Annotated in this window: 50 protein-coding genes (2 of these 50 running past the window's edge); 27 read left to right on the forward strand and 23 right to left on the reverse strand. The window is 57.0% G+C overall.

The genetic code is table 11. The annotated features are described in order from the left end of the window. Positions 1-629, forward strand: partial view of a hypothetical protein gene (locus RBB82_RS10645; protein WP_433975106.1) — the 3' portion only. 133 nt of this gene lie to the left of the window's left edge; only the last 629 of its 762 coding nucleotides appear in the window; the start codon falls outside the window, past its left edge; the stop codon is at positions 627-629. Positions 630-648: 19 nt separating this feature from the next. On the opposite strand, the gene RBB82_RS10650 is transcribed toward RBB82_RS10645, so the two are convergent. Continuing rightward, positions 649-1,443: a lysophospholipid acyltransferase family protein gene (locus RBB82_RS10650; protein ID WP_433975107.1), complete on the reverse strand. Its 795-nt coding sequence runs from the start codon at positions 1,441-1,443 to the stop codon at positions 649-651. Between the two features lie 203 nt (positions 1,444-1,646). Between RBB82_RS10650 and clpB the strand changes: the two genes are divergently transcribed. Next, on the forward strand, positions 1,647-4,301 hold the full coding sequence (gene clpB, locus RBB82_RS10655) for an ATP-dependent chaperone ClpB (protein WP_433975108.1): 2,655 nt from the start codon (positions 1,647-1,649) through the stop codon (positions 4,299-4,301). 1 nt (position 4,302) lies between these two features. On the opposite strand, the gene RBB82_RS10660 is transcribed toward clpB, so the two are convergent. After that, positions 4,303-5,283: a hypothetical protein gene (locus RBB82_RS10660; protein ID WP_433975109.1), complete on the reverse strand. Its 981-nt coding sequence runs from the start codon at positions 5,281-5,283 to the stop codon at positions 4,303-4,305. 136 nt (positions 5,284-5,419) lie between these two features. Between RBB82_RS10660 and RBB82_RS10665 the strand changes: the two genes are divergently transcribed. The 3 genes from RBB82_RS10665 to RBB82_RS10675 are packed head-to-tail and all read left to right on the forward strand — an operon-like array spanning position 5,420 to position 7,661. After that, the gene (locus tag RBB82_RS10665; RefSeq protein WP_433975110.1) at positions 5,420-7,096 is read left to right on the forward strand and encodes an NAD(P)/FAD-dependent oxidoreductase; all 1,677 of its coding nucleotides are present in this window, start codon (positions 5,420-5,422) and stop codon (positions 7,094-7,096) included. Position 7,097: 1 nt separating this feature from the next. Then, the gene (locus RBB82_RS10670) at positions 7,098-7,487 is read left to right on the forward strand and encodes a hypothetical protein (RefSeq protein ID WP_433975111.1); all 390 of its coding nucleotides are present in this window, start codon (positions 7,098-7,100) and stop codon (positions 7,485-7,487) included. Between the two features lie 30 nt (positions 7,488-7,517). After that, positions 7,518-7,661: a hypothetical protein gene (locus tag RBB82_RS10675; protein WP_433975112.1), complete on the forward strand. Its 144-nt coding sequence runs from the start codon at positions 7,518-7,520 to the stop codon at positions 7,659-7,661. Between the two features lie 165 nt (positions 7,662-7,826). Here the strand turns inward: RBB82_RS10675 and RBB82_RS10680 are convergent, their stop codons facing one another. The 5 genes from RBB82_RS10680 to prfA form a co-directional block, all read right to left on the reverse strand. Further along, complete coding sequence (locus tag RBB82_RS10680; RefSeq protein ID WP_433975113.1) at positions 7,827-9,614, reverse strand: DUF885 domain-containing protein; 1,788 nt, start codon at positions 9,612-9,614, stop codon at positions 7,827-7,829. Between the two features lie 64 nt (positions 9,615-9,678). Beyond that, a complete protein-coding gene (locus RBB82_RS10685) occupies positions 9,679-10,029 on the reverse strand; it encodes a DUF4440 domain-containing protein (RefSeq protein WP_433975114.1) in 351 nt (116 codons plus the stop codon). A 76-nt stretch (positions 10,030-10,105) separates the two neighbouring features. Next, a complete protein-coding gene (gene prmC / locus RBB82_RS10690) occupies positions 10,106-10,954 on the reverse strand; it encodes a peptide chain release factor N(5)-glutamine methyltransferase (protein ID WP_433975115.1) in 849 nt (282 codons plus the stop codon). A gap of 38 nt (positions 10,955-10,992) precedes the next feature. Next, positions 10,993-11,838, reverse strand: a complete 846-nt coding sequence (locus tag RBB82_RS10695; RefSeq protein ID WP_433975116.1) for a VOC family protein — start codon at positions 11,836-11,838, stop codon at positions 10,993-10,995. Between the two features lie 118 nt (positions 11,839-11,956). After that, positions 11,957-13,033 carry a peptide chain release factor 1 gene (prfA, locus tag RBB82_RS10700; RefSeq protein WP_433975117.1) on the reverse strand — a complete coding sequence of 359 codons (1,077 nt, stop codon included), beginning with the start codon at positions 13,031-13,033 and terminating at the stop codon, positions 11,957-11,959. Between the two features lie 234 nt (positions 13,034-13,267). On the opposite strand from prfA, the gene RBB82_RS10705 reads away from it, so the two are divergent. The 5 genes from RBB82_RS10705 to RBB82_RS10725 all read left to right on the forward strand — a co-directional run bounded on the left by RBB82_RS10705 (position 13,268) and on the right by RBB82_RS10725 (position 20,937). Then, the gene (locus RBB82_RS10705; protein WP_433975118.1) at positions 13,268-15,331 is read left to right on the forward strand and encodes an ATP-dependent DNA ligase; all 2,064 of its coding nucleotides are present in this window, start codon (positions 13,268-13,270) and stop codon (positions 15,329-15,331) included. Positions 15,332-15,478: 147 nt separating this feature from the next. Then, on the forward strand, positions 15,479-15,955 hold the full coding sequence (locus RBB82_RS10710) for a YybH family protein (protein ID WP_433975119.1): 477 nt from the start codon (positions 15,479-15,481) through the stop codon (positions 15,953-15,955). Positions 15,956-16,034: 79 nt separating this feature from the next. Further along, positions 16,035-17,924, forward strand: coding sequence for a beta-L-arabinofuranosidase domain-containing protein (locus RBB82_RS10715; RefSeq protein WP_433975120.1), 1,890 nt, complete (start codon positions 16,035-16,037; stop codon positions 17,922-17,924). 72 nt (positions 17,925-17,996) lie between these two features. Continuing rightward, complete coding sequence (locus tag RBB82_RS10720) at positions 17,997-19,031, forward strand: aldo/keto reductase (RefSeq protein ID WP_433975121.1); 1,035 nt, start codon at positions 17,997-17,999, stop codon at positions 19,029-19,031. 76 nt (positions 19,032-19,107) lie between these two features. Then, on the forward strand, positions 19,108-20,937 hold the full coding sequence (locus RBB82_RS10725) for a glycoside hydrolase family 35 protein (protein ID WP_433975122.1): 1,830 nt from the start codon (positions 19,108-19,110) through the stop codon (positions 20,935-20,937). An 83-nt stretch (positions 20,938-21,020) separates the two neighbouring features. Here RBB82_RS10725 and RBB82_RS10730 read toward each other — a convergent pair whose 3' ends face one another. Continuing rightward, positions 21,021-22,640: an outer membrane beta-barrel protein gene (locus RBB82_RS10730; protein WP_433975123.1), complete on the reverse strand. Its 1,620-nt coding sequence runs from the start codon at positions 22,638-22,640 to the stop codon at positions 21,021-21,023. Positions 22,641-22,949: 309 nt separating this feature from the next. Then, a complete protein-coding gene (locus tag RBB82_RS10735) occupies positions 22,950-24,620 on the reverse strand; it encodes a DHA2 family efflux MFS transporter permease subunit (protein ID WP_433975124.1) in 1,671 nt (556 codons plus the stop codon). Between the two features lie 138 nt (positions 24,621-24,758). Between RBB82_RS10735 and RBB82_RS10740 the strand changes: the two genes are divergently transcribed. The 3 genes from RBB82_RS10740 (at position 24,759) to RBB82_RS10750 (ending at position 27,995) form a co-directional block, all read left to right on the forward strand. Next, a complete protein-coding gene (locus RBB82_RS10740) occupies positions 24,759-25,391 on the forward strand; it encodes an FMN-binding negative transcriptional regulator (RefSeq protein ID WP_433975125.1) in 633 nt (210 codons plus the stop codon). 78 nt (positions 25,392-25,469) lie between these two features. After that, positions 25,470-27,113, forward strand: a complete 1,644-nt coding sequence (locus RBB82_RS10745) for a M1 family metallopeptidase (RefSeq protein ID WP_433975364.1) — start codon at positions 25,470-25,472, stop codon at positions 27,111-27,113. 102 nt (positions 27,114-27,215) lie between these two features. Continuing rightward, a complete protein-coding gene (locus RBB82_RS10750; RefSeq protein WP_433975126.1) occupies positions 27,216-27,995 on the forward strand; it encodes a zinc ribbon domain-containing protein in 780 nt (259 codons plus the stop codon). Between the two features lie 5 nt (positions 27,996-28,000). Here RBB82_RS10750 and RBB82_RS10755 read toward each other — a convergent pair whose 3' ends face one another. Next, positions 28,001-28,618, reverse strand: coding sequence for a TMEM175 family protein (locus tag RBB82_RS10755; RefSeq protein ID WP_433975127.1), 618 nt, complete (start codon positions 28,616-28,618; stop codon positions 28,001-28,003). A 100-nt stretch (positions 28,619-28,718) separates the two neighbouring features. On the opposite strand from RBB82_RS10755, the gene RBB82_RS10760 reads away from it, so the two are divergent. From RBB82_RS10760 to bamA, 4 genes are all read left to right on the forward strand, one after another. Then, positions 28,719-30,908, forward strand: a complete 2,190-nt coding sequence (locus RBB82_RS10760) for a molybdopterin-containing oxidoreductase family protein (RefSeq protein WP_433975128.1) — start codon at positions 28,719-28,721, stop codon at positions 30,906-30,908. A gap of 136 nt (positions 30,909-31,044) precedes the next feature. Beyond that, on the forward strand, positions 31,045-31,632 hold the full coding sequence (locus tag RBB82_RS10765) for a cysteine dioxygenase (RefSeq protein ID WP_433975129.1): 588 nt from the start codon (positions 31,045-31,047) through the stop codon (positions 31,630-31,632). Between the two features lie 69 nt (positions 31,633-31,701). Continuing rightward, the gene (locus tag RBB82_RS10770; protein ID WP_260735649.1) at positions 31,702-31,887 is read left to right on the forward strand and encodes a CPXCG motif-containing cysteine-rich protein; all 186 of its coding nucleotides are present in this window, start codon (positions 31,702-31,704) and stop codon (positions 31,885-31,887) included. A gap of 183 nt (positions 31,888-32,070) precedes the next feature. After that, entirely contained in the window at positions 32,071-35,034 is a 2,964-nt protein-coding gene (gene bamA, locus RBB82_RS10775) for an outer membrane protein assembly factor BamA (protein WP_433975130.1), read from the forward strand. A 162-nt stretch (positions 35,035-35,196) separates the two neighbouring features. Here bamA and RBB82_RS10780 read toward each other — a convergent pair whose 3' ends face one another. Then, the gene (locus RBB82_RS10780; RefSeq protein WP_433975131.1) at positions 35,197-36,564 is read right to left on the reverse strand and encodes an RDD family protein; all 1,368 of its coding nucleotides are present in this window, start codon (positions 36,562-36,564) and stop codon (positions 35,197-35,199) included. Positions 36,565-36,771: 207 nt separating this feature from the next. Between RBB82_RS10780 and RBB82_RS10785 the strand changes: the two genes are divergently transcribed. The 4 genes from RBB82_RS10785 to RBB82_RS10800 all read left to right on the forward strand — a co-directional run bounded on the left by RBB82_RS10785 (position 36,772) and on the right by RBB82_RS10800 (position 42,504). After that, complete coding sequence (locus tag RBB82_RS10785; protein ID WP_433975132.1) at positions 36,772-39,300, forward strand: LPS-assembly protein LptD; 2,529 nt, start codon at positions 36,772-36,774, stop codon at positions 39,298-39,300. Positions 39,301-39,372: 72 nt separating this feature from the next. Beyond that, positions 39,373-40,347 (forward strand): DsbA family protein, encoded by a 975-nt coding sequence (locus tag RBB82_RS10790; RefSeq protein ID WP_433975133.1) that lies wholly within the window; start codon positions 39,373-39,375, stop codon positions 40,345-40,347. A 25-nt stretch (positions 40,348-40,372) separates the two neighbouring features. Further along, the gene (locus RBB82_RS10795; RefSeq protein WP_433975134.1) at positions 40,373-41,479 is read left to right on the forward strand and encodes a SurA N-terminal domain-containing protein; all 1,107 of its coding nucleotides are present in this window, start codon (positions 40,373-40,375) and stop codon (positions 41,477-41,479) included. Between the two features lie 23 nt (positions 41,480-41,502). Beyond that, a complete protein-coding gene (locus tag RBB82_RS10800) occupies positions 41,503-42,504 on the forward strand; it encodes a Gfo/Idh/MocA family protein (RefSeq protein ID WP_433975135.1) in 1,002 nt (333 codons plus the stop codon). Here the strand turns inward: RBB82_RS10800 and RBB82_RS10805 are convergent. Beyond that, positions 42,497-43,750 carry a DUF5715 family protein gene (locus RBB82_RS10805; protein WP_433975136.1) on the reverse strand — a complete coding sequence of 418 codons (1,254 nt, stop codon included), beginning with the start codon at positions 43,748-43,750 and terminating at the stop codon, positions 42,497-42,499. The two genes, RBB82_RS10800 and RBB82_RS10805, sit on opposite strands and share 8 nt — an antisense overlap. A gap of 110 nt (positions 43,751-43,860) precedes the next feature. On the opposite strand from RBB82_RS10805, the gene RBB82_RS10810 reads away from it, so the two are divergent. Continuing rightward, positions 43,861-44,283: a c-type cytochrome domain-containing protein gene (locus RBB82_RS10810; protein ID WP_433975137.1), complete on the forward strand. Its 423-nt coding sequence runs from the start codon at positions 43,861-43,863 to the stop codon at positions 44,281-44,283. Between the two features lie 25 nt (positions 44,284-44,308). On the opposite strand, the gene RBB82_RS10815 is transcribed toward RBB82_RS10810, so the two are convergent. The 7 genes from RBB82_RS10815 to RBB82_RS10845 form a co-directional block, all read right to left on the reverse strand. Beyond that, entirely contained in the window at positions 44,309-45,889 is a 1,581-nt protein-coding gene (locus tag RBB82_RS10815; RefSeq protein WP_433975138.1) for a sulfatase-like hydrolase/transferase, read from the reverse strand. A 184-nt stretch (positions 45,890-46,073) separates the two neighbouring features. Beyond that, positions 46,074-46,304, reverse strand: coding sequence for a hypothetical protein (locus tag RBB82_RS10820; RefSeq protein ID WP_433975139.1), 231 nt, complete (start codon positions 46,302-46,304; stop codon positions 46,074-46,076). Positions 46,305-46,527: 223 nt separating this feature from the next. Continuing rightward, positions 46,528-46,959, reverse strand: a complete 432-nt coding sequence (locus tag RBB82_RS10825; RefSeq protein WP_433975140.1) for a hypothetical protein — start codon at positions 46,957-46,959, stop codon at positions 46,528-46,530. Positions 46,960-46,961: 2 nt separating this feature from the next. After that, the gene (locus tag RBB82_RS10830) at positions 46,962-47,849 is read right to left on the reverse strand and encodes a hypothetical protein (protein WP_433975141.1); all 888 of its coding nucleotides are present in this window, start codon (positions 47,847-47,849) and stop codon (positions 46,962-46,964) included. 89 nt (positions 47,850-47,938) lie between these two features. Then, complete coding sequence (locus RBB82_RS10835; protein WP_433975142.1) at positions 47,939-48,403, reverse strand: nuclear transport factor 2 family protein; 465 nt, start codon at positions 48,401-48,403, stop codon at positions 47,939-47,941. A 55-nt stretch (positions 48,404-48,458) separates the two neighbouring features. Further along, positions 48,459-48,851: a hypothetical protein gene (locus tag RBB82_RS10840; protein WP_433975143.1), complete on the reverse strand. Its 393-nt coding sequence runs from the start codon at positions 48,849-48,851 to the stop codon at positions 48,459-48,461. A 37-nt stretch (positions 48,852-48,888) separates the two neighbouring features. Continuing rightward, on the reverse strand, positions 48,889-49,272 hold the full coding sequence (locus RBB82_RS10845; protein ID WP_433975144.1) for a glycine zipper 2TM domain-containing protein: 384 nt from the start codon (positions 49,270-49,272) through the stop codon (positions 48,889-48,891). Positions 49,273-49,584: 312 nt separating this feature from the next. Between RBB82_RS10845 and RBB82_RS10850 the strand changes: the two genes are divergently transcribed. After that, on the forward strand, positions 49,585-50,265 hold the full coding sequence (locus RBB82_RS10850; RefSeq protein ID WP_433975145.1) for a hypothetical protein: 681 nt from the start codon (positions 49,585-49,587) through the stop codon (positions 50,263-50,265). 542 nt (positions 50,266-50,807) lie between these two features. Here the strand turns inward: RBB82_RS10850 and RBB82_RS10855 are convergent. Then, the gene (locus RBB82_RS10855) at positions 50,808-51,341 is read right to left on the reverse strand and encodes a hypothetical protein (protein WP_433975146.1); all 534 of its coding nucleotides are present in this window, start codon (positions 51,339-51,341) and stop codon (positions 50,808-50,810) included. 64 nt (positions 51,342-51,405) lie between these two features. After that, positions 51,406-52,326: a hypothetical protein gene (locus tag RBB82_RS10860; RefSeq protein ID WP_433975147.1), complete on the reverse strand. Its 921-nt coding sequence runs from the start codon at positions 52,324-52,326 to the stop codon at positions 51,406-51,408. 245 nt (positions 52,327-52,571) lie between these two features. Between RBB82_RS10860 and RBB82_RS10865 the strand changes: the two genes are divergently transcribed. Beyond that, positions 52,572-52,901, forward strand: a complete 330-nt coding sequence (locus RBB82_RS10865; RefSeq protein WP_433975148.1) for a CsbD family protein — start codon at positions 52,572-52,574, stop codon at positions 52,899-52,901. 288 nt (positions 52,902-53,189) lie between these two features. Here RBB82_RS10865 and RBB82_RS10870 read toward each other — a convergent pair whose 3' ends face one another. Beyond that, a complete protein-coding gene (locus RBB82_RS10870) occupies positions 53,190-53,450 on the reverse strand; it encodes a DUF3606 domain-containing protein (protein WP_433975149.1) in 261 nt (86 codons plus the stop codon). A gap of 200 nt (positions 53,451-53,650) precedes the next feature. On the opposite strand from RBB82_RS10870, the gene RBB82_RS10875 reads away from it, so the two are divergent. The 3 genes from RBB82_RS10875 (at position 53,651) to RBB82_RS10885 (ending at position 56,075) form a co-directional block, all read left to right on the forward strand. Then, positions 53,651-54,250: a hypothetical protein gene (locus RBB82_RS10875; protein ID WP_433975150.1), complete on the forward strand. Its 600-nt coding sequence runs from the start codon at positions 53,651-53,653 to the stop codon at positions 54,248-54,250. Positions 54,251-54,447: 197 nt separating this feature from the next. Then, positions 54,448-55,590, forward strand: coding sequence for an ImmA/IrrE family metallo-endopeptidase (locus RBB82_RS10880; RefSeq protein WP_433975152.1), 1,143 nt, complete (start codon positions 54,448-54,450; stop codon positions 55,588-55,590). Further along, a complete protein-coding gene (locus tag RBB82_RS10885; RefSeq protein ID WP_433975153.1) occupies positions 55,587-56,075 on the forward strand; it encodes a DUF4411 family protein in 489 nt (162 codons plus the stop codon). The genes RBB82_RS10880 and RBB82_RS10885 overlap by 4 nt, the downstream gene beginning before the upstream one ends. Positions 56,076-56,264: 189 nt before the next feature. Here the strand turns inward: RBB82_RS10885 and gyrA are convergent, their stop codons facing one another. Then, on the reverse strand, positions 56,265-57,671 hold the 3' portion of the coding sequence (gyrA, locus tag RBB82_RS10890) for a DNA gyrase subunit A (RefSeq protein WP_433975154.1). 1,494 nt of this gene lie beyond the right edge of the window; the window shows 1,407 of its 2,901 coding nt (coding positions 1,495-2,901); its start codon lies off the right edge, out of view; its stop codon occupies positions 56,265-56,267.

Genomic DNA, 57,671 nt, shown 5'->3' on the forward strand with positions numbered 1-57,671 from the left:
TCGGGCTTGTCGCGACCATGACTGGCCTGGTGCTGGGGATGCTCGTCTCTTCGGCAAAGAGTTATTACGACGGACAAAAAAACAAAGTCAGCGAGATGTCTAGCGAGGTTATCCTTCTCAATAATTCCCTCGCGGTGTTCGGGCCTGACGCCGACCAAATTCGTTTCTATGCCCGTCAGACCGTTGAGGCTGCGATTGATCGGATCTGGCCCAAAGACAAATCGAGTCTGTCTCAACTCATGCCGAAAGAGAATGACGTTTTCATTAGCGCCCAGCTGCAATCGCTCGTTCCAAAGAACGAAATGCAGGCTTCGGCTAAGGCTCAGGCAGTAGCATTACTTCAAAACTTGAGAAAGTCTAACTGGCTCATGTTTCTCGAATCGGAGCAGGCTTCAATTCCACCGCTGCTATTGGTCGTTGTCACGTCGTGGCTGGTAATTATCTTCATTAGTTTTGGTATCTTCGCTCCACCAAATCCTACCGTGATCTCGACACTGATCATCTGTGCCTTGGCGGCCTCAGGTGCGATCTTCATCATCCTGGAGATGTATTCACCCTTCAGTGGGCTCTTGAGAATCTCCTCTGCCGCAGTTCGGGATGCGCTGAACCAACTGTCCGCGGCTCGATAAGACTAAGTTGTCTAGTTGTTTACGGCGCGATGGCATCGCTCAACACGTTGCCGCTAACGAATGGCAGCGCGATTGGTGTGAGCTTTTCCGGAATATCGATGGGTCTGAGATCTGTTGGCAGCGCGGCGGCTATCGCTGAGTGCACAGCCTCCATCAATGCGCCGCGAGTAGGATAGTCACGCGGTTCGATCAATGGGAGATAGGTGACCTGAACATCACCGGGATGGATGCCGGCGCTGTTTTTGGGCATGAGGCGTTCCGTTCCGGCGATGGCGACGGGGATGATCGGCGCTCCTGACCGCTCTGCCAGGAAAAACGAACCTTTTTTGAAGCTGGTGAGACGGCCATCGGGCGAGCGGGTGCCCTCTGGAAAGACCAGGAGATGAAGGCCGGAGCGGATGGCGTCGGAGGCAGCTTGAACGCTGCGGCGACTTCCCTCTAATGAGCCGCCGCGTTCGATGGGGACAAACTTGCCCATACGCATTGCCGTGCCCAGGATGGGAATCCGCATGAGCGAGCTTTTCATCAGGATGGAAGTGCGGCCAGGGATGAGTGGGAGGATTATCGGCGGATCAAGATTGGAGGCGTGGTTCGCCATGAAGATGCATGGCCGATCGGCTGGAACGTTTTCGAGGCCGCGGAGTTCGACGCGGACGCCGGCGGCTTGTGTGCCGAGGCGGGCGATGCGCATGAGGCCCGACTTGTACAGGATGTCGGTTTTGCCGGTAATAAGGGAGTAGAGGATGCCAAGGATTCCGGCGGGAGGGCCGAGAGTCAGATAGACGATGGCGAGCTTAATTGTGGAGAAGGTCACTCAGAAGCTGGAAGTTGGTCCATATGGACATGCTATGCCCCGGCTGGGGATGCCTCTGTGTTTTCTTTGTAATGCTTTTCGTTTCTTAGAAACTGAGTGTGGCAGAATGTGAGTGAGTTATTGTCACATTTCCCGCATCTTGTTGACTTCTCGCGCGTCTAATCTATAAGGCAAAAACTGAAATTGATGAGGGGACAGGGTTTATGGCGATTAAGTGGGAGCGTTTGACAGTGAAGTCTCAGGAGGCCGTGCAGGCCGCAAGCGGGCAAGCAGCGGAGAACGGCAATCCGGAGGTGCAGCCGCTGCATTTGATGGCAGCGCTGCTGGAGGACCGCGAGGGAGTGGTGATCCCGGTGCTGGAGAAGGTTGGGGTGCCGGTGGAGCAGCTGCTTTCGGGGGTGAACTCGGCGATTGAGAAGCTGCCGAAGGTGCAGGGTGGGGGGCAGCCGGGGCTGTCGGCTGCGCTGCAGAAGGTGTTGGAGCAGGGATTCAAAGAGGCGGAGGGCTTTAAGGACGACTACGTCTCGACGGAGCATCTGCTGCTGGCGTTAGCGAAGACGAAGAATGACCCGGTGCAGCTTGCGCTGGCAGCGCTGGGTGGGACGCATGAGGCGATTCTGAAGGCGCTGAGTGCGGTTCGCGGCGGACAGAGGGTGACGGACCAGAATCCTGAGGGCAAGTTCCAGGCGCTGGAGAAGTACGCGAAGGATCTGACAGATCTGGCACGAAGGGGCAAACTCGACCCGGTGATCGGGCGGGATGAAGAGATTCGGCGTGTTGTGCAGGTGCTGAGCCGTCGGACGAAGAACAATCCTGTGCTGATCGGCGAGCCGGGTGTTGGTAAGACGGCGATCGTCGAGGGGTTGGCGCGGAGGATCTTTCTCGGTGATGTGCCGGAGATTCTGCGTAACAAGAGGGTGTGCTCGCTGGACCTGGGCGCGATGATTGCCGGGGCGAAGTTCCGTGGTGAGTTTGAGGACAGACTGAAGGCTGTGTTGAAGGAGATTGAGGATTCGAATGGTGAAGTAATTTTGTTCATCGACGAGTTACATACTTTGGTGGGTGCGGGTGCGAGCGAAGGGTCGCTGGATGCAAGCAACATGCTGAAGCCAGCGCTGGCTCGCGGCGGGTTGCGGGCGATTGGCGCAACAACGCTGGTGGAGTATCGCAAGTACATCGAGAAGGATGCGGCGCTGGAGAGGCGGTTTCAGATTGTGTTCGTCGGCGAACCGAACGTCGAGGATACGGTTGCGATTCTGCGCGGGCTGAAGGAGAAGTACGAGGCGCACCACAAGGTTCGGATCAAGGATTCGGCGATTGTGGCTGCGGCTACGTTGAGCCATCGGTATATCTCGGATCGGTTTCTGCCGGATAAGGCGATCGACCTGGTGGATGAAGCTGCGGCGGCGCTGGCGATTCAGATTGGTTCGGTGCCGGTGGAGATTGACGATCTGGAGCGGAGGGCGACCTCGCTTGAGATTGAGCGTGCTGCGTTGAAGCGGGAGAAAGATGCTGGTTCGCAGGAGCGGTTGGAGATTGTAGAGCGCGAGCTGGCTGAGGTGAAGGAAGCTTCTGCTGGATTGCGCGCGAGATGGCAGACGGAGCGCGGCGCTATTGGCAAGATGGCCGAGTTGAAGGAGCAGTTAGAGTCGCTGCGGTTCCAGATGGGCGAGGAGACTCGCAAGGGGAATCTGCAGCGTGCGGCGGAGCTGCAGTACGGCGAGATTCCGAAGCTGGAGGCGGAGCTCCGTGAGCTGACGGCGGAGCAGGATGCCGCGGTTCGTGAGGATGAGGCTGAGGTGAAGTCGGGAGCTGCGAAGAAGCCGTCGCGGATGTTGAAGGAAGAGGTCGACGAAGAGGATATCGCCGCTGTGGTGTCGAAGTGGACGGGGATTCCTGTTGTGAAGATGCTTGAGGGGGAGATGCAGAAGCTGGTGCAGATGGAGGATCGTCTGCGTGAGCGTGTAGTCGGTCAGGATGAGGGACTCAACGTGGTGGCGAATGCGATTCGCCGGTCGCGTGCGGGGCTCTCCGATCCGAAGCGGCCGATCGGTTCGTTCCTCTTTCTTGGCCCGACTGGTGTTGGAAAGACCGAGACGGCGAAGGCATTGGCGGAGTTTCTCTTTGATGACGAGGCCGCGATGGTGCGGATCGACATGAGTGAGTACATGGAGAAGCATGCGGTGGCGCGGTTGATTGGAGCGCCTCCGGGATACGTTGGGTACGACGAAGGCGGGCAGCTGACTGAGGCGGTGCGCAGGCGACCGTATGCGGTGGTGCTGTTCGATGAGATCGAGAAGGCGCATCCTGACGTGTTCAATGTGCTGCTGCAGGTGCTCGACGATGGCCGGCTGACGGACTCAAAGGGCAGGACGGTGGACTTCAAGAACACTGTGCTGATCATGACGTCGAATGTCGGTGCTGGGCAATTATCTACGGCCTGGGCACAGGGCGAGGATGGCTTTGAAGAGGCGAAGGGCCGCGTGATGGATGAGCTGCGCAAGCACTTCAAGCCGGAGTTCCTGAATCGCGTGGACGATATCGTGACCTTCCATCCGCTGGCCGATGAGCAGCTAACGCATATTGTCGATCTGCGGCTGAAGGACCTGCAGAAGCTTCTTGTGGATCGCAAGATTACGCTGGAGTTGACGGACGGGGCGAGGAAGGCGATCTTCAAAGCTGGATATGACCGGGCGTATGGAGCGCGGCCTCTGAAGAGAGCGATCCAGCGGTTGGTGCAGGACAAACTGGCAGTGAAGATCCTCGACGGCAGCGTACTGCATGGCGATCATGTCGTGGTGACGGCGGGCAAGAACGGACTGGAGTTTGAGGTTGCGGAGCGTCAGACGGCCGTTTAAATCAGACGATCGATTGGCCGATCTCTGACAGGAGTGCGACGCGGTTGACCAGCGACTTGTACTGATCGTCCTTGACGATGGCGACGTATGGGTCGGATTTGCGGACAACCGCTTTCACTTCAAGCTTCTTCTGTTCGGGAGAGTCGTCGGTACGTGCCTTGATTGCGTCGCGCCAGAGATAGACTCCGAGGAGCCGCTGCACTTCAAGCTCAGTGAGCCAGGTTGCACGTTCGGTGCCGGACTTGAGTGTGACCCAGTTGAGTGGGTCCGGTTTGATGATAGTGCCGGTGGAATCCTTCAAGCTGGCGATGAAGGTGCTGATAATCTGCTGCGCGACGGGTGGCTCGATGGATCCATCTATGCGCGTGATAGGTGGAGTTATAACTGGAACAGCACCGGCGGGGGGAAAGGCCTGATTGTAGGCGGCTGCGTAGGACAACTCGAGCCATGGTTGATTGGTAGAGAGTGACCAACGCACATTGTCGGGAGAGGCGCATCCTATAAAGCGCCTGCCGCCTGAAGGCAGAGTGCGCGCAAATACGATGCACTTGAGTGCTTTCATCCGCTGCAGGATGACGGCGAAGATAAAGAGGCGTGAGCTAATCCACTGCTTGCCATCGCCGAGATCGATGAGTGCGTATTCGGACGGTGCAGTGGAGGCGGAAAGCTCCTTGAACCATAGTGTGCTGCTCTCCTGCCAGTTGTCGGTTTCGATTTCACGGATGACGTCGATTGGAGTGTTGGTGGCCTCTTTGACCTCGGGGAGTTTGATGGTGGCCCAGGAGCCGATGCCGATCTCTGTGGCACGGGCGCTGATGGTGACGAGAAATTTTCCGAGCGATTCGCGGTAGAGGTAAAGGATGACGAGGGTGACGAGAGGCCATGCAAAGGCTGAGAGGGATCCGATCAGTGAGGCAGGCTCTTTGGCCGCGGATAGTTCGAGCTTGATGGGATCCAATAGGTAAGCTTCAAGAAGGAGCATGCAGATCTCCTGTAGCTGAGATGGACGAGACAAGCATATAGCAACGGAGGCTGCGCAGTTTTGGGAATGATGCCAGCATCAGGGCTAACGCTGACCGCAGAAGAGGGCGATCGATCCGTATACTGAAAAGCTGGATATGGGTAGACGGGCGATCATTATTGGGGCGGGGCCAGCGGGATTGACGGCTGGGCTTGAGTTGCTGCGCAGAACCGATGTGCAGCCGATCCTGCTCGAAGCGAGCGATGAGATTGGTGGGATCTCGCGGACGATCAAGTACAAGGGCAACCGGATGGATATCGGGGGCCATCGGTTTTTCTCGAAGAGCGATCGGGTGATGCAGTGGTGGGTCGACCTGATGCCGCCCGATGTTGAGAATGCGGGGTCGGAGCCGGAGATTAGTTATCAGGGGAAGAAGCGTGTTGTGGCGGTGCCGGCGCGGCTGCCGGAGGAGCCTGTTTTGCGCGGGGTTGGACCGATTGATCCTCATGCGGCCGAGGAGACCGACGAAGACGAGGAACTTGATCTGAGTTCTGCCGACATGCTGGTTGAAGTTGCACCGCATGATCCTGATCTGGTGATGTTAATTAGGCCTCGTAAGAGCCGGATCTACTATCTGCGAAAGTTTTTTGACTATCCGATTACGTTGACCGCAACGACGCTGAAGAACCTTGGGCTGGCGAGGACGTTTCGTGTCGGTGCGAGTTATATGAAGTCGAAGGTAAGCCAGATTACGCCCGAGAAGAGTCTTGAGGACTTCCTCATCAATCGGTTTGGAAGGCAGCTTTACCTCACGTTCTTCAAGAGCTATACGGAGAAGGTTTGGGGTACGCCTTGTGACGAGATCTCTGCTGAGTGGGGTGCGCAGAGGATTAAAGGGCTGAGTCTGACGACGGCGGTGAAGCATTTTTTGAAGAAGGCACTTGGCGGGAAGCAGAAGGGTGATCTGGCGCAGAAGGGGACGGATACGAGTTTGATCGAGCGGTTCATGTATCCGAAGTTTGGGCCGGGGCAGTTGTGGGAGCATGTGGCGGACCAGATCCGCGAAAAGGGTGGCGAGATCCACATGGGATGGAAGGTGGATCGGATTCATTGCGAGGGTAGGCGCGTGGCGTCTATCGACGCAGTGACTGCGCAGGGGGAACGGCAGACGTTTGCGGGAGATTATTTCTTCTCGACGATGCCGATGCGTGAGCTGGTGGAGGCGATGGATGCTCCTGTGCCTGAGAATGTGCGTGAGGTCAGCGCTGGGTTGCAGTATCGGGACTTCATTACCGTGGGGCTACTGGCGGATCGGCTGAAGGTGAAGGAGACCGATGGTGGATTGCTGAAGGACACCTGGATCTATGTGCAGGAGCCCGATGTGATACTTGGACGGTTACAGATATTCAATAACTGGAGCCCGTACCTGGTGGCGGATCCGACGAAGGTGTGGATTGGGTTGGAGTATTTCTGCTATGACACGGATGATTTGTGGAAGATGCCGGATGAGGAGTTGAAGAGGTTCGCGATCGCCGAGGTGGCGAAGATCGGGATCTTGAATGCTGAGGATGTTTCGGATGGGCATGTGGTGCGGGTTCCGAAGACGTATCCGGCTTACTTTGGCACGTATGACCGGTTCGATGAGCTGCGCGAGTTTACTGACGGATTTGAGAATCTGTTTTTGGTGGGACGAAATGGAATGCATAAGTACAACAACCAGGATCACAGTATGTTGACGGCGATGACGGTGGTGGATGGTATCGTGGCTGGGCATGTCGACAAGGCTGCGCTGTGGGGGATCAATACAGAGCAGGAGTATCACGAGGAGAAATAGATTGAGGAAGATTCTGACTTTCGCGGTGCTGCTGCTGATTGTGGTTGTTGCTGTGTTTCGCCAGAGGATCTTCTTGCGGGACCCGCTGGGGAAGGTGGAGCGTAATGGCGTAGCGATCGATGGGGCGCGGCTGTTTATCAACTTTTCGAATGATGTACTGGTGGAGGAGCCGGGGACGGAGCGGCGTTATTTAGTGCAGGGGTGGGATGCGGTGCCAGGCGTGCCGCAGGTGCTTGGTTGCTTGCAGGGGCTGGTTTGTTGGACCGATGCGGACCATGCGGCAACGTTTCCGTTGGATGGTCGCGGGACTGGAACTCGGGCGACGATGAGCGCGAAAGAGGTTAGGTTTGTAGATGAGAATGGTGCCGCGATCAGGGTGGAGTTGCGGTAGGTTTAGCTGGAAGGAGAGAGGAGGGGCGGGATGAGCGACGGACGCGAGGAACGGGAGGAGCAGGAGCAGCGACGTAAGTGGGAGAAAGAAAAGAAAGAGCGGGATGATGACCGCGACCGCGATTGGGAGAGAGACGGAGACAGGGAGCGTAGAGATTCACGTGCGGCGGTATAGGCGTCAATAGGCTTGGCGAGCTTGACCGGAGATCTACTGTCGCGCATCGGCTTGCAGTAACAAAGTGTCCGATGCGTTTACATCTTCCGATTAAATACGGTTATAAATAGGCCGATTGCATCGATCGCTTACACTCATGTGAGCCCCGATGACTACTGGACGAAGCTAGGGTGCGACTGGTACGCCGGTTTGTAGAATTTTGCTGGATCTGGCCTTTTGAGTGGCGATCCATTGAGTGGTGCGGGCGTCGAGCATGTCGAGGGGGAGTGAGCCTCCGCTGAGAATCTCATCGTGGAAGGTGCGGATGTCGAAGTTCGTGCCCAGCTCTTTCTTTGCTCGTTCGCGTAGCTCGAGGATCTTGAGCTGGCCTAGCTTGTAGGAGCAGGCCTGACCTGGCCATGCGATGTAGCGGTCTGTCTCGGATTGGATGAGAGGCTCGTTGACGTCGTTTTTGCGCATGTAGTCGACGACTTGATCGCGTGACCAGCCGTCGGCGTGGATGCCGGTGTCGACGACGAGGCGTACGGCGCGGAAGAGCTCGGAGTTGAGGCGACCGTAGTCACTGACAGCATCCTGATAGAAGCCAACCTCTTTGCCGAGTTGCTCGGCGTACAGCGCCCAGCCTTCGGCGTATGCGCTGAAGCCGGTGTGGAGGCGGAACTTTGGTAGGCCTTTGAGCTGTTGCTGGACCGAGAGCTGCATGTGATGGCCGGGGATGCCTTCGTGGTAGGCGACGGCCTCGTCGAGCACGAGGGTACGTTTGGAGAAGTCGCTGGTGGCGACGACGACGCGGCCGGGGCGTTTGCCGTCGGGCGTGCCGGTCTGGTAGTGGGTGGAGTCGGCGGACTGGAAGGCCGGGATGGCTTCTACGGTGACAGGGCTGCCGGGGATGACGGTGAAGAGGTCGGGGAGTTTGGGCTGCATCTGCGCGATGTAGTGGCGGTAGTCGTCGAGGATCTGCTCGGCGGAGGTGGGAGTCCATTTGGGATTGTTGTTGATGGAGGCGCGGAAGGCGGCGAGGTCGGCAAAGCCAGCCTTGTGGGCGAGCGCGGTCATCTCTGCGGTGATGCGTGCGACCTCGTTGAGGCCGAGGGTGTGGATCTGCTCGGGAGTGAGGTGCGTGGTGGTGCGGCCGAGGATGTCGTTCTGGTAGCGCTTCTGTCCATCGGGAAGCGAGGTGACGGAGAGGATGGTGCGGCCGTGTGGGGCGTATTCGGTGGTGATGAAGGCGGCGAAGGTGCGGTAGGCAGGGAGGACGTCTTTGGTGGCGGCATCAGTGATCTCAGCGGTGAGGCGCTTCTGATCTTCGGCAGAGATGTTGGAAGGAAATTTCTTCGTTGGGATGAGGAATGGGTCGGATTCGATGATGCCGTTGCATTGGCCGGGCACTTTTTCGAGGAGAAAGCGGACGGGCATCAGGTTGTCTTTCAGGCCAGCGCGAAGAACGTCGGTGGTCTGGGCGAGAACGCGTGGGATCTGATGCAGGCGTGCGATGTAGTCCTCGTAGTGCTTGACTGAGTCGAAGGGCATGGCGAGAGGGAGGTCGGCCAGGCCGGTGTGGGTGCCGTTCATCTGATCGACGGGCATCTCGTACTCTTTGAGGTCGTAGTCGTCGATGCGTTGCTGAAGAACGCGAATGAGGAGGTCGTGGGAGAGTGTGTCCTGTTCGGGAAATCCTGTGGTCGAGATGGACTGGAGTCGAGCCATGTTGGTGGTGTCTTCAGTGTGGCGGCGAGCAATGGCAGCGAGGGAGCGGTCGCTGAGCTGATCGTTGTAGCGATAGTCCCCGTAGGCGGTGGCGCGCTCGGGGCTGTTCTTGAGGTCGGCCTGGTAGATCTCTTCGAAGAGCGCATTTTGTGTGGCGAGGCGAATGTCGACGGAGGGAGTCTGGGCGATGCTGGGTGCAGCGTAGAGGCAGGTTGCCAGAAGAAGAGGCAGGAGGTGAGGGCGCATGCAAGGAGGGTAGCAGACGTGATATCTGATCTGCGCGGTTTTTCTTCGTGCGATGCCGGCTTTGCTATGTGGCGATGGTGCCTTGGTGGAAGTAGAGCTGCCAGCGATTATCGCGGAGTGTCCAGAGCGAGGAGCGGTGAGAGATGGCGACGGTGGTGGTGACGCGGTAGGTGGCGAGGACCACATTCTCTGCGAGTTGCGCGATGTAAAAGTGATGGATGGTCGCAGGGCGCGCGGCGCCGGTGAGCAGGACGTCGATTGTCTGCTGGCGGTTGAAGACGCGGCCGGAGGTGCAGAACTCCTTGTACTCTTCGGCGAAGAGAGGGATCAGAGCTTTTCTGTCGGCCTCTCGGTCGGGGTGGAGAAGACGCTCTTCGAGCGCGTAGAGGTGGTCTTGCAGTTCGGGCTTTTTCATGAGAACGGCTCTGAGTATTATACGAACGGCGACGTGAAGGGTTTCATTATGACAGATCTGACCGCGCTAGATGAATTTACGGTTTGCGGGCAAGGGCGACGCGGGAGATCTGCTGGAGGTCGTCGATAAAAGAGACGGTTTGCCAGCCGGAGAGTAGTTCGGCGAGGGAGTCCTGCTGGCCGTGTCCGATCTCAAGGGCGAGCAGGCCATTTTGTTTGAGTGCTTTGTGGGCTTGAGGAATCAGGCGGCGATAGATATCGAGTCCGGCTTCTCCGGCGAAGAGCGCGGTGGAGGGCTCGTGGTTGCGGACTTGAGGATGGAGTGAGCCGCGGTCGATCTCCGGGATATACGGTGGGTTGCTTACGATGGCGTCAAATTCTTTTTCCTGGCTTACTGCATTGAGCAGGTCGGATTGGAGGAAGCGAACGCGGTCGGCTACGTTGTTTTCACGGGCGTTGGTGGTTGCTATGGCTAGCGCGTCGGGTGAGATGTCGAGCGCAATGATTGCGGCGTGGGGAAGGTGCGCTGCGAGAGCGATTGCGATGGCACCGGAGCCGGTGCCTATGTCGGCGAGCTTCAGAGACTGGTTCGATGGAAGGAGTTTCAGGACAGCTTCGACGAGATGCTCGGTCTCTGGACGCGGAATAAGGACGGCTGGCGTGACGTGAAAGTTGAGGCCGTAAAACTCCTGCTGGCCAGTGATGTACTGGATCGGTTCGTGTTGCAGGCGACGTTCGATCAGGCTTTGATATGCGGTTTGCTGGTCGGAGAGAAGTTCGCGCTCTGGATAGGCGAAGAGGTTTGCGCGAGAGATCTGCACGATGTAGAGGAGCAGGAGTTCGGCGTCGCGGGTCGCGGTGGCGCGGAGATGCTCGTCTTCAGCGAGGTGGTTTGCGGCGGCGGTGATGGCCTGGCGGAGCGTCATTGCTGGCGGCTATCTAACAGTAGCGCAGAAGGAAGGCCTTAGCGGTTATCGAGGATGAGCACGTTGCCGTCGGGATCGGTAATGGTGAGGTTGGCTCCGTTTTTGACGACCTTGACGTCCTCTTTGTGGAGATGGCGGGCGGCCCTGCCCAGATTCTCCGACTGGAGCGTGATGCGAGCCTCGGTGCCAAGGGCGGCGGGGACGATCTCGACCTCCTGCCCCGACGCGCCGGGCATGTGCAGGAACATCGGGTCGTTGGCGATGGGTTTGAAGTGAAGCTGGTTGATATAGAAGTCGCGCGCCGCCGCGGGATCCTTCATCGCGAGGGAGACGGCGATGAGCTTGTCGGCGACGCGGTCAGGGCCCAGGTGTTTGCCCTGGTCGTCGCTGTGAAGCGACCCGGGCATGTACTGGGTGTACTCGATGTTCTGCGGGCCAGTAGGTTGGACCGGCCCGGCCATGGTGAAGAGAAGATTGCCAGCACCAGCTTTGCGGACGGCCTTGGGTGTGAGGCCGTGGGTTGAGTAGTCGTCGTTGATGGCCTGGAGATCCTGGCCCTCGAAGCAGAGATGCAGGAAGCCGGGGATAGGATCGTGTTCGGTAACGGGATATAGCTCGATGAACTGGTTGTCGTTGATCTTGATGAAGGACTCGTAGGGGACGTCGTTCTTGCGAAGATCGAAGGCTTGTTCGAAGCCGAGCTTTTCATAGAAGGCAACGGAGGCAGCGAGGTCGTGGACGCGAATGGCCACGTGGGCGATGCCGTTGAAGGGCGGCGTGTGCTCGTCCTGCGCGCGGCTGCTCGGAGTCAAGATCGAAAGAAGAGCGAAGAGGAAGAGATGTTTCGCGGAACCGTGGGACACACTGCGGTGTTGCCTGGTCATGAATCGAATCCTCTGGAAATCTGGGCACGCTGACTTGGATTTTCGCTGAGAGTGCGAAGATTGCCAAGTCAGTCTGCCCCTGTCTGGGTGATGCGATTCTGAACGGCGGGAGACTTGATCAGGCAGCTTCGGCTTCGGCCTTCAGCTTCTCCGCGGTGTAGTGTGCGATGAGAGCGTCGATGGTGGGTTGGATCTGACCTTCCATTACCATCGCGAGCTGGTGGTTCGTCAGGCCGATGCGGTGATCGGTGAGGCGGTTCTGCGGGAAGTTATAGGTGCGGATCTTCTCGCTGCGGTCGCCGGAGCCGATCTGCTGCTTGCGATCTTTGGCTTGAAGCTGGTGAATCCGCTCGGCCTCCACCTCGTACAGACGGGCGCGGAGAACGCGCATACCCTTTTCGCGGTTCTTGATCTGCGACTTCTCATCCTGGCAGCTGACGACGGTATTGGTCGGGAGATGGGTGATGCGCACTGCGGAGTAGGTCGTGTTGACCGATTGTCCGCCGGGGCCAGAGGAGCAGAAGGTGTCGATGCGGAGGTCCTTGGCTTCGATCTTGATATCGACTTCTTCCGCCTCAGGGAGCACGGCGACAGTGATCGCGGAGGTGTGGACGCGGCCCTGGGTTTCGGTTGCAGGGACGCGCTGTACACGGTGTACGCCCGATTCGTACTTGAGCTGGGAGTAGACCTTCTCGCCTTCGATGATGGCAGTGATGTCCTTGAGGCCGTGGCCGATGCCGGATTCGGTCTGGGAGAGGATTTCGACCTTCCACCTGTGTTGTTCGGCAAAGCGCATGTACATGCGGAAGACCTCGGCCACGAAGAGGGCCGCCTCGTCGCCGCCGGTACCCGCGCGGAGTTCGAGGATGACGTTCTTCTCGTCGTTGGGATCTTTTGGGAGGAGCAAAACCTTGAGTTGCTCTTCGACCGGTGCAAGACGCGGCTCCAAGGTGTCGAGTTCGGCCTGAGCCATCTCTTTCACATCGGGATCCGGGTCAGCGAGCATGGCTTTGGCTTCGGCGATGCCGTCCTTGATCTTGCGGTACTCGCGAAACTTCTCGACAGTTGGTTCCATATCGCGGTGCTGTTTGGCGATGGACTGAAACTTCTTCTGGTCGTTGACCAGTGTGGGGTCGGACATCTGTCTGCCTAGGTCTTCGTAACGGGCTTCGAGTTGGTCGAGGCGGTCGAACATGGTGGTGCTCCAGTCGGGAAAGTAATTAGTTTGTGAGGGATAACTAAAAGAGGCGTGAGGCGCAGCTAGGCAAAGTCGTGACGGTCGAGAGACTCGGTCACGCGGGGGGTAAACACCGGATTTGCGGCTGCGTACATGTCTCTTTAGATGTTACTCCTGACCCGGATGATGCGGAATGCATCTTTTAGAGGAGAATCCCGTTTGGGAACAGTTTGCGGAGAGGGCTGGTGCGGAATGGCTTTGTTTTCTGCAGTTGCGACGGTTGCGGAGGAGCTGTCGCGGGAGGCTGGCCGGTTGAAGAAGCGCTCCGCTATTGCAGAGGCTATCTCTGTAGTACATCGGGCGACACCGGAGAGTGAAGATGCCGGGTGGTTTGCGTTGTATGTTGCAGGGACACCATTTGCGGAGGCGGATCCGCGCAAGCTAAACGCCGGTGGAGCGCTGCTATCGAAGGCGTTGCTGACGGTGAGCAGAGCGAGTGATTCGGTTTTGACCGCGGCCTACCGGCGGCATGGAGACATGGGGGCGGCTGCGTTCGATCTGCTGATCGACGGCGGTGCAGCGAAGACGTCTGAGCTGACGCTGGCGGAGGTGTCTGACGTGTTTGCTGGAATGGCGGTTGCCAAAACGACGGCGATTCGGGCGGCGTTGGTGGAGGGACTATTGCGTCGGGCCACGCCGCTTGAGGCGAAGTATCTGCTGAAGCTGATGTTGGGTGACATGCGGATTGGGGTAAAGCAGAGTCTCGTTGAGGAGGCGATTGCGGTTGCCGCGGGCGCGTCCGTGGAGGCGGTTCGGCGAGCGGTGATGCTGGAGGCGGATCTTGCCGGGGCGGTTCGCCGGGCGTTTGATGGGACGCTGGATGAGGCGCGGATGCGGCTGTTTCATCCGCTAGGGTTCATGCTCGCGTCGCCGGTGGAGACTCCTGAAGAAGCGATTGAGCGATTTACGGAGAAGCCTGCGAAGGTGCCGGTGGTGAAGGAGAAGAAGCCGCGGAAGGGAAAGAAAATGCAGGCCGAAGAGAGTCTGCTGCGGGCTCTTGAACTTGATCCGGAGCGTGAGACTGAGGTCGCCGTCGCCGTCGAGGCTGAAGCCGAAGAGCCGCGACGAGATTTTGTTCCTCAGGCTTCGGATGTAGAGGCGGAGGAGTTTAGAGATGCTTCGCCCGCGGATGTGATCGCGGTCGAGGCGGAAGATAGTGATGATGGGAAAATTTTCAAAGAAGTGCGAGGCGTTGCGGCGTTTCTTGAGGACAAATACGACGGGATGCGTGCGCAGGTGCACTGTGGGGATGCGAGTCAGTCGGGCCGTGTGGCGATCTACTCTCGTAATCGCGAAGATGTAACGGCTAGCTTTCCGGAGTTGGAAGAGGCGTTTGCGCGGGTTGATCCGCAGCACGATGGAGCCCTGATCTTCGATGGAGAGATTCTGGGGTGGGACCTGGAGGCAGGCAGGGCGCTGCCGTTCGCCTTGTTGGGGACGCGAATTGGACGGAAGAAGGTCTCGAATGAGATGCGTGGGCAGGTGCCAGTGATATTTATGGCGTTCGATCTTATGTATGCGGATGGCGAACTATTGCTCGAACTGCCGCTGCGGGAGAGGCGCAATCGCCTGGAGGCGGTGGCGGAGGCGCTTGTGGAGCGGGTGGCATCGCCGGTGGTGGTGGATGAACGAGCAAGGAGCTCGCAGGCGGTATTGTTTGCGGGCGAGGAGAGCGCTGACGTGGAGCGGCTGATGATCTCGCCATCACGGCTGGTGGAATCGGCTGAGGATATTGATCGTGCCTATGCAGAAGCGCGTGCGCGAGCGAATGAGGGCGTGATGCTGAAGGCGGCGGGGTCGGCGTATCAGCCCGGGAGGCGAGGCCTTGCATGGGTGAAGCTGAAGCGTGAGTTGGCAACTTTGGATGTGGTCGTGACGGGCGCGGAGTTCGGACATGGAAGGCGCGCTGGAATCTTGAGTGACTATACATTCGCAGTGCGTGGTCCTGATGGCGAACTGCTGAATGTAGGGAAGGCGTATTCCGGCCTGACCGATAGTGAGATTAATGAGATGAGCACGTGGATGATGGAGCATACGCTGGAAGACCAAGGATTCTTCCGAACGGTTGAACCATTGATGGTGCTGGAGGTTGCATTCAACAACATCATGAGAAGTGGGCGGCACGCGAGTGGATTTGCAATGCGGTTTCCACGAATCCTGCGGATCAGAACGGATAAGCCGGTCGACGAGATCGACACAGTGAAGCGGGTTGAGGAGATCTATCAGTCGCAGGTGGATAAGCCGGTGGAGGCTTAAGGTGTCCACTGTAAATTCATCCATTGGCAGCCGACGGGGCCGGCGATAGTATTGCTGAGTTCCATCTCAGTATTCTGTGGCTTCGGTTGTATTGATCTAATGCGTTGATCTAAATTCATTCAACGTCTACTCAAGGAGTTTCTGCCTGTGCGCATTCTTCGTGCTCTCATCGTGCTGTTTGTTGTAACCCTATTTACGAACGCGCCCCGGACGTTGGCCCAGGGCAGCTCGCAAGATGATCAGCAGATCCGCGCGTTGTTGGATAAGCAGGCTGCGGATTGGAATCGGGGAGATATTGACGCTTTTGCCACCGGTTATAAAGATTCACCCGATATTTTGTTTATGGGCGCGCCCATCGACAAAGGCTACGCGGCAATGGTGGCGCGATATCACAAGATCTTTTCGACACGCGAGAAGATGGGAACGCTCAGCTTCACGGAGGTTGAGGTGCAGTCGCTCGATGAGCGATTTGCTACTGTGACGGGCCGTTTCCACCTGGAACGGACGAGTGCTGGCGGTGGCAACGCGGATGGATATTACTTGCTTGTGATGGAGAAGACCGCGGCTGGATGGAAGGTCATTCGTGATGCCACAACGAATCTGCCGAAAGTTGCGGCGAAGTAGAGTCTTCGCCAGCGGGTTCGAAGCTTTTTCGATGGCTCCGTAAGTGACAGGGTCGGTTATGTAGGCGGACAATGTTGGGATGAACTCGGAGATCTCCAGGCGCGACGTCTTGCGGGGTGGGGCTGCTGTCATCACTGGTGGAGCGCTTCAGCGGATGGGGTTCGCTGCCGGGGTTGACGCGGCAAGGGGTGCCCGACCGCTGGAGGAGGTTAGTTACGACCAGGTAAGGCTGAAAAGCCCATTGCATCTGGCACAGCTGGAGAACGTGCGCTCTGTGCTGATGGGGTTAAGCGACGATAGTCTGCTCATGCCGTTTCGCAAGATGGTGGGCCAGGATACGCCGGGTGACGATATCGGCGGGTGGTACCAGTACCGGGCGAACTATGACTACAGGAAAGACGACGCCGGGTTGGCCCCAAGCGCTACCTTTGGCCAGTGGGTATCGGCTTTGTCGCGGATGGGCGCGATTACGGGGGACCGGTCGTTGGGCGAGCGGGCAGTTCGGCTGAACCGGCTATACGCGCAGACGATTTCGACGGAATATTTTGCGAAGAACCGTTTTCCGGCCTACTGCTTCGACAAGCTGGCGTGCGGCTTGATGGATGCGCATCGGTTGGCCGGTGATAACGATGCATTAGAGATTCTGGAGCGTACACGCAAGGCGGCGTTGCCAGAGTTGCCGGGACGCGCTGTGGATAGAGAGGTCGTATGGCGGCAGGGAAAAGACATTTCCTGGACCTGGGACGAAAGCTACACGCTGCCTGAGAATTTGTATCTCGTTTCGGCACAAATGGGAGTCGAGGGATCTGTCTATCGCGAGATGGCTGGAGCTTATCTGGATGACACAACCTACTTCGATCCCCTTGCGCGCGGTGAGAACGTGCTGGGAGGCAGGCACGCATACAGTTATGTGAATGCGCTGTGTTCGGCGATGCAGGCATACATGGTCGGGGGGAGCGAAAAGCATCTGCGAGCGGCAAAAAATGCGTTCGACATGCTGACGTCTCAGAGTTTTGCGACTGGTGGGTGGGGACCGGATGAGATGCTGCAGGCGCCGGGATCGGGAAAGGTATTCGCGAGCCTCGCAAAGAGTCACAACAGCTTCGAGACACCGTGCGGAGCTTACGCTCACATGAAGCTGACTCGCTATCTGCTGCGCTGCACGCGAGACGGGCGGTACGGGGACAGCATGGAGCAGGTGATGTACAACACGGTGCTGGGGGCGATGCCGCTGCAGCCCGATGGACGCGCCTTCTACTATTCGGACTATCATTCGCGTCCTAAGGCAGCTGCCGACTCTCTCCAAATCTCTTCGAATCAGGAGCCGATCTCCGCAGCGGAGCGGGTTTATTCGAACCATCGCTGGCCCTGCTGCTCAGGAACGCTGCCACAGGTCGTGGCAGACTACTGGATCAATGGCTACTTTCGTGAGCCGGGAGCGGTTTGGGTGAATCTCTATCTACCGTCCGTACTGCACTGGACCGAAGGCGAGGCCAAGGTTGAGATGGAACTGGATGGGACATATCCAGATACGCCGGAAGTTCGCCTGCGTATGAAGACTTCGCAGCCGATTGGGTTTTCACTCAAACTGCGGATCCCTGCCTGGGCTGATGGGGCAACCGCACAGGTGAATGGACGTTCGGCTTCATTGAAGGCGGTGGCCGGGTTCGCCACGATTCGACGCAAATGGCGTACTGGCGATGTCGTGACGTTGGTCTTGCCAATGAGGCCGCGGATTGAGGTATTGGATCAGGCGCATCCCGAGACCGCTGCAGTCATGTTCGGGCCGAGAGTGCTGTTTGCGCTGGCAACGGATCCCGTGGTGACGAGCAGGGCGAATGTTCTTGCTGTACGGCAAGCCGGTGCAAGCGAGTGGAGGATGGAGGCTGCACACGGTCCGGTCAATCTGGTGCCATTCACCTCAGTCGGAGACCGAAAGTATTTAACTTATATTCAAGTGGTTGGTTAGGTGGCTGACAATGAACGGCAGCGACGCGTAAAAATTTATAAACGGAGAGGGCGGCGGCAGCATCCAAATTCTATGGAATATAGACAGCTTGGTAAATCAGGTTTTAAGGTGCCGGAGCTTTGCTTCGGTGCAGGAACATTTGGGACGAAGGGCGAGTTCTTTGAAGCCTGGGGTAAGACGTCTGAAGACGAGGCGAAGCGAATCATCGACATCTGTATGGATGCGGGGTTGAACTTCTTCGATACGGCCGACATCTATTCGAATGGCGGTAGCGAGACGGCGCTGGGTAAGGCGATCAAACACCACAAGCGCAAGGATGTGCTGATTTCGACCAAGTCCACGTTCCGCTTTGGTGATGGGCCAAACGATGTCGGGTCGAGCCGGTATCACTTGATCCAGTCTGTGCAGCGGAGTTTGAAGCGCCTGGGGACAGACTACATTGATGTGTACCACCTGCATGGGTTCGATGCGACGACGCCGGTGGAGGAGACGCTGAATACCCTCGACAAGATGGTGCGCGAGGGCATGATTCGATATATCGCGTGCTCGAATTTTTCGGGCTGGCATCTCATGAAATCACTCAGTGTGAGCGAGCGGTATGGCTGGTCAAAGTATGTTGGACACCAGGTGTACTACTCCCTGGTTGGCCGCGACTATGAGTGGGAGTTGATGCCGCTTGCCGTGGACCAGGGCGTTGGAGCGTTGGTCTGGTCGCCGCTTGGATGGGGCAGGCTGACGGGCAGGATTCGCCGCGAAACTGGAATTCCGAAGGACAGCCGTCTCAACACCAAAGTGGTGGTTGATATTGGGCCGCAGGTTCCTGAGGAGTACCTTTACAAGGTCGTAGACGCGCTGGATGAGGTCGCGGAAGAGACAGGCAAGACGGTTGCGCAGATTGCCCTGAACTGGCTGCTGCGCCGGCCTACCGTGTCGACGCTGATCATTGGCGCACGCAACGAGGAACAGTTGAAGGCAAATCTCGGAGCTGTTGGCTGGAAGCTGACTCCGGAACAGATCGCCAAGCTGGATGAGGCGAGCAAAGTTCCCCTGGGCTATCCGTACTGGCATCAGGCGCAGTTTGCGGAACGTAATCCCTTCCCGGTTTAAACGCGTAGAATTGGCGTTGTTTTAGAGGCTCGCAGTCATTGCGGGCCTCTGCCAATTTAGTACCTGCGAGGGTTGAATGCGCCGAAGACTTTCTGCGTTGGTGTTGTTTTGTTTCTTAGCTTTTGTTCGTGGCTACGTGCAGGCTCAGCAGGCGCACCAGTTCGCGGTAGATGGCGATCACTATGTGCTCGATGGAAAGCCGTTTCAGGTGATCTCTGGAGAGATGCACTATCCGCGAATCCCGCGGGCGTACTGGCGCGAGCGTCTTCGCATGGCGAAGGCGATGGGGTTGAACACAATTACGACCTACGTCTTCTGGAACGTGCACGAGCCACGGCCAGGGGAGTACGACTTCTCCGGGAACAACGATGTTGTGGAGTTCGTGCGCGAGGCGCAGCAGGAGGGACTCTATGTGATCCTGCGCCCTGGACCGTATGTATGCGCCGAGTGGGAGTTTGGCGGATTTCCGGCGTGGCTACTGAAGGATCACGACATGGTGGTGCGCACCGGCGATCCGAAGTTCATTGCTGCGGTTGCTCGATGGACGACACGGCTTGGTAAAGAGCTTGCTCCGCTGCAGATAGGAAACGGTGGACCGATCATTCTTACGCAGGTGGAGAATGAGTATGGTTCGTTTGGCGATGACCACTCCTACATGGAGCAGATTCATAAGCTGTTGGTCGATGCGGGATTTACGAAATCGCAACTTTATACCGCGGATGGACCTGAACAAGCCCCTGCCGGCTCGTTGCCGGAGCTCCCGGTTGCAATCAACTTTGGTGGTGAGCACGATAGCGACGCGAAGGCGGCATTTGCAACGCTGAAAAAGTTTCGCCCGAGTGGCCCCTCGTTCAACAGTGAGTATTGGGCTGGATGGTTCGATCATTGGGGCGGCAAACACGCAGAGACAAACGCTGACAACCAGGCCGCGAATCTGCAGTGGATGTTGTCGCATGGCTATTCGGTGAGCTTTTATATGTTTCATGGCGGAACCAGCTTTGGCTGGATGAACGGCGCGAACAGCGATGGGAAGGGCAGCTATGAGCCGGACGTAACGAGCTACAACTACGACGCTGCGCTGGATGAGAGTGGCAGGCCAGTTCCAAAGTACTTTGTGTTTCGCGATCTGATTGCAAAGGCGACTGACGTTGCCGCTCCGCCTGTTCCGACGATCGCACCGGCGATCCGTACTCCCGAGGCGAAGATGATGGAGGCCGCCTCGCTATGGAAAAATCTCCCCGCGCCGATCCACTCCGAGCAGGTTTTGAGCATGGAGGATGTGGATCAGGCGTATGGATACATTCTGTACCGCACCACGTTGAAGGGAGCGACCAGTGGGGAACTTGTGCTCGACCAGCTACACAGTTACGCGTTGATCTATGTGGATGGCAAATTGGTTGGCACGCTGGATCGAAGGTTGAAGCAGGATCGTCTTACGCTTCCTGCTGCCGGTAAGAATGCTCGTCTGGATATTCTGGTGGAAAACACTGGCCGGGTTAACTTCGGCAAGTCAATCGGTGGCGAACGTGCCGGTATTACCAGGCAGGTGACACTGGCCGGTGGTGCACTTACTGGCTGGGAGATCTATCCGTTACCCATGCAGGACATTGCCGGGTTGAAGTTTTCGAAGGAGCCTTGCGAAGGTGCATGTTTCTATCGGACGTACTTCGATCTGAAGACGGTTGGCGATACCTTTCTCGATACCAGCGAGTTTACGAAGGGGGAGCTTTGGCTTAACGGCCATGCGCTGGGCCGGATCTGGAATGTCGGCCCTCAGAAGACGCTGTACGCACCGGCTCCGTGGATGGTCGAAGGTAAGAATGACGTGGTGGTCTTCGATCTTCAGGGAAGAATGGGAGCCGCTCTTCGCGGCTTGGACAAGCCAGTGCTTGGATCAACGAAGTAGCTCTGCGACGACGAGTGAATTTAAAAAAAGGCCTGCGGTAATTACCGCAGGCCTTAATGTTACGTGGGGTAGTGCGTTGACTGTTAGAACTTCACAAGGAAGGCGCCAGTGATACGGTTTTCGCTGTTGCGAAGATCGGGATTCCAGCCAGGCACAAGAGAGCCCGGAGCTCCGGTGTTTCCTCCGGGAGGCGTTACACCTCCGGGGCCGCTGAAGTACGGCACGTTGGCCGCACGGTGGTTGTATTCCAGCCGATAGGTGAAGTACTGGCTGGGCATGTAGTCTGTCGTGACGGAGACGTCCCACGCCTTATATGGATCCCCTGGGTTCTCTGTGAAATACGGTGTTCCAGAGGCCGCAGTCGCTCCATTGATCGGCGGTAACAACACGAGATAGCGGCCGGGGTTATTGATGCGTCCTCCGCCAATCGTCAAGGCGTAACGATCCCGATCGAACCACAAGCGGTTGTAAGCCATGAAGCCGAGGAAGCTCTGCTTGGGGCCAGTCTTGCCATTACCGAAGCAGCTTACACCGCCTCCGCTCTCGCAACCCGCGTCTCCGGTGAGTGAGGCCGCGGCCTTGCTGATGAATGAGTCGTGCCGTTCGTAATACTTGTACTGAACGCTGTCGTCGGTGTGGTAGCGGGTACGGGAAGGTATGCCGAGAGCGTCTTCGCCATAGCCGTACTGGTTGCCAACGATCGACCAGTTACCGTTGGGCCGGTACAGGATCTGTCCGCCGAGACCGGGCCGATTGTTGAACCGGCCATACGACTGCCATCCATTGATGAACCACGGTTCGATCTTCAACTTCGCCGTTGGAAACCACTGCACACGCACGCCGTTGAAGAACCAGGGAGTGTTGGACGATACATACGACGGCTGATACGCCCAGTTGTCGAACTGGTAGTAGGAGAAGAGTCCAACGTAGGACATGAAGATACCGGCGTCTACGTTGATTCCGTGTTGAACGTTGAAGTGATACCCGCCATAAGCTTCTGAGAGATAGCGATATGCATCTGCCAGGTTCCACTGTCCGCGTGCAGTGCTTGCATCGTTGCGCGGAGTGGTCTGGGAGTAGAGGCCAAACTGCGTCATAACGCGAGCGCGCACGTTGTCGTAGTGAAAGTCGCCACCGACTCCGAGTTGAGTCAACTGCACTTCACTTGAGCGGAAGATTTCGCTCGACCCGCTGATCGTATCGTCCTGAGGATGGCGAAAGTCGTACGTATAGTTCGCGTCCGAACGTATCTCCGGAGTGAAGAACTTGGTTGCATATGGCGTATCTTTCGTCCGGGCATTGCCAGTTAGCCATGTGAAATCGGCAAAGGCGAACGGCTCCGAGTGGGGATTAGACGGGTCGGTGCTCTCAGGCTCCGCCTCGCTGAGGTCGGATGAGGTAACAGAGGCCTTTGGTGTGGTGGTGTGATGCGTCTCCGGCGCGACGGAGCTGGATTGCTTGAGATCCATCAGCTCTTTCTGGATCTCCTCCAGCTTGTCCTGTAGTTGCTGGATCTTTTGATCCTGTGATGTCTGCTTCGAGGTCGTCTGATTCTGGACTGTCCCGGTCTCTTCCACTGCGGTCCGCAGATCAGCGATCTGGGTCTGTGCCCCAAGATCTCGCGCACTCAACGTCAGGCCTACTCCAAAGGTAAATCCAATCAGTCCGAGTCGTTGAACGCGTGACTTCATTGTTGTTTTCACTGGTGCTTCTCCATTCCTGGCGGCCACAGCCGACGCGAGGAATAGCATGGCTGCAGGACGCCTATGTCCAGAGCCTAATGAGAGCCACATAATGAATTCGTCAAGAAGTCATATCTAATCCATAAAGATGCCGTCTGTATCTGAATGGTGCGTGTTTCACAACGGGCGAACAAGACTCTACTCTGGTCGGAATTGTCCTGCACAACGGTGCCTACCAAGTGCCTGAGATATCTTGGGTTTGGGAAGCGTGCTCTGACTTTTGACGGACTTATTGAATCGACGCGAACTACGGTGTCGGTTTCCCTGGTTTTAGTGGCCGGCGGATGCGCTGGCGTGCTTCGGCGGGCGAGGAATGAAGAAGAGTAGCGGCAACATGCACGCGCAGAAGATCGCCATGTACTGGATGATGTCGAGATAGGCGAGCATGCCCGACTGGCGGTGCAGCTCGTTGTAGAGATAGGCCTGGGCAGTGTGCGAGCCGGTGCCTGTCATCGGGTTACCGCTGGTGTGACCGCCAAATATGCCCTTCAGCTTCGCCACGCGGTCCATGAAGGCCTGGTTCCCCGAGGTGAGGTTGCGAACCATGTGGGTCTCGTGCGCCGCTGAGCGGCGTGTCAACATCGTAGCGACAAACGCCGTTCCGACTGATCCGCCAATGTTACGCGCGAGGTTGGTCAAACCGGAGACGTCGTTATTTTCGGACTGCTTCACGCCGATGTACGCGATGGTGTTGATCGGAATGAAGAGGAACGCGAGGCCCGACGCCTGGAAGCAGCGCACGAAGACGAGATACCCATAGCTCACGCCGAGGTTGAGCGTGTGCATCGTGATGAGTGACAACGTCAGCATGACAAAGCCATAGCCGATGAGCTTCCGTGGATCGACCTTGCCGACGAGAATACCGACGATCGGCATCATGCACATCATCATCAGGCCAGCGGGTGAAAGGACGAGACCAGCAAGCTCTGCAGTGTAGCCCAGCAGGGTTTGCACGAACTGTGGGATCAGGATCGTCGTGCCGTAGAGCGAGAAGCCCAGCACAAACATCAGGAGGAAACTGATAGCGAAGTTGCGTCGTTTGAAGAGTGTGAGATTGAGAATGGGCCGATGGCCTTCACGAAGCTGTTTGAGCTCCCACCAGATCATCGCGATGAACGCCACGACCATGGCGACAGCGAAGAACGTGATGAGGTGAGAGGAGAACCAGTCGTCCTCCTGTCCCTTGTCGAGGATGAACTCGAGCGAGCCGAAGGTGAGGCCAAGCAGACCGAAGCCGAGAAAGTCGAGCTTGATCCCGCCCTTCTGCGACAGAGCAACCTGCTTCTTCACGTACGGCGGGTCTTCCACGATGCGCGAGGTTAAAAAGAGAGATATCAGGCAGATGGGGACGTTGAGGAAGAAGATCCAGCGCCAGTCGAAGTTGTCGGTGATGTAGCCGCCCAGCGTTGGGCCAATGGCGGGAGCGCAGACTACAGCGAGACCATACATGGCGAAAGCCTGGCCTCGTTTCTCGGGTGGAAAGGTGTCGGCGAGGATAGCCTGTTCCGACGGCGCGAGGCCGCCACCGCCGACGCCCTGCAGAATACGACAGAAGATAAGGATCGGCAGTGACGGCGCAAAGCCACAGAGCGCAGAGCTGATGCCGAAGAGCGCGACGCAGATCATGTAGAACCGTTTGCGTCCGATGAAGGTCGTCATGTAGGCGCCGGCAGGCAGAATAATCGCATTGGCGACCAGATACGCGGTGAGCACCCAGGTGGCCTCGTCCTGCGTCGCGCCAAGGCCGCCCGCGATGTGCGGCAGGGCAACGTTGGCGATGGAGGAGTCGAGCACCTCCATAAATGTGGCCAGCGTGACCGTCATGGCGATGATCCACGGATTGATGCGCGGCCGCCAGGGCTGTTCCACGGTGGTGTGGTGCTCGGGAGTCTGCGCTTTGGGGAGCTCCGCCTCGGGGAGATCTACTAATGTGGTTGCCATGTATGTGGTTTATTCGATTGTATCGAGATAGGCCAAGATTCAGAGATTCTTTCGAGAAACAAGCAATCGTTTGAGCGCCTTGTGTCCAATCTTTGGTGATACGGTTGCAACCGAGAGCTATTTTTTTGAGGAGCGGACATGTACATTCCCCGGGCAAATCAGGAAGATCGCATCCCCGTGATCCACAAGTTGATGGAAGATCAGCCATTTGCGTCTCTCATTACCATGGGAACCTCGGGGTTATTTGCGTCGCATATTCCGATGGTGCTCGAACGCGATGGCACTCCCTTCGGACAGTTAAAGGGTCATATCTCGCGAGCCAACCAGCAGTGGAAGGAGTTCTCTCCCTCAATCGCGGCCCTTGCGATCTTCTCCGGACCACAGCACTACATCACACCTTCGTGGTATCCCGAAAAGGCCAGGACGGCGAAGGTCGTGCCTACATGGAACTATGCGGTCGTTCACGCCTACGGGCATCTCAAGGTCATTGAAGACAGCGAATGGTTGATGGCCCATCTGCAAAGCCTGGTCAGCATTCACGAAGCCAGCTTCCCCGTACCTTGGAAGATAGGAGATGCACCGGCGGACTACGTCGCATCGCAGGTGAAGGGCATCGTCGGGCTCGAAATGGCGATTGAGCGTCTCGAGGGAAAGTGGAAGGTCAGCCAGAACCGCTCGGAGGAGGACCGCGTCGGCGTCGCGGAGGGCCTGACAGATTTAAATACCGACGAGAGTCTGGCGATGAAGGCCCTCGTCGAGCAGCGCCGCTGACCTGCAGCGCAACTCCCGATGAATCGCGGTAGGCTAAATTCAATGTTCAACCATGCTGTTTGGAATCGGCCCTTGCTCGTGTTGTCTCTGCTCGGCGGTCTCTCATCGCCCCTCTTCGCGCAAACATCGCAACCCGCGGCATCCTCGACACTGCTGCCAGTGGTGGTTGAGCCTTCGCATGCGGATCTTCTGCGTGGATCCTATGGGCCGTATCGCGCCAACAACGATCTGCTCTTCTATCGCCTTGATATTCGGGTCGATCCCGAAAAGAAGTTCATCAGCGGCACGAACACAATCCGCTTCAAGATGCTGGAAGACGGGACCCACATTCAGCTCGAGCTCTTCCCTACCCTGCAGATCGACAAGATCGAGATGGGCAAGACTCCGCTGAAGTATCAACGCGACGGCGGGACCTTCTTCGTCGACTTTCCGAAGACACTTCGTACTGGACGCACTTACTCGATCGATGTCCACTACTCAGGAAGTCCAGTGGAGACGGGCCGATTTGGCTGCTTCACCTTCAAGAAAGACACAGCCGGTCATCCCTGGATCAACACCGCCTGCGAAGAGGAAGGCGCCAGCGTCTGGTGGCCGAACAAAGACCAGTGGCGCGACGAACCGCAGGAGGGCATGGAGATTAACGTCGCCGTACCGAACGGACTGATGGATGTCTCGAACGGAAAGTTCGTCGGAAAGAAAGATCTCGGCGACGGCTACACCCGTTGGGACTGGAGGGTGCATTACCCCATCAACAACTACGACGTGGCGCTGAACATCGGCAACTACGTCCACTTTGACGACAAGTTCGAGGGCCTTCCGCTCGACTACTATGTTCTGCCCGAGAGCCTAGAAGGAGCGAAGCGTCAGTTCGCGCAGGTCCCCGGCATGATGAAGGCCTACTACCACTACTTCGGCGAGTACCCCTTCAAGAAAGACGGCTACAAACTCATCGAAGTTCCATATGCGGGCATGGAGCACCAGAGCGCCGTCGCTTACGGCAACCACTTCGCGAACAGCTACCAGGTTCCCGACTGGACCGGCGTCGGCATCAGCCCACGCTTCGACTTCATCATCATTCACGAGAGCGGCCACGAGTGGTTCGGCAACGCCATCACCGCAGCCGACAAGTCCGACATGTGGATCCATGAGGGCTGGACTACCTATCTTGAGTGCCTCTACGTTGAGTACAACTATGGCCACGACGACGAGGTGAAGTACGTCAACTCGCTGAAGAAAAAGGTAAAGAACGTGCGCCCCATCATCTCGGCTCGCGGCACCAACGCCGAGCCGCCACAGGACCAGTACTTCAAAGGCGCTCTCTTCATCAATACCTTGCGAAGTATCGTAGATGACGACGCTCGCTGGTTCGCCCTGATCCACGACTTCTATCAACACTTCAAATATCAGAACATCATGACGGAAGACGTCGTGCAGTACTTCAACCAGCAGACAGGAGTGAACCTGACGCCGGTCTTCGACCAGTATCTGCGACATACGGCGATTCCGACGCTGGAGCTGAAGTTTGACGAGGCCTCAGGCGCAGTTCAATATCGGTGGCAGGCCGACGAAAAAGCCTTCGCCATGCCAGTGCGAGTAGGCTTGAAGCAGAGTTGGGAGACCATTCATCCGACGGCGGATTGGCAGACGATGAAGACGACGTTGACCAAGGATCAGTTCGACGTGGCGACGGATCTGTACTACATCAACGTCAATAAGTTGTAAGGCGCATACTTAACAACAGGTGCGGAGTGGTGCTAGACTGCGAATCTTCCGCTTTAGTTGAGCTTTTTCAACAACCGCAGGTAGTGGAAAGAGAGATACGAGATGCATCCGGACCTTGAGAAGTTGATTGTGCTGCAGGCTCATGATGTTGAAGCCAAACGGCTGCGTGACGAGATGGTTGCGTTGCCGAAGCATGTAGCTGCCCTTGAGACGAAAGCGAAGGCAACACAAGGACAACGTGCTGTCGTGCTCGATCTGATCGCCAAAGAAGAGGCGTTGCGTCGACGTCAGGAGTCCGACGTCAAGGACCAGAAGGCGAAGATTGAGCGGACGCGGAAGCATATGGATCTGGCCACGACCACCGTGCAGGTGACCGCGTTCGAGCACGAGATTGCCTTCGCTCAGACAGAGATCAGCAAGCTCGAGGACGCTGAGATCGAAAGCATGGAACGCAGCGAAGAGCTTGAGGCACAGAAAAAACTTGCCGATGAGGCATTGGCAGATGCGACCGCAACGCTTGACCGCGAGCGCGTTCGGGCGAGCGAGACAGTCGCGCTCGATAAAACTCTTCTGGCTGCAGTAGAAGAGAAGCGGCAGGCTGAGCGTCCCGAGATTGGGGAGGCCGCGCTTTCGATCTACGATCGCGTTGCGAAGGCCAAAGGGACAGCAGTGGCCGAAGCTCTCAATCAAAAATGCATGGCGTGCCAGATGATGGTACGTCCGCAGCGCTGGAACGACCTCCGCGATCGCAGCAACGATGACACTATGATGACCTGCGAGAGCTGCGGCCGGCTGCTGTACTACGATCCTGCACGCGATGCTCCGCAACGCAAAACGGTTCCGGTAGAGAGTATCGCCGCATCGATCATCCGCTCTCTCTAGAGCAGTCAGCCCCGGTCGAAGTGGATGTTGTCGGCAGGCTCGCGAGGCTTGACGCCTGTGGTTGGTGTAATCCATATCACCGTGACCAAGGCACAGAGGCCGAGGGCGACCTGTGGGTGTGCGAAGGCGAGAAACAAGCTGACAACGTAGACGAAGAGTGAATACCAATGTTTGTGCTGGACCGATGTGTCCTGCGCTTCGAGTTTGCCTGCGCTGCGAAGTCGACGGGCGATCGAGAGACGCAGCAGCAGAAAACTGAAACCGGTAATGATCATTGACCCGATGTAGAGGGCAACAGAGAAGGAGTCCAGCTTTTTCTCGAGGACATAGGAGGTGAAGAAGGGCAGCAGTGAGAGGCAAAAGAGAAAGAAGAGGTTGGCATAGAGAATGAGCTCGTCGGCCTCTTCGGTGCGGTGGACGAGGTGGTGGTGGTTGATCCAGTAAATACCAGTGAAAGCAAAGGAGATGGCGTACACCCCGAAGATGGGAAGAACGGCGTAGAGGCCGGCGATGCCGTCCTGATGGGGGACCTTGAGCTCGAGCACCATGATGGTGATGATGACGGCGATGACTCCGTCTGAAAAGGCTTCGAGGCGGGCCGGGCTGGAGACGTGATGAGACATGTGGGGCGTGGCCTCGTCGTGGCTGTGGACTGCAGTCTCCGAGCAGCATACAACGGTATTTCCGTGTAGGACACAGGTGTAACTGCACTAAAATGACAGCATGGAGACAAATCCCACCGAAACAGCTGCGCGTTTGGACGCGACGAAGGTTGTGCATGCGGTTTGTTCGCATGACTGCCCGGACTCGTGCGGCGTACTGGTGACGGTGGATCAGCTCACAGGCCGGGCGGTGAAGGTGCAGGGTGATCCGTCGCATCCGGTAACGCGGGGATTTTTGTGTGGCAAGGTTGCGAAGTACCTGGAGCGGGTGTATTCGCCGGATCGCCTGCTGTATCCGATGCGAAGGAAGAAGGGAGTGCCCAAAGGACCCGCCGGTTATGGCGGAGTGCGTGGGCGTGAGGCGGATGCGTTTGAGCGTATCTCGTGGGATGAAGCTCTCGGCGAGATTGCGGCGCGGCTGACGAAGATCAGTGCGGAGTTTGGACCGGAGAGCGTGCTTCCGTACAGCTATGCCGGGACGATCGGCCAGTTGGGCTATGGATCGATGGACCGAAGGTTCTTTCATCGAATGGGGGCCTCGCAGTTGGCGCGGACGATCTGCGCCGAGGCGGGCGGAGTGGCGCTGAAGAGTGTGTATGGGGTGAAGCTCGGCACGGTCCCGCAGGATTTTGCTCATGCCGGACTCGTAATCGCGTGGGGCGCGAATATTCACGGAAATAACGTGCACCTGTGGCCGTTCATCGAGGAGGCAAGACGCAGAGGCGCGCGGCTGGTGGTGATCGATCCGTACAAGACACGGACAGCTGCGCTGGCCGATGAACATCTGGCGATCAATCCCGGGACCGACGCGGCACTGGCGCTGGGTCTGATGCACGTGATTCTCAGCATGGGACTGGAGGACCGCGAGTACATCGCGGCGTGTACGACCGGCTTTGAGGAGCTGAAGGCGCACGCGCTTCGGCCGGAGTACTCGCCGGAGAGTGTCGCGAAGGCGACAGCGATTGAGGCTGGGACGATTGTGCGGCTGGCGCGAGCGTATGCTGCCGCGGGACGTAAAAATTCGGTGGGTCCGGCTGTGATTCGTCTGAACTATGGAATTCAACGGAGCGAGAACGGTGGAACGGCGGCGCGAGCAGTGTGCATGCTGCCGTTGTTGACGGGCGCGTGGAAGTACAGAGGTGGCGGCCTGCAGCTCTCAACGTCGGGATCGTTTAAATTCAACGAAGATGCGTTACAGATGCCGGAACTGATGCTGGCGAGTCCGCTCGGGCGCGCAGCGCGAGTGGTGAATATGAGCCAGCTGGGGCAGGCGTTGACGTCACTCGGCGGAGATATAAAGGATGGCCCACGTGTGAAGGCGCTCTTTGTGTATAACTCAAATCCTGCAGCGGTGGCACCGAATCAAAACGATGTCCTGCACGGGATGCTTCGTGAGGATCTGTTCACTGTAGTGCATGAGCAGTTCTTCACCGACACGACCGACTACGCCGATGTGTTGCTGCCCGCGCCAACGTTTCTTGAGGTAAAGGATGTGCAGGGTGCCTATGGTCATCTGTTTGTGCAGGTGAATAACCGGGCGATTGCGCCGCTCGGCGAGGCTCGGAGCAACGTCGCGATGTTTGGCGAGTTGGGACGGCGAATGGGTTTTGGAGAGGCTTGCTTCGACGATCGCGAGGACGCGATGATCGATCAGGCGCTGGATACGGCCGACCCATGGCTTGCGGGAATTACGCGGGAACAACTCGAGCGGGTGGGTCATATCCCGTTGCAGATGCCAGTCAATGCGAATGGCGAGGTGCTTCCGTTCAGTACGGCGGAGTGGTTCAGGACACCGAGCGGACGTGGTGAGCTGACGCCGGTGCCCGTGTTTGCTGCACCGACGGAGTCGCGGGCGAATGCGGCGAAGGGAGCGTATCCGCTGGAGTTTCTGCCGCGCAAGGCGGACAACTATATGAACTCGACCTTTGCGAATATTCCGCTGCATCAGCGGATGGAGGCGCGGACGGCGGGTGTGTTGGAGATGCATGCGACGGATGCAGCGTCACGCAAAATCTCCACCGGCGATGCGGTTGAAGTGTTCAACGGCCGGGGGAGCATTACGCTGCGCGCTCTGGTGAATGCGCAGGTCTCCGCGGGCGTGGTGGCGGCGCGGTTGGATTGGAATAAGCTCTCTGCCGATGGTGTGAATGTAAACGCGCTGACATCGGAGACGCTGACCGATATCGGGGGTGGCGCTACGTTCTATTCGACGTTGGTCGAGGTGCGGAAGGGCCAAGCTGAAATTCGATAGCTCGATGAAGTTGAGGCGGCCATCCTGCGAATCCGAATGAGGTTCGCACAATAGCTGTGTCGCTCATTTACGGCTCTCTTGACTCCCTCATCGCAACCAGCAACAATTCAGATTGGCACTACAGGAGTTGGATTCCATGATCGATATCAGCGCTTTCGCCACCGGGCTTAGCGAAATCCCGGAGGAGCAGTTTACCGACAACGCAGTTCTCGAATACATGCGCGACAATCCCGTCTCGATTGCGAGCCTCGATCCCTACCTATACTTCAACGCCGAGCACTACACTCGAAACCTCATCCTCAACACCCCACTCTTCGATCTCATCGCTATCTGCTGGGACATCGGGCAGAAGAGCAGGATTCACAATCACACGAATCAGCGTTGCTGGATGGGTGTCGCCCTTGGCAAGGTACAGGTGCAGAACTACCACGTCGTCCGTCAGGACCCCGCGACGCGTTTCTGTGAACTCACTCCCACGGATCGCTACGTCATCGACTCCGACCACCCTGCTGAGGTTGATTCCGGCGAGCCAATTCATATTCTCGTCAACCCGCCTGCCTTCGGCTCCCGCGCAGTCACGCTCCATATCTACTCCCGGCCATTCAACGAGTGCGAGGTCTACGACCTCAAATCGAAGAGCTATCAAACGGTAAGCCTGTCCTACACCAGTGAACACGGCCTTCTCACCTCCGACATGACTGTCGAAAAGATGAGTCCTGCCTAGAACCTCCGGCGCGCTCCGGTTCATGAATGCAGAGGGTAAGGTGACAAAAGAGACCAGCGGAGAATAAACATGTTCGCGGCGGGGTTTCAGTGCGCGGGATGCGGAGAGTGGATCGAGACTACGGTCGATGAGTCCGGCGGGTCAAAACAGCAGTACGTCGAGGACTGTCAGGTATGTTGCCAGCCCAATGTGCTGACGGTGCGTTGGGACGGATCGGCTCGGGAGTTTACGATTATGGCGGAGCTGGAAAGTTAGTTGCGGCAGGAGAGCCTTTGCGCTGTTCGATTCGTCAAAACGGAATATAGCTGAATTCAGGCGGGTTGGATCGTGACGGATCTGACCTGAATCAAGGGGCGAACTCGCTAACCGCTGGCCTCTCCCATATAATCAGAACTTCGCTGACTGTGCTGGCGAGCGTCATTTTAGAGCAGTGAGGGTGTGCGTATCTTTACCGTGAATCGAGAGAGCGGAAGCTCCCTGAAAAGCAAGACCAGGCCTGTGTGCACGCGCTCCCGACGCTCCCGCATCGCCTATGCTGCGTACATCTTTGCGTTTGCGGTGGTTACCGCAGCCATGTTGCCTGCCCAGGTGTCTCCAAGTGCTTCGCGGCCCGCGTCGTCTCAGGGAGTCGAGACGCTTTGCCAGCCCCAGGTGATCGGTAATCGGCGCATCCCCAAGGAGTCGGTGCTGGCCCGGCTATACAGCCGGCAGAACGATCTATACGACCCGCTGGTGGTCGAGCGCGATTTTAATTCTCTCTGGAACACGGGATACTTTGACGACGTTCGAATCGAGCGGGTGGACTCCCCTAAGTGCGTCCAGCTCATCATCTATGTGAAAGAAAAGCCGACGATCCGCGAGATCAACTACAAGGGCCTCGGCTCGGTCACGCAGTCCGACATCGTAGACCGCTTCAAGAAGGCGAAGGTTTCGCTTTCAGTGGAGAGCCAGTACGATCCGACCAAGATCAAACGGGCCGAGGTGGTTCTGAGAGATCTGCTGGCCGAGCACGGACATCAGTTCGCCACGATCAAGACCGAGGTCAAGACGATTCCGCCGGCGGCTGTCGCGCTCACCTTCAATATCAAGGAAGGCCCGACCGTCAAGGTGGGAAAGATAGCGTTTGATGGAAACAAAAGCCTGAACGATCGCACGCTGCGCGGGGCGATGAAGAATCTGCGCCCGATCGGAATACCGCACTCAATCATCCTCGAAAACCTGTTCGCGCGGACCTTCGACGCGAGCAAGCTGGATGAAGACACCGAGCGCGTCCGCCAGGCCTATCGCGACCGTGGTTACTTCAAGGCGCTCACCAGCGAGCCAACGACGCACGTGCGTGATGCGGGCGGTGTGAACTGGCTTACGCTGCATCCGTCCAAGGGCAAACGGATCGACATTTTGATGCCGGTGGAGGAGGGGGACCGCTACAAGCTGGGCGGCATCACCTTCAAAGGCAACACCCATGTTCCGAACGTCAAGGTACTCCGGGCACAGTTTGCGCAGAAGGACGGCGAGTACTTCAACGCCACTCTGTTCGGCAAGGGTCTCGACCAGTTGCGCAAGGCTTACGGCGAGCTGGGCTATATCAACTTTGTCGGAACCCCTGTTCCAAGGATCGATGAAGCGAAGAAGCAGATCTTTCTCGACATCGATATCGACGAGGGTAAGCCGTTCTATGTGTCGCGGATCGAGTTTACGGGCAACACGATTACGCGCGACAAGGTGATTCGGCGCGAGTTGCTGCTCGAAGAAGGCCAGGTCTACAACAGCCGGCTTTGGGAGCTCTCTATCCTGCGGCTGAATCAGTTGAACTACTTCGAGGTGTTGAAGGCGGACCAGGACTCGGAGAGCCGCCAGAACACCGACGACGGAACTGTTGACCTGTTGCTGAAACTGAAGGAAAAGGGTAAGAACTCGATCGGCCTGAATGGCGGTATCAGCGGACTTTCGGGAACCTTTGTCGGGTTGAACTACGAGACCAACAACTTCCTCGGATTGGGCGAGACTCTGTCAGTCGTAGCAAATATCGGAGACCTGTCGCGCAATCTCAGCTTCGGGTTTACCGAGCCGTATCTGCGGGATAAGCCGATCTCGCTGGGCGCGCAGATATTTGCCAGCAAGTACGACTTCAATCCTTCGAAGAGCCAGTCGCCAACCGGCGCTGCTCCAGGAAACTTGACGACCGCGCAGCAGTCGCTGCTGACGAACTACAACCAGTCGACGACCGGCTTGACGATATCGGCGAGCGAGCCGCTGCGTCATCTGTTCTCACGCTCCGGTGTGACGCGTATCGGTCTGTCGTACTCGCTGTCGCGTTCTTCCGTCACGACCTTCAATCAAAATACGACCAATGTCTTCCAGTCGCTCGCCTTCCGGTCAGGTGTCGCGGGACAGAATCAGTTGTCGGGTATCATCACCTCGGTGGTGACGCCGAGCTTCACCTTCTCGAGTCTCGATCGAGCAGTCGGTCCGCATCGCGGCAAGGACTTCAACATCTCCATGCAGGTTGCGGGCGTCGGCGGAAATGTGAAGTACATCTCGCCGATTGCCAGCTATCGTCAGTTCTACCCGATGAAGGGGTTGAAGGTCAGCGGCGACGGGCACAATGTGTTGGGCTATCGTATTCAGCTCGCGCATACGTCGGGTTTTGGTGGCGAGGTCGCCCCGCCGACACACCGTCTCTACGAGGGCGGCGAGTCCGACATTCGCGGGTTCGACCCTCGGTCGCTTTCGCCCTACACGTTTATTCCGAACAAGGTGCAGTTCATCCTGACCAACCCCGACGGGACGTCAGTGCCACGCGATCCCACCAACCCGCCGTTGGGACCGATCCAGATTCCGCTCCCAATCTACCGCATCGTATCGATCGGCGGAGATACAGCCCTGACGACCAACCTGGAATACCGAATTCCAATCGTGAACCAGGTGACATTTGCCTTCTTCACCGACTTCGGAATGGTCTTCGACGCTCTGCACGGTCAGCTACGTCAGAGTACGGCCGGACAGTCGCTGCTCAACGGTGCGCAGTACGGTTGCCCGACGATCGTCAATGGTGCCTGCTTCGGCGGCACTGCGGTCAAGTTCCCCGACCTGCTGGCGATCGTGCCCGGGACCAACTTTGTACCGCGTATGTCGAACGGCGCGGAGCTACAGGTGATCCTGCCGATCGTCAATGCTCCCTTCCGGATCTACTATGCGTACAACCCGCTGCGGCTCTATAAAGACATTCCGCAGAAACTCGCGGTGCCGAACACTGGACCGGGCAATACGTTCCAGAGCTACTTCCCAGACACAGGGGCAGGACAGTTCAGCTATCAGCAGGCGCTGCAGTTCTATGGGGCTGACTACATTCTGCGTGAGCCGAGAAAGACGTTCCGGTTGACGGTCAGCACTACCTTCTAACCTGATCGTTGCCTCCTGAGCTGTACTCGGAGGCAACTGAATCTCACATTGCTAATTGGAAAAGCCCAGCGAGAGCTGGGCTTTTCTTCTGCATTCAATTGAAGCGCTTACAGCATCCGGACGATGGCTCCTGGCTTGCAAGCTTTCCAATCGCGAGAAGCTCTAGTAGCTACGTTGATACATGCGCGAGATGCGATCGTGCCAACCGAGGCCGTCGTCATCGAGCCAGGCCCACAGAAAGCCGATGCCGAGCGGGCAGGCTGCGAGAATTACAGCGAAGATGCGGCGACGCATCGCCGAGCGGGTTGGATTGTCATCGGAAAAGGTGCAGAGGCCGATGCGAGCGTAGCGCATGCCGGGAGTCGCGTCTGAAAAGGTGAAGAAGAGAAGCTGATAGAGCAGGGTGAGCACAGCCAGCGTGCCTGCAGCGCCAATGGCTGCGGTCTGGAGCGTGATCTGTGGAACCATCGGGCTGGCGGGACCCGAGAGCTTGCCAACGGTGATGGCGAAGACGCCAATGAAGATCAGCAGGGTGGCCGTTACGACACAGCCATCGACGATGGTGGCCATCAGACGCAGGTTCAAAGGTGCGGTCTGTGGCGGAAGCTCCGCGAGGAACGGGGCCTCGGCGGTCTCCACCGGTGCCGCGACGGGGTGAGCAGCCAGCAGGATGGAGGACCACTCGGGAGCGGTTGACTCAACAACCGGCGCGGTCGAGATCTGGTCTGCTTCGACCTCGAAGATGCGGAGCTGAGCGGTCGCCGGTGCGTGGTCGGCGTCTTCACGGAGCGGACCTTCGGCCAGTCGAGGGCGAGCCTTGCGCGGAGCCACGAGCTGACGAGGGAACTCGATCAGATTAGCGGGAATCTCGACAGGAGCGCCGACGGACTCGAAGACAGGCGCCTGGCGGAATGCGATCTCATCGTCGAGGATGAGGTTCTCCTCTTCGTCGATGGCCTCTTGGGCTTGAGCCTGGCCGTAAACCCGCGCGGAGGTGACCGTGGGTTCGGTGAGGCTGCGGGCGCCGTCCTCGTAGAGTCTGACCGTGAGTGCTGGGCTTGACGTTGAGGTGGTTGCCGCGGTGGGAAAAGGTGGAGCCTCGGTGATCGGGAGGCTAGTCGCAGCAGGTGTGGGTGCTGGCGGCAGCGTTGGCGGCGTCAGCGTCCATTGATCGAGCTCAGCCAGCAGCTCGTACTGAGCGTCAGCGATGGCGCGGGCGCTCCGGGCTGCTACTTCAGCAGTGGCCTCTGCTTCGCGGATGGCCGTCTCGGCCTGCGCGGCGAGGAACGTGCGGTAGCTGGGTGAGTTGGCGTAACGTTCGGCGACTGCGGCAGCGATACGAGACGACCGGGCCTTCGCCGGTGACGGCGTCGCGATAGCAGTCACCAGGCTGCCGGACTGCTGGTTGCGGCGCGCGCGGTGAGCGGCGAGGCGCTGGGCAACTTGTTCCTTCAGGGCAAACGGAGCTTCGGCTTCCGTTTCGGCAGTAGCTACGTCCAGTGGGTGCAGGTCACGCTGTGCAGAGCTCATTGTGCTCAATTCCAAACTCGCTTCCGTAAAATCGTTTAGCCTCAAAGAGTGGTGCGTCTGACTAGTTCCAAATCATTCAAACCGAACGGACCGCGGGGAAAGACCCATTGGCAGCGCCGTCTGCCTCTGCTGGCTTTGGTGTCGGGCCGATGTGCGACGGATGGCCGTGGGAGCGGCTCCAGGAGCGTCCGCAGGACTGTTTACCTCTTGATAACTATCATGGTGCTGGCGGCAAGTCATCCACATCTGCGGGCGCAAGAGGTGACAAGTCAGGCAACCCCCCCGGCCGAGGCCGGCGAATCTTCTTCAAGCTTGCCGGATGGCCCCGAAGCGGTGCGATATCCGGTTGCGGCAGTGCTGCCATCGACCGACGATGCAACGACAGCATCGATCGAATCTGACACCCAGTCGAAGATAGGCAGCCGCTTCATCCTGGATGGTGATGTGGAGATTCACTACCGCGACCGGATCATCAAGGCCGACCACATCGAGTTCGACGAGGATACGAGCGACCTGACGGCGAACGGGCATCTGCACGTGACGGGAGGCTCGAATCATGAGGATCTCACGGCCAGCCATGGAACGATGAACCTCAACAAACAGACCGCAACCTTTTACGACGTAACGGGCTCCGTAGGATTAAAAAGCACCGGGCACGCGATGGTCTATGCGAGCAGCAATCCCTTTCTATTCACCGGTCGCATGGTAGTGAGGACCGGGCCGCAGACCTACGAGATCTACGATGGCAGCCTGACGACCTGCCAGCTTCCCCGCCCGGACTGGATGTTGTACTCGGGCAAGTTTGCCGTCGACAGCGAGAAGGCGAAGGCGCAGAACAGCACCTTTCGCCTGATGAATATACCGGTATTGTTTCTACCCTACGTGACCCACCCGGTGGACTCGGAGCAGCGCCAGAGCGGAATTCTGATCCCCGCGATCAGTTATTCATCCAGCAAAGGCTTCATCCTCGGAGAGCAGTACTACTGGGCGATCAATCGAAGCACCGATGTCACAGTCGGCGCACAGTACTACTCGCTGCGAGGATGGGAGCAGTCGGCGAGCTTCCGCTATCGCGGGCTGGGAAATAACTTTGCGAAGGCGAAATATAGCGGTCTACTCGACCGTGGCATCACGACAAACGGTGTCTACCTGAATCAGGGTGGAGAGGATGTAACCTTCTCGGGGAGGCATGACTTCACGCCGCAGACTCGTGTCGTGGCGGATGCAGAGTACCTCAGTTCGTATGCCTATCGCCAGGCGTTCGCCGAGAGCTTCAGTCTTGCGGTTTCGAGCGATATCCTCTCGATCGTGTACGGAGTGCATGAGGCGGACGGCTTTGACGCATCCGCAAGGGTGGACCGATATCAGGGTTTGAAGATGGCCTTCCAGGCTGCGACACCGACGGTGCCCGCGATACCAGAGGAGCAGGTAAGAATCTTTCATGCGCCGTCGCTGGACTTCAGCAGCACCGAACATGAGATTAGCAGGAGCGGTGTGCAATGGAGGCTGGACAGCTCGTATGCCGGGCTATCACGTGTCGAGCCGGGTTTTTCCAGTGGCGGCCTGACGCAGCGCGTGAATCTACATCCCGAGATCTCCTATCCGCTGAGCTTCGACGGGTGGCGAGTGCGTGCTTCTATTGGCGCGCGCGAGACGTTCTACAGCAGAAGCCGCCAAACCCCGTATCGCGTAGACCTCATCCCGGTCGAGCTTCCGACTCCGCTCAATCGCGCGGATGTAGAGGCTGAGGTGGATATGAGGGCACCGGTGGTGGAGCGGACGTTCGACTCTCCCGCGGTGGAAAAGTTCTTCAACAACAATGATGTGAAGCACACCATCGAGCCGGAAGTGACATACCGGTATGTGAGCGGCATCAATAACTTTTTGAACGTGCTGCGCTTCGACGATATCGACATCATGAGCGATACGAACGAGCTTCAATACGGAGTCACGCAACGCCTGTTTCTACGGCCGGTGAAGAAGCGGCCCTGTCAGGAGAAGCCACCCAGCCCCGGCCAGGAGCAGAACTGGGACGAAGACATTGGCAGAGTGCAGACCCGAGAGCAGATCGACTTGAAGAGCAGAAAGCCGGTCTGCGGAAGCCGGGAGATGATCACCTGGCAACTCACGCAGAAGTACTTTTTCAACGAGAACTTCGGCGGAGCCGTAATCAATGGGCGCCGCAATATCTTCGACACGACGCTAAACCTCTCAGGAATCGCGTTTTTGACCGAGCCGCGAGCGATCTCGCCATTGATCTCACGGCTCAGGGTCAGGACCTCGGCGCACATGGATGTGGAGTGGGACTTCGACTACGACACAGGCGCGAAGAAGTTCACGTCGAACAATGTGCTGGTTGATGTGCACGAAGGTAATGTCTTCGGCGGTCTGAGCTACGCGCGGCTTAATGCGCCAGGACGGTTCTACACCGAGGGCGTTCTCTCGTCAGTATCGAACTTCGATCAGCTGCGGCTGCTGATGGGGTATGGTTCGCCGACCAAGCCGGGCCTCGGCATCGCAGGCAACGTAGGGCTGGACTTGAACGCAACCAACACCGGCCTGTTGGAATATGGAGCGGTGCAGGCCTCCTATAACTGGGACTGCTGCGGATTTAGCGTCGAAGTGCGCAAGTACGAGCTGGGGGCGGTGCGCAACGAGACGGCGGAGCGGTTCAACTTTACGTTGTTGAACATAGGCACGGCAGGTAACCTGCGGCGGGCGGCGAGTCTGTTTTGAGCAGCCGGCGGATTGGCCCGAAGCGCCTCCGCGGCCTTGCAAATGGCCTCTGCGTGAGATAATCGAGGTATTGTGTCTACTGTCGTGAAGCCGTTCCGTACCCTAATCTTTGCCCTCACACTGGCCGCACTTGGCTGCCACGCCCAGACTCCGGCGGCAACCTCGGGAAAGCTGTCTCCCGAGATGACGCGACGGGTTGAAGTACTGATTCGGTCGAAGTCCAGCGTTCCGCCAAACTACGACATCCTGATCGGTCCTCGCACGAAGAGCGACGTGCCGGGCTTTGACACGATCAGCGTAACCTTTTCAGCGGACGGAAAGACGAGCAATACGGATTTCCTGCTCTCAACCGACGGCAACACACTTGCGCAGTTCCGCAAATTCGACATCAGCAAAGATCCCAAGCTGCTCGTTAGCGGAGAGGGGCGGCCTGCGCGTGGCGGCCCGGCCACGGCGCCGGTCTTGATCGTCGGCTTCGATGACCTCGAGTGCCCATACTGCGCAAAGATGCATGAGCAGCTCTTTCCCGCGTTGACCGAGCGTTACAAAGATCAGATTCATATCGTCTATCGCGACTTCCCGCTCGACCTGCATCCGTGGGCAATGCGTGCGGCAATCGACACGAACTGTGTCGGCGCACAGAGTTCGACGGGCTACTGGAACCTCGTGGATCACATTCACGCCCATGCCGGCGAACTGGGCGGTGACGATAAAAGTCTCGCCAAGGCGAACGATACGCTCGATACGCTGGCGCGCGACGAAGGCAAGCGGCAGAATCTCAACGCCGAAACCCTGAACGCCTGCATTGTCAAACAGGACAATACGGCGATCAAGGCCTCAATAAAGCTCGGGGAGGGCCTGGGCGTCGATTCGACACCCATACTCTTTATTAACGGTGAAAAGCTCGAAGGCGCACTGCCGTTGGAGTACGTCTATCGTATTATCGATAACGCGCTGATCGCCTCCGGCCAGACGCCGCCACCACCGCCGCCGGCACCCACTCAGTCCGCACCTCAAACTACGCCGGCGAATAAGCTTGGCAATTAGCAGAGAAATGCAGGAGATCCAGGATTTGCCGACATCGATGATCGATACCAGTCGCTCTTTTACACTACGTAACCCCCGCCAAACCTCCGTTGCTTTCGCGCTGATTCTGGCTGCAGCGCTGCTGCCGGTTGCCGGCTGCGAGCGTGGACATAGCGCCGATGTGATGGCCACGGTGAACGGTCACGCGATCATGAAGCCCGAACTGGACAAGCGCTACCAGGCGCAGCTCGGCGATGCCGCTCAGCAGCAACAGGGACAGCCGTCGCAGGAGCAGGCAGACTCGCTGCGATTGAACTTGTTGCGTGAGTTGATCGACGAGGAGATCGTGCAGCAGCGCGCCGCGAAGATGAATCTGACCGCGACCAATGAAGAGGTCGATGCAAAGCTAGCCGAGATGAAGGCACCCTACACCGAAGAACAGTTTGAGCAGCGCCTGAAGGCCAGTAACCACACGCTCGACGACGTGAAGCACGATCTGCGACGGTCACTGACGATCAACAAGCTGCTGAACAAGGAGATCAACTCCAAGGTCACAGTCACCGACGCCGACGTTACGAACTACTACAACCAGCATAAGTTTGAGTTCAACCTGAACGAGACGCAGTACCACCTCGCTCAGATTCAGGTCACCGACGCGCCAAATGCGCAGCCGGGTAATCTGCAAAACAGCAAAGCGACCAACGACGTCGATGCAAAGAAGAAAGTCCAGGCCCTGAAGAACAGGTTGGACAGCGGTGAGGACTTCGGCGCGATTGCGATGAACTTCTCCGAGCAGCCCGCGACCGCTCCTAACGGCGGCGACATGGGCTTCGTCGGCGAGTCGCAGATGCATGCAGATCCTGCGGTCTTCAACGCAGTGACCAAGCTCAAGGCCGGACAGATCACCGAGATTCTCCCTTTGCTGGACCAGCAGACGAAGAAACCCGCAGGATACGCGATCTACAAACTGTTGTCGCGCGAGCCTGCAGGACAGCGTGATGTGAACGATCCGCGCGTGCAACAGGCGATCCGCCAGCAGCTGCGTGATGGACGTTCGCAGCTACTCAAAAACGCGTATCTTGAGATGCTTCACGATCAGGCCAAGGTGGAGAACTTCTTCGCCGAGCAGATCTTCAAAAACGAAGCCCACTAAAACACGACTCTACGGAGAAGTTCATGGCGATGGCACCGGTGCGTTTTGCAGTCCTCGGATTTGGATTTCACGCGGTTCGGCGATTGATGCCCGCCTTCTCTGAGTGTGAGGATGCGACGCTGACTGGTATGTGGCGACGCGATCAGGCCGCGGCCGCACAGAACTGTGCGGAGTTCAAAATCCCTCACTGTTTCTCTACGCGCGAAGAGCTGTGCGCTTCCCCCGATGTCGATGTTGTCTTTATTACATCTCCGGATGCGATGCACCGCGACGACACTCTACTGGCGCTGAAGCATGGCAAGGCTGTCTTGTGCGAGAAGCCGCTCGCGATGAACGCCGCCGAGGCCGAAGAGATGAACGCTGCTGCAAAGGCCGCCGGTGTCGTCTTCGGAGTAGCGCAGAACTTTCGCTTCAACCGAAGCCTGGAGTGGATGCGGGACCAGATCGCGGCAGGCCAGATCGGCAAACCGCAGCTCGCGCACGCGGAGTACACCTACCCGGCATCGAAGGCCCCCCGCAAATGGATCATCGATCCCACACTGGCATGTGGCGGCCCGATCGGCGACGTCGGCGTGCATTGCATCGATGCACTGCGCTTCGTACTCGGTGAAGATGTGGTGAGCGTCAGCACAATCGCCCGAAAAGACGAGCTGTCTGGCCCGGTCGAATCGGCAGCCTCGCTGCAACTGGAGATGACGGGGGGAGTATACGCAAGCGTGGACGCAAACGCCCGCGGCCTTTACCGTTCGCTCGTCGAAGTAACGGGAAGCGAGGGCGTACTAGTCTCTGAGAACGCCCTGAGCGTCGACCGGCCCGTCGACGTAGTCCTACGCAAAGCGGGTGAGTTGGTGGAGACTAGGACCTTCAACAACGGGGATGGCTACACCCGAATGCTCGACAGTTTTGCCCAGGTGTACCGGGAGCATGGACAATTCGTGGCGTCGGGTGAAGACGGTATCCACAATATGCGTGCAGTCGATTCAGCGTACGCCAGTTGGCGAAGCGGCATTCGCGAATCTATTTGATCGAGCCGCAGGACCCTAGCGCAACGCAGCAGCCAAAAGCAGAAGTTCCGCCATGGCGGGACATCGCCAGCTCACGCTCAGGGGTGGGTGGCTGATATTTTTTGTAGACGCTGATGTGAAAACAGGACTGCTGGAACTCCTCTTCGACATCGATCTTTCCCTCCTGCACAAGAGGCAGAAGATAGCCGCGCAACCACGCAATCTCCGCGAGCGAAAGACCATGTTTGGCGATGTCAATAGCCTGACCCGTAAGGTGAGGCGAAGCAGTGTCCCCTTCGGCTGGCGCGGCGTTGCCGTTGATGTGCATCAGGTGCTGCTGAAATTCGACGGTGCGTACGGCAGAATTAACCTGTAACGGCGTGTGAAAGTGAGCGTAGTGGGCGCGGGCCAGCGTTGCGAGAAACTGCGCGGTCCAGGGTCGGCAGTAGCGGCGATTCTCAGGCAAACGGTCGTCCACCTGAAGACCCTCATTCTCAGCGATTCCGACCAGCATCTTTTTGCCGCGCATGTCGAGCAGATCGTCGTCATTCTGAACTCGAGCCAGGCCGTCGCGATCGGCAACCTCATTCTGGTGGACGAGGATCTCGTGCGAACCCTTGAGAGGCGGAGGCACGATGAGATGGCCGCGCTTGTTGTAGAGATTTGGCAGAATGACCGGCGTCGAAGCCACCTCCTCCACACTCGCCAGCTGAGGCCTCTCAACGGCCGGGCGGATGACGCTCACAACCGGAACCGGCTTAGCTACGGATCTCTGCTTCGCAGCGGCCACAGGCTTATGTGCTGGCGTGCGCGCGACTGGCCCGGCTTCGTTCAGCTCCTCGGGGCGAGAGGTTCCATGAATCGCAACAGCCGGCTGAGTTTCGATCTGGGTCGAGGTCTGGGCTGACGCAGCTTTGAGGAAGTCCTCCGACGTCGCTTTTTGCGAAGCGGTTTCTGTAGGCGTGCGCTCTGGCCGGGTGGTGGTGGGAGCAGGAGAACTTACAGCCTGACGAAGATGACGGCCCTTTGGTGCCAGGTGAGCGTGAACGCGCGCCGTTTTAGTGGGCGCGTTCTTGGCGGAACGATGCTTAGCGGTCCTGGTAGCGCGGGCTGGCTCGGCCGCCTTCCCATGAGCGGAATGCTTCGTGGAGGGAGCAGTGGCTGAGTGGGCCAGATGATGCGTTGGCGTGGCGAGGCCGCTCGCAGGAAAAAGATACAACACTGCAATCGCCAGAAGGGCCGGTATGGGGGCGTTCAAACGCATCATGATTTCGGAGGCGCGGAACGCCAGAGCACTTCCTACATTAAAGATTGATGAGCGATCGTGTAAGTGACGAAGTGGGTTCCGTATACTTGTCGATTAACAGGGGAGGGTGAATGAAGAGCACCGCATTGTGTTTTGGGTTGGCAATAGTCGCGATCGTCGGATGGGGCTTGCGGGCGGGAACGGTTCAGGCGGCGGGGCAGAACGAAGCGGCGAAGCCGGAGTTTTACACGACGAAGGTCCAGCCAATCTTGCAAGCGAACTGCTACAGATGCCATGGCGGAATGAATCATCGGGGCGGGTTGAGTATTCAAACACGCGCAGGAATGTTGAAAGGCGGACACGAAGGCCCGGTACTTGTACCCGGCGATCCGGCAAAGAGTCTGCTCGTGCGATTGATTCGCCACGAAGGCCCGGCAAGTGATCCGATGCCAATGCCACCGAAGCTCCCGAAGATCTCAGACGCGGACATCGCAACGGTGGAGCAATGGGTACGTGCCGGAGCGATCATGCCGGAGGACGTAGCCAAGCCGTAAGCGTCTCAAAAAGAAACCGACGCGGTTACTTTTTAGAGCTCACCCAGGCTTCAAGATCGTCCGACGTGCGAAGTTGACCCTGTAACAGAGCATTGAGCAGTGCGCGAGTGCGAATCGCAGAGAATGTCTCGTCGATTCGCGCCGATGTCTGCTGATTGGGCAGCTTAACGATGTATGCCGGGCGATCATCAAACTCGCCTCCCTTACTCGCAGCCTGGTCTTCATCAGTCCAGGTCATGGAGTCAACCCAGATGAAGCTCGTACGCCACGAGTGGTCGCCCGTGACGACTACCGTCGCAGGGTCCCATTCGTTGCGCTCTTCGAGAAGCTGACGGACATGCGCAAGATAGACATCAGTCAGCGAAAGACTGTCGATGTACGAGGTGTGTTTGGTCGCGAAGGTCTTCGTGGCGCGGTCATAGAAACCGTAGGGGTGGGGGATGGGCATGTGGAGAAAGAGGAAATCGATCGACGGATCGGCAAGATAAGCATCTCCTGCCGCGTAGAGCCGTCGATAGTCCGTGGAGTGCTGACGAATGTCGCGCGACTCGTCGGAGGGTGCGCCGCGTCCATGCCCGAAGAGGTGCTTAATGTCGAGCCAAAGGTAGCGAAACGGGCGAATAAGATTCACGGCAACGGAGCGATTGGGCGACAGATTAGCTGGTGTCGATTCACGATAGGTCCAGAAGCAGCGGTCAAGAACCTCGGGCATGATGCGGCAGTAGGGGTTGTACCAGCCAGCGAGGCCAGTGGTGTAACCAGCGTCGATGGCATCCTGAAACACGGTTTGGTGCTGCTGGAACGCTGTCCATTTGCTACCAGAAGAGTTCTTCAAGCCGAGCAGCATGCCACGCGCAGAGACGTCGATGGCGTTTGCAGGGATGCCGGTGAAGAGGCTCGGCAGAATGGTGCGGGTATATTCGCCCGTCGGCACGGCGCGGGTAAAGACAGTGGACTGTGCGGCGAGCCGATCAAACGCCGGCAGCTCAAGCCCGGCGAAGCGCCGCTCGTACAGTTGCTGGTGGGATAACTCATCAAATACGATCCAGATGATCCGCGGGTGGTGTGAAGCGGGAGCGACTTGTGCTTGATGCAGTGTGGGCGCAGGATTCAGGTTGCGCGCCTGCCAGCCGTTCCAGATCAACTGCGCGAAGATCAGCACGCCGGTAAACGCAAAGAAGCCGAGGATGGTCGCCGCAGCCGGTTGGATCGCCTCAAATCGCAGCAGAAATCTCTTCCAGAAAATCGAAATCACAATCAGCGCAACAACACAGAGCGGAGCGACCGTGAAGGTGATCCAGTCGGGAACCTCGTCGCCCGAAAAATTGGTGATCGTGTGCAGCAGGATAGAAGGGATTGCCAGAAGGAGTGCCGACCAGATAATCACGCGTAGAGGGCCGGTCCTCTCTGCAAGAAAGAGCAGTCCCGTAATGAGCGCCGAGAGCAGAACGACGTAGACGACAACCGGAATAATGACCGTCGAGGCCGAACCGATGAGGTGATAGATCACATCGTGCCCACTTGAGATCAGAGGGCCAGTGAGGTCAAGCAGATAAAGATTCGCAAGACCGAACGCGATCGTGACTGGGTGTGTGAGCGGTCTCAAAGCCTGTCATCCTTCGAAAAAATAAAACAGGTTGTGAGCATGCGTACAAGCCGTTTCGAATCATTCTTTCTAATGCTTCACACGAATCAGGCGGCCCAACGTGTATTGCGAAGGTGAGATATCGCCCTTTTGTCTGAGATCGCCCAGAACGCTCTCAGATAAAACCATCCGCGCCTGGGTTAATCTAAGCCCGGGGGTGAGTTGCAGCGTGGCTCTTGGCCTGCGTTCTAACGAACAAACCTTTGATGCGTCGTCGAAAGTAAAAGAGAGCAGCGGAGACAGTCGCGCTGATCCCTTGGAAGATAAGAAGCCCGGAGCCGGGATCGACATAAGCGTGGGCTTGCCGTTCAAATGCGAAGCTGAGCGCGACAAGCAGCATCAGCGTAGTAGCGAAGTACTTCAAGGTAAGAGTCATTCGTGTTCCCCCGGGGAGGTGCTCCTGGTGAGCGCAAAGCTCACTTGGAATGAAGACGCGAACGGTCTACAAAAGTTTCGGCTACGTTGTTTTTCGAGAATCACGCCCCACTTTAATGCAGACTAAGAATGCGGAACGGCGCAAACGGTTGCCCTTCCTAATCCGCTTGAAGTCCGTTTGAAGTCATCGAGCGGCACAAAGTCCACCACACCGAACGCCTACCCTAGACCGACAAACCTGCGGTCGTCACGACCGATTTGGCCGCAGTCGCAATCTGTCCCAGATCCTTCGTCGAAATCGCCATCGCCAGAACGATTACCGACGAAGCGATCTGTACCGCCTTATCGACATCCTTCAGCTTATCGAGCGCATCATCCGCTGCTTTTGTCGCGAGCGTAATTTCGCTCACGGCCTCATCGGCGTTGGCCAGGGTCAGATTCGCGGCCTTCAGAGCGAAGTTCGTTGCTGTGTTCATCAGCGAAAACACGTTGCCTTGCAACTGAACGATGGAAGGATCAGTCAGCTTGCTCCCCGCGCTAATGGCGTTCAGGCGAACCTGCCCAACTTCAAATGCAATGTCGTGAAAAGACTGCGCCAGAGTCTGCATCTGGTCATCTGTGAGCGTGCTGGTCATTGAAGTGTCGGATGATTTCATAGCTAGTGCGACCTCGATTGAATATCTGAGAGTGCAGTCTTGAGCGACTCGACGATGGGAGCAACCTGTCTCGCAACCTCCACCATACTCGCCTTCTTCTCGGCTTCCAGCTTCAGCTTGGCGTGCAAAGCAGCCAGATCATCCATCACCTTGCCATAGGAGGCGGCATCGTCTTTGCGAACCTGCAGCGCCGCCTTGTCATTGGCGTATTGCCGCTGTACGAGGATGAGCGCAAGCCGTTCGTTCGGCTGGGCGCCGGCCATCGGCCCCTGGTAAAACGTGTCAAGGCTCAGCTCTTCATTCGAGAGAAGCAGTCCATAATCAGCCGTAATAACCTTCTTGAGCGATTGGGTCAGCGACTGCACAGCAGCATCGTTCGCGTCGATCAGTCGGCCGAGCTGCTTCTCCCGGTACCCGGCAGTGGCCGCATCCGCGAGCGATTTGAGCAGGCTTTGCGCGTCGTTGCCCGCAGTAATAGCGCTGGCAGAGAAAGCAGAGTTCGTTCCACTCGCTGCTACATTCTGATCGATGACTGCGCCATAACCCAGGGGTTGGTTCGAAGAGAGCTTGCCAAGAGCATCGAAGTAATCGATGAGAGCTTCCTGGTCCTTCGCAAGATGATCGCCAAGCTCTTGGTACGGCTTGCAGTCCTGTGCCTGTGCCGTCTTAGGCCGCTCTGCCGCAGGCGTGTTCTCGAAGAGAACATTCTGACGTGCACACGTCCCGGAGACATCATCGGAGACCCGAGGCAGGGCAACTCGCGCTTCGTCAGCAAGCTTCGAAAGACCAGCCGCATCGTCCAGATTCACACAACCACTCATGGCCGCGCAAAGAGCAGCGGTAGTGACGATCTGCACGAAGAACTTGCGACGAACCCGAATCATGAACATGAGCGCCTCATCTTCACCAACCAATGAATGTAGTCGAAATTGTGAAACTCCACCAGCCCGACTATGCAAGAGAGTGTACAGCAGCCGAACTACTTCGTTGCATCCGCGCTTGCAGGAACCTCCGCATGAGCCTGTGCCAGCCATCTCTTGCCATTGGCATGACGAACCCAGACGGTAACAGCGTTGTTATCGTTGCTCTTGGCTTGTGGCGCGTCCACAGTGCCACAGTTGAAGTTGTTGACAACGTGATAAGCAGTCATCGCAGAGTCCGGCGTGAGGATGCGAACCTGCAGATCGCGGAGCTCATACGATTCCAGCTTGCAGTGTTTGAGCGTAATAAGCAGGTTGTCGAGCGCCTGAATATGATCGTTCACCTGGATAAAGTCCGGCGTAAAGAGCCCGCGTACCGTTGCGAAGTCACCTTCAGCCATCGTTGTCCAAAGGTTCTGTTCCAGTTTGACGATCTCGATCGGCGCGGGCATTACGGATGAAGATGTCTGCGCATTAGAGGATGCCGCAAACAAAACGAAGAGTGGAACGAGGAGGAGACGCATGAAAGATATGTTAGCGCTGTCTCCTTCCTCTTGAGCAGTTAGTTCGCTTGAGCAGTTAGTTTGTTGGAGCCTTCGTCCCCACCTTGCGAATCGCCGCATCGACGATCGCGTACAGCAGCTGTCCGTGGTCCGTGTGGGCCTTCGCCTTGATGTACTCCCCGGTGCTCCTGCCTGCTTCAGCGGTATCCGGAAGCGTCAGCCCGCGCTGCTGAGCTGAGATCTCGGAGAGCTGCTGAATGATGTCGAAGAACGTTGCCTCGTTCTTTCCTGCAAGCTGCCAGCAATCCGAGACAGTGCAAGTCAGAATCTGTTGCACCGTCCAATTGTGTGGAGCGGCCGAGTCCGCCGACGGAGTTACTGTCACCGGGGAGGCCGGCTGCTGGGCAACCGCCGTCAACGTGGCGGCAGCTAAGGCGAAGCAGATGGCAAAGCGATTGATCATGCGCATGAGGATCGTTCCTTTTCGTACAAAATTTTAAAGTGGTCTAGTGCCGGTAGTAGTTGTTGTTATTCCGGTTGTTCTGAGCGGCCTGTCCGACGACGGCTCCAATACCGGCACCCGCTGCACCACCAATGATCGTGCCCTTCAGGCCGCCGCCAAAGACTGCGCCCACTACAGCGCCGCCAGCCGCGCCAATCAGCGCTCCTTTACCCGGCCCGATCCCACCCTGATTCTGATCGCGATAGTGATCGTCGTGATAGTGATCGTCATGGTAGTGCCGGTCGTGACTGCTGTAGTAATCGCCGCCGTGGCCGCCGCTGCGCACGCCGTTATAGTAGGCGCTGTTGTTGTGGTGCTGAGCATATGCAGGAGAGAGGCTGACTGCGAACAGGAGAGGAACAAGGACCGCGTTTCGTAGCTTGGTCATCTCCGCTTAGATGCGAATTTTTCGAGATAATTCGCAGCGCAGCGGAAATAAATGCCCAGCGGGAATAAATTCGTCTGCTGCTCTCAATCGCAGCCGAACTACAATCACTATGTAAAACAGCCCTTGGTTGCCTATAGGCAAGCCCCTCATTCCAAAAGGCTAAATCCGATTGGCTATCCCGATTCACGGTAAGCTTCAAGGTCCAGTTTTAAATAAATCCACCAGCCCCACAACGTTAACTAAGTCCTATCGCTTTGCTCGATCGTCTCTAGTTAGCGTACTTTTTCATTTACGGGAATTGGAGGGGAATCAGTGAAGGATTGGTTTTGTTTTGCAGCGAGCTTGGCGATTCTGGCAGGACAGGTCGCTTTGGCCCAAACGGCTACTCCGCCGGCTACGCCACCAGCGACACCCGTACCGCACAAGGCTAAGCCTCCAGCCAAACCGTCATCAACCACAGCCGTCTGGGCACCCGATGTCCAGCAGGCGCTCAACGTATCCGCGACAGACTTCGCAGCCCTCGGTTTGAACAAGCTGACTAAAGCGCAGCTCCAGGCCCTTGAGGTCGCAGCGCGCAACGATCCCAACAAGCACCTCCTCACGTGTCCCGCGAGCGGCACACTTCCAGTCGGACGCATTCACGTCTTCCTCACGGTAGCGGGCGATGACTCGACCGGCGCAATTGCCGGTCAGATCAAGCAAGCCATCGGCTCGCTCAGCGAAGTCGATCTTGTCGAGAAACCCGCGCAGGCCGACCGAACCCTGCACGTCGTCATCCAGGAGCAAACCACCGCCAAACGCACCATCGGGTTCACCGCGTCTTACCTCACCGGCACTCCCTGCATCGAGACCGTCGCCGGCAAAGCCAAAGACATCGAGATGAAAGGAACACTGGGAACGTACACCGATGCCAAAGGCGCAGGCCTCGCAACGGATCTGGCAGGAATGTTCGATCAAGACCTTCAACCACTACGCCAGACAGCAACCCACTAGCGACTCAGCACTGCAAGCCCAGGAAGTCACCGCCCTTCACTTGAAGTGGAAGTGATGAGGGCGACTCAACACGCACTCAAACCCAGAATCATCTGCGACTTTAGTGGTGCATCGTGAGTTTCCCACTTGTTTTATGACGCGCGCACAGGTAGCTTTCGTGAAGACTTCAAAGATGCTGAGTACAGGTCATACGAAAAAAAATGCATTATCCCTTTGCTTCACTTTTCTTGGTTCTCTCTGGATTTGGGCAATCTCGCCCGCAAACGTACCGGACGAACCGGACACCCGCACAGGCAGAGAAACACACCTGCGGCCCGGCAGTAACTCCGGTAGGGCAGGATGAGCACCTCTAACAGAGAACGATTGAGAGATGGGATTGGGATGAGTCCCATCTCTCTCTATCGCCAAAGCGAACGCAGCGAAACTTCATCGTTGGACGATAGCGCTGGCATGATGAGTTCATGGATCGATCAGGCTCAGCGCCCATATGTCCGGCAGAGACAAGGAAATACGAATCCGCGTGCAACCTCGTACGCCTCGCACTACTTACGAGCCGCGTCCTCCCCACCCCCGCGAGTACGCAGCAGCAAGTAGAGCCGCTCCTCCCCCAGCACGCGTCGCAGCTCCATGAAGCCGAACAGAGGAATAAACGCGCAGAATACAATAATCGACCGCGCAACTAAATCCTCCCATCGCGTCTCCAGCCACACCGACCCAAACGGCTTCCCATGAATCATGCGCTTCACGAACTCCTCTACAAAGTGAAACGCGAACACAACCACTCCAAAGACAAGCGACTTATACAGAACCGTCTGATACAGCGGCTTTGCTTCATAATTCCGGCCTAGATGCACCATCTGCGCAACAAGAATGACCTTACCGATCACCAGGGCATTGATGAGCGCGAAGCCGTAATTCAAATAATCCTCGTTGACCTCAAACCTTCGCAACAACACCGTCGTGTAAGTTGAGAGCGCGCAGAAGAAAAACGCCAGATACGCAGAGATCCAAAGATATTCCTTGAACTCTCGTGCGGCCTTCTGCTTGAAGCTGGGTGCTGCCGGATCTTTGCTCATCTCGCGTCCCTCCGATTCCCCCTTGCGCGGCCCTCACCTCATCTTCTGATCACCAGTCAGGCATCTATGTAATCGTGTAAAGCGGCGCAAACTCCGGAATCCCCGCAGTCCTCCCTGCGATCCATCGCAGCACATACACCTCAACAGGGTCGGTCAACGAATTAGTAAGCTTGTTCGGAATCACCTCGAAGATCGCATGCGCGCCGAGATCGCGATAATAATCGATGTCGGGCTCAACCATCACGCAGTTGGTCCCGTTGATGACCATCGTATCGTTCTCATGAAACGTCAACTGCACATTCGCCTCACCAAACTGAATCTGCTTCCAGCTCGACGTCGACCCCGGATGAAACAGCCCCGGATTCAACTCCACTGCGAACTGCCCAGCCGCCGTCGCCGTCTTCACCTGATTGATCAGTTCAACGTCGCACCACGCAAAGAAGCGATCCTGCGCCGGCGCATACGGCGGATCCCACCGCATCTGCTTGATGTAGCTCAGCGCAGTCCCCTGCGACAGCGCTATCTGGCTCATCGCCTCGCCAAGGTTCAGCAGACACGCCACATTCTTCTCCGTCTTATCGAGCAGGCTGTCGTATCTCGCCTCTCCCGCAGCATCATCCACATCCGAGCTGATGAACGGGTACGCCGCCTTCGCTGCCGGAAACCGCGCATTGACGAAGCTGAACCCCGGATCATCGCTCACCAGCATGATGTCGAGAATCTTGACATACGTATTCGAAAGCTCGACCGGCGTATACCCAGCCTGCTGATACCCCTGCGCCCAAACCACCACGCTGTAGTCGTCTCCGAAGTTATCGAAGAACGGAAGCGTAAAAGAGATGTCATTGTCAGAGTAGTAGTCACGAATATGCTGCGTCTGATTGCCATCCGTGATGGTCACCAGAAACTTCACAGGCTTCGAGAACGGCTGACGCGTACCATCGAAGATCCGCAGCCGAAGCGTGCTTGTACTTGTATCTCCCACAACTCACCTCCCTTTTTTGAAGAACACCAAGGTAGCACCCACGCCAGACAGATTCATAGCAACCCAGCCAATTTCTGCCGAATCCTCCCTCTCGCCGCCACCCGGCCTAACTCCCTCCAGACCAAAGATAGGCCACACCAACCGCGCCCCAATCGCCGCCAGCCGACCCGACAGAACAGAAAATTTAGCCGGCTGCGCACAATCTTGCATCTTACTTCGCATCTCACAACCTTGGAGGGTGCACTATGAAGGGTCTTCCCTGGATCATTGTTGGTATTGGAGTCGGCGCCGCCGTCACCTACATGCTGTTCAACGAACCCGAACCGGAGTACGACACCGGCTACGACGGATTCGCAGACGTCGCCCGCAAGACATTTTCCTGGGGCACCAGAAAGCAAGCCGAGGGCAAAGTCGGCTCATTCGCAGGAGCAGTCAAGCAAGGCGTTGGCAACCTCACCGGCAACCAGAACCTCGCCGACGAGGGCGCAGCCGACCGCGTAGCGGGCAAAGTAAAAGACGCCGTCGGCCAATTAGGCCAGGCCGCAGGCCAAACCATCCACGACCTCAACAAATAAGCATTGGCAAGCGCGCGCAAAAAAAATACCCGCCCCAGCCACTGGAAACAGTCGCAAAGGTGGGTATTCCATCGTCCGGCCACTAAAGCGAGTGCAAGACGGATGTACCCATTCCCACTACGCATCCATCATCTCTGTTGAAGCACTCATCCCCTTTGAGGTCCTCACCCCTTTTGAGGTCGTCACCCCTTTTGAGGTCGTCATCCTGACCCTGAGCGTAGCCGAATGGTGAAGGATCCCTGTCTTTCGTCTTTTTGTTCCACGTCGTTCCAATGTTTCAAGCAGCCATCAAGTCGTCTTATGCGACTTCAGCGCAGCCCGAACCTTATCGACATGCGTCCCATGCACCCGAATCGCCTCATGCAGCGCGTCGCCGGTCACACCAAACTCCTTCGCCCAGTAGTGAATATCCGACGACATCTTCGGATTGATCTCCTTCGGATCATGCGGGCCCTTCTTCGTCTCAACGTGCTCCGCGTGAGCGGCGCGAACTTTGGACTTCTCAGCTTCTTCGTGTTCGTGTGGACGTGCCGGATCTGGATGAGACATCGATTCATTCCTCTTTTCGCGTTCTCCTAAATGGATGTCTACATCGCGTTAGAGGATGTACCCCAAACCAAGTGCATTCCCGATAAAGGAGTTAGCTGCGATTTGGTGGGGGAATTGCGAATTTACCGCTTGTCTTGCATCGTCGGTAAATGTACTTTCGTCTATGACTTCAAACTGCTGAGTATAGGTCGTACGAAAACATGCGTTACCCATTTGCTTCCCTCCTGTTAGTTCTCTCCGGATTCGGCAACCTCGCCTTAGCTCAGCAAGCAAATGCGCCTGCTGCCGTTCCAACGCCTGTTCCCACACCCACAGCGACTGTAACTCCCCCAGCGGCAATCTCATCCCCAACTGCCCCGGATGCGTCTGGCAAGTACATGTTGCGCGATGGCACCGATGTAAATCTTCGGTTTGCAGAAGACCTAACTTCAAAGACTGCCTCTGAAGGTGATCCCGTGACGTTGACTCTTGTCGATGACCTGAAGGTAGGCGATATCGTAGTCGCGAAAGCAGGAGACAAGGCCATCGGTGAGGTCACCAAGGCCGAGAAGTCAGGAATGATGGGCAAAGCTGGGGACTTGAGCATTCGCCTCAATTACCTCAAGGCAGGCGACGTCAGGATCAAGCTACGCGGAACGAAAGGCAAAGAGGGCGAAAGCGGGACAACCGGCGCAGTGGTCCTTACCGTACTCTTCGGACCCATTGGCCTGATCAAACACGGCAAGAATGTAGAGATCAAACAAGGACAATCGCTACATGCATTTGTTGGAGACGATATCTCTCTAGTTCCAGCGAACTAGACGCATCTTATCTTGTCGTTTTGATATTGAAGGAAACGACTTCGCCTCGTAGGTCCCGCACCATGATGGTCGGAAGCGGATCGGCTTAGTGCGGAAATGGTAGATGCAAAGTTGAAGTAGAAGAATCCTAACTCCGGATTCCACTGTCATGCCTACACGTTTAAACAGTAGATCGGTATACTTTCGGAAACTGCGACATGGCTGAAGCATTGATCAACGCGGAGATCCTAAGTTGGGCACGCGGGCGCGCTCGAATGGACGTGGCGCAATTGGCACATGCGGCAAAGGCTTCGCTGGATCAGGTTCGTAGCTGGGAAGCGGGTCATAGTCGCCCATCACTTAGTAAGGCCATGGAAGTCGCTAAAGCTCTTAAAGTTCCGTTTGGGTATCTTTTTCTGTCGACCCCTCCCTTACAAGAAATCGCGATCCCCGACTTTCGCACTATTGCGGACAAGAAAAAAAACAGCCTAGGCGTTGATTTTCGAGATGTTCTCGAAGGCGCCTTGTTGAAACAGCAGTGGTTTCAAGAGTACCGAGCACGTGAGGGCGAGAAAGGATTTGGTTTCGTCCTAGATGAGCTTGGCAAAAATACAAGCGAACAGATTGCAGCTTTTATCCGGGAGGCAATGGGTTGGACAGACGAAACGCGACGTGCAAGTAACGGTGCTGGAACGTATCTAACTGAATTGGTTAATAAGGCTGAGAGCTTGGGCATCTTGGTAATGCGTAGCGGAGTAGTTGGTTCGAACAACACCAGAAAGTTATCGGTTCAGGATTTTCGCGGCTTTGCTTTGGCGGACGATGTTGCTCCTGTAATCTTCATTAATTCGAATGACGCGAAGACGGCGCAGGTCTTCACTTTTGCCCATGAAATGGCTCACGTTTGGTACGGACAGAGTGGTGTATCAGACCCCGAGGGTATCGCGCTAGCAAGACAGGGTCCAAATATCGAATTGCGATGTAACGCGATTGCTGCAAACCTTGTTGCACCAGACGAGCAGATGCGCGATGTATGGCGATCGAAGCAGAATGCTGGAAGTGTCGCGGCTCATTTCAGAGTTAGTGAGCTTGTGGTCCTTAGAAGAGCTTTCGATCTTCAACTTATCGACCTGAACGACTTCTTGAATAGAACGCAGAATACTCCCATCCGAATCGCAAAGAAGGGACAGGGCGGGAACTTTCATACGACTCTAACTGCGAGAAATAGCCCGCTTTTCACGCGGACTCTTTTGGCGGATGTTAGAAAAGGAGCGACGGGCCACCGAGAGGCCGCTCGGCTTCTAAATATCAAACCAAGCACGATCCAGAAGTTGGACAAAAGCAGGTCTTCTCATAAATGAAGCCCTACTGGATCGATTCGAATTTTTTCATAGATTCTGCAACTGGTCCCTATCCATTTAAGCGAGCACCGACCTTTTGGTCTTTCTTAGACGAAAAACTCAAAGAAGGAACTATATGCACGTCGGAGATGATATATCGCGAGTTAGTTCCGTACGGGGATGAACTCTCATCTTGGATAAAGAACAGAAAACAAAATGGCCTCTATAAGGAAGCAGATCAAGAAGTTCAAAAAAAGCTCACAATTGTTGTCGACTACGTGTCGACGTGCGGCCGATATTTGGAACCAAACGTGAACGAATTTCTTCGGGGCGCAGATCCGTGGATAATCGCACACACCTTAGCTGAGGGAGGTACGGTTGTGACGAACGAAACAGATGTACACCCCAATTCAAAAAAAGTGAGAATCCCAGACGTGTGTACTCACTTTAGTGTCCGCTTCGTTAACGGATTCGAGATGTTGGACGAACTAGACGTTGTCCTCTAGGCTTCCAAAACGGGAACGCCAAAAATAAATCGGGAATCCGTGGCGTATTTTTCGAGCATAAAAAACGTGGTGCCAAAGCACCACGTTCACCACACAAACCACCACAAATTCACCACCAAAACACCACGTTTTGGCACCCGTTTTTGTCAAAACCCCCAGCAAAAACGGGTATCCACCACGTTCTAAAAATTACTGCAACAAAGTACCTTCTTCAGGCTGTGTCTTGGCCTCTTCCGGCGGAATGACGACGGCAGCAGCCACCTTATCCTGCGTATCCAGGTCGAGCAGCTTCACACCCTGCGTACTCCGCCCAGCCGCCCGGATCGACTTGGTATCAATGCGGATAATCTTCCCAAACTGACTGATAACCATCAGCTCGCTCGTCTCATCCACAAGATTAATCCCCGTCACCTTACCATTCTTCGCCGCTGTTTTGACGTTGATAACCCCTTTACCACCACGACTTTGCAGCCGGTACTGGTCAACGTCGGTCCGCTTGCCGTACCCATTCTCCGTAACCGAAAGGATCAGGCAAGGCGTAAGCCCAAGCTGCTTATCCAGCTTCTCCAGCTTCGCCGAAACCTCCTCCGAAACCCCCGGAGCAGCCAGTTCACCCGGCTCCGCAAGCTCCAGCGGCTGAGCCTCAGTCGACACCGTAGCCTCATCCAGCACAGCTTCCACTTGGTTTGTAAGCCCCTTCGATGCAGCAAGTTCCAACCGCTTCCGGTTCCTCGCCTCATTCGAAGGCGTAACCGCCGCCCCAATCACATAGTCGCCCTTCTTCAGCGAAATCCCGCGATTTCCGGTAGCCGGACGACCCATGGGCCGCAGATCCATCTCGTTGAAACGAATAGCCATACCATCATGCGTCGCCAGGAAGATCACCTGCTGCCCATCCGTAATCCGGGCCGTAATCAGCTCATCTTCCTTATCAATATTGATAGCGATAATCCCCCTCGCCATCACATTCGAGAAGTCCTTTAGCGCCGTCTTCTTCACCGTTCCATTGCGAGTCGCGAAGAGGATGTACTTGCTCTCCTCCTCCAGATCCCTAACTGGCAGAATCGTAACGACTTTCTCCCCCGGCTGAAGCGCAACCAGCGAAGCCATCGCCTTACCTTTGCCAGCCGCCCCGATATCCGGAACCTCATAAACCTTCAGCCAGTAAACCCGCCCAGTGTTAGTAAAACAAAGGAGATAAGCATGAGTTGAGTCAATAATGAGCTGCGCGACGAAGTCCTCCTCACGAGTCTTCATCCCAAGCCGCCCCGTACCCCCACGCCGCTGCTGTCTATAGATAGAGATCGGCGTGCGCTTCAGATATCCAGTATTCGAAACCGTAACCGCAACTTGTTCATCCGTAATGAGATCCTCAAGCTGAAGCTCAGCGGTCTCATCAATAATCTGAGTACGGCGAGCGTCGCCATACTTATCCCGAATCTCCGTCAGCTCCTTAACAATCACCTTCCGCAGCTTAGCCGGCGACGCCAGAATCGACTCAAACTCCGTAATATTGTCCCGAACCTCAGCCAGTTCCTTCAGCAGCTCATCAATAGAAAGCTGCGTAAGCCGGTACAGCTGCAGTTCCAGGATCGC

Source organism: Tunturiibacter lichenicola, assembly GCF_051013355.1.
GTDB classification, from domain to species: domain Bacteria; phylum Acidobacteriota; class Terriglobia; order Terriglobales; family Acidobacteriaceae; genus Edaphobacter; species Edaphobacter lichenicola_F.

Bases quoted from the DNA above. Each gene is read 5' to 3' on its own strand.
- clpB (WP_433975108.1), top strand. From the start codon at position 1,647: ATGGCGATTAAGTGGGAGCGTTTGACAGTGAAGTCTCAGGAGGCCGTG.
- RBB82_RS10660 (WP_433975109.1), bottom strand. From the start codon at position 5,283: ATGCTCCTTCTTGAAGCTTACCTATTGGATCCCATCAAGCTCGAACTA.
- RBB82_RS10665 (WP_433975110.1), top strand. From the start codon at position 5,420: ATGGGTAGACGGGCGATCATTATTGGGGCGGGGCCAGCGGGATTGACG.
- RBB82_RS10675 (WP_433975112.1), top strand. From the start codon at position 7,518: ATGAGCGACGGACGCGAGGAACGGGAGGAGCAGGAGCAGCGACGTAAG.
- RBB82_RS10680 (WP_433975113.1), bottom strand. From the start codon at position 9,614: ATGCGCCCTCACCTCCTGCCTCTTCTTCTGGCAACCTGCCTCTACGCT.
- RBB82_RS10685 (WP_433975114.1), bottom strand. From the start codon at position 10,029: ATGAAAAAGCCCGAACTGCAAGACCACCTCTACGCGCTCGAAGAGCGT.
- prmC (WP_433975115.1), bottom strand. From the start codon at position 10,954: ATGACGCTCCGCCAGGCCATCACCGCCGCCGCAAACCACCTCGCTGAA.
- RBB82_RS10695 (WP_433975116.1), bottom strand. From the start codon at position 11,838: ATGACCAGGCAACACCGCAGTGTGTCCCACGGTTCCGCGAAACATCTC.
- prfA (WP_433975117.1), bottom strand. From the start codon at position 13,033: ATGTTCGACCGCCTCGACCAACTCGAAGCCCGTTACGAAGACCTAGGC.
- RBB82_RS10705 (WP_433975118.1), top strand. From the start codon at position 13,268: ATGGCTTTGTTTTCTGCAGTTGCGACGGTTGCGGAGGAGCTGTCGCGG.
- RBB82_RS10715 (WP_433975120.1), top strand. From the start codon at position 16,035: ATGAACTCGGAGATCTCCAGGCGCGACGTCTTGCGGGGTGGGGCTGCT.
- RBB82_RS10720 (WP_433975121.1), top strand. From the start codon at position 17,997: ATGGAATATAGACAGCTTGGTAAATCAGGTTTTAAGGTGCCGGAGCTT.
- RBB82_RS10725 (WP_433975122.1), top strand. From the start codon at position 19,108: ATGCGCCGAAGACTTTCTGCGTTGGTGTTGTTTTGTTTCTTAGCTTTT.
- RBB82_RS10735 (WP_433975124.1), bottom strand. From the start codon at position 24,620: ATGGCAACCACATTAGTAGATCTCCCCGAGGCGGAGCTCCCCAAAGCG.
- RBB82_RS10740 (WP_433975125.1), top strand. From the start codon at position 24,759: ATGTACATTCCCCGGGCAAATCAGGAAGATCGCATCCCCGTGATCCAC.
- RBB82_RS10750 (WP_433975126.1), top strand. From the start codon at position 27,216: ATGCATCCGGACCTTGAGAAGTTGATTGTGCTGCAGGCTCATGATGTT.
- RBB82_RS10755 (WP_433975127.1), bottom strand. From the start codon at position 28,618: ATGTCTCATCACGTCTCCAGCCCGGCCCGCCTCGAAGCCTTTTCAGAC.
- RBB82_RS10760 (WP_433975128.1), top strand. From the start codon at position 28,719: ATGGAGACAAATCCCACCGAAACAGCTGCGCGTTTGGACGCGACGAAG.
- RBB82_RS10765 (WP_433975129.1), top strand. From the start codon at position 31,045: ATGATCGATATCAGCGCTTTCGCCACCGGGCTTAGCGAAATCCCGGAG.
- RBB82_RS10770 (WP_260735649.1), top strand. From the start codon at position 31,702: ATGTTCGCGGCGGGGTTTCAGTGCGCGGGATGCGGAGAGTGGATCGAG.
- RBB82_RS10780 (WP_433975131.1), bottom strand. From the start codon at position 36,564: ATGAGCTCTGCACAGCGTGACCTGCACCCACTGGACGTAGCTACTGCC.
- RBB82_RS10800 (WP_433975135.1), top strand. From the start codon at position 41,503: ATGGCGATGGCACCGGTGCGTTTTGCAGTCCTCGGATTTGGATTTCAC.
- RBB82_RS10805 (WP_433975136.1), bottom strand. From the start codon at position 43,750: ATGATGCGTTTGAACGCCCCCATACCGGCCCTTCTGGCGATTGCAGTG.
- RBB82_RS10810 (WP_433975137.1), top strand. From the start codon at position 43,861: ATGAAGAGCACCGCATTGTGTTTTGGGTTGGCAATAGTCGCGATCGTC.
- RBB82_RS10820 (WP_433975139.1), bottom strand. From the start codon at position 46,304: ATGACTCTTACCTTGAAGTACTTCGCTACTACGCTGATGCTGCTTGTC.
- RBB82_RS10825 (WP_433975140.1), bottom strand. From the start codon at position 46,959: ATGAAATCATCCGACACTTCAATGACCAGCACGCTCACAGATGACCAG.
- RBB82_RS10830 (WP_433975141.1), bottom strand. From the start codon at position 47,849: ATGTTCATGATTCGGGTTCGTCGCAAGTTCTTCGTGCAGATCGTCACT.
- RBB82_RS10835 (WP_433975142.1), bottom strand. From the start codon at position 48,403: ATGCGTCTCCTCCTCGTTCCACTCTTCGTTTTGTTTGCGGCATCCTCT.
- RBB82_RS10840 (WP_433975143.1), bottom strand. From the start codon at position 48,851: ATGCGCATGATCAATCGCTTTGCCATCTGCTTCGCCTTAGCTGCCGCC.
- RBB82_RS10845 (WP_433975144.1), bottom strand. From the start codon at position 49,272: ATGACCAAGCTACGAAACGCGGTCCTTGTTCCTCTCCTGTTCGCAGTC.
- RBB82_RS10855 (WP_433975146.1), bottom strand. From the start codon at position 51,341: ATGAGCAAAGATCCGGCAGCACCCAGCTTCAAGCAGAAGGCCGCACGA.
- RBB82_RS10865 (WP_433975148.1), top strand. From the start codon at position 52,572: ATGAAGGGTCTTCCCTGGATCATTGTTGGTATTGGAGTCGGCGCCGCC.
- RBB82_RS10870 (WP_433975149.1), bottom strand. From the start codon at position 53,450: ATGTCTCATCCAGATCCGGCACGTCCACACGAACACGAAGAAGCTGAG.
- RBB82_RS10875 (WP_433975150.1), top strand. From the start codon at position 53,651: ATGCGTTACCCATTTGCTTCCCTCCTGTTAGTTCTCTCCGGATTCGGC.
- RBB82_RS10880 (WP_433975152.1), top strand. From the start codon at position 54,448: ATGGCTGAAGCATTGATCAACGCGGAGATCCTAAGTTGGGCACGCGGG.
- RBB82_RS10885 (WP_433975153.1), top strand. From the start codon at position 55,587: ATGAAGCCCTACTGGATCGATTCGAATTTTTTCATAGATTCTGCAACT.